The sequence below is a fragment of the Clostridium chromiireducens genome, assembly GCF_003575225.1.
Taxonomy (GTDB): Bacteria; Bacillota; Clostridia; order Clostridiales; family Clostridiaceae; genus Clostridium; species Clostridium chromiireducens.
Genome location: NZ_QXDJ01000004.1, coordinates 173,014 through 230,684 on the forward strand (window position 1 = coordinate 173,014; position 57,671 = coordinate 230,684).

Annotated in this window: 50 protein-coding genes, 2 pseudogenes and 1 other annotated feature (1 of these 53 running past the window's edge); of the genes and pseudogenes, 16 read left to right on the forward strand and 36 right to left on the reverse strand. The window is 29.9% G+C overall.

The genetic code is table 11. The features are described 5' to 3' along the window. The 14 genes from D2A34_RS16650 to D2A34_RS16715 form a co-directional block, all read right to left on the reverse strand. Nucleotides 1-261: the 5' portion of a TIGR04086 family membrane protein gene (locus tag D2A34_RS16650; protein WP_079441061.1), read on the reverse strand. The gene continues 108 nt to the left of window position 1, outside the view; the window shows 261 of its 369 coding nt (coding positions 1-261); its start codon is at nt 259-261; its stop codon lies beyond the left edge, outside the window. Between the two features lie 53 nt (nt 262-314). Then, complete coding sequence (gene yajC / locus D2A34_RS16655; protein ID WP_079441059.1) at nt 315-593, reverse strand: preprotein translocase subunit YajC; 279 nt, start codon at nt 591-593, stop codon at nt 315-317. A 189-nt stretch (nt 594-782) separates the two neighbouring features. Then, the gene (gene tgt / locus D2A34_RS16660) at nt 783-1,922 is read right to left on the reverse strand and encodes a tRNA guanosine(34) transglycosylase Tgt (RefSeq protein ID WP_079441057.1); all 1,140 of its coding nucleotides are present in this window, start codon (nt 1,920-1,922) and stop codon (nt 783-785) included. Between the two features lie 126 nt (nt 1,923-2,048). Then, on the reverse strand, nt 2,049-3,074 hold the full coding sequence (queA, locus tag D2A34_RS16665; protein ID WP_079441055.1) for a tRNA preQ1(34) S-adenosylmethionine ribosyltransferase-isomerase QueA: 1,026 nt from the start codon (nt 3,072-3,074) through the stop codon (nt 2,049-2,051). Nucleotides 3,075-3,187: 113 nt separating this feature from the next. Next, nucleotides 3,188-4,228: a Holliday junction branch migration DNA helicase RuvB gene (ruvB, locus tag D2A34_RS16670; protein ID WP_079441053.1), complete on the reverse strand. Its 1,041-nt coding sequence runs from the start codon at nt 4,226-4,228 to the stop codon at nt 3,188-3,190. Between the two features lie 65 nt (nt 4,229-4,293). Beyond that, nucleotides 4,294-4,890 (reverse strand): Holliday junction branch migration protein RuvA, encoded by a 597-nt coding sequence (gene ruvA, locus D2A34_RS16675; RefSeq protein ID WP_079441051.1) that lies wholly within the window; start codon nt 4,888-4,890, stop codon nt 4,294-4,296. Between the two features lie 264 nt (nt 4,891-5,154). After that, nucleotides 5,155-5,730 carry a hypothetical protein gene (locus D2A34_RS16680; RefSeq protein WP_079441049.1) on the reverse strand — a complete coding sequence of 192 codons (576 nt, stop codon included), beginning with the start codon at nt 5,728-5,730 and terminating at the stop codon, nt 5,155-5,157. A 138-nt stretch (nt 5,731-5,868) separates the two neighbouring features. Further along, entirely contained in the window at nt 5,869-6,042 is a 174-nt protein-coding gene (locus tag D2A34_RS27585) for a rubredoxin-like domain-containing protein (protein WP_341467264.1), read from the reverse strand. Between the two features lie 3 nt (nt 6,043-6,045). Continuing rightward, nucleotides 6,046-6,780 (reverse strand): hypothetical protein, encoded by a 735-nt coding sequence (locus D2A34_RS16690; RefSeq protein WP_079441047.1) that lies wholly within the window; start codon nt 6,778-6,780, stop codon nt 6,046-6,048. A 17-nt stretch (nt 6,781-6,797) separates the two neighbouring features. Then, nucleotides 6,798-7,667 (reverse strand): radical SAM/SPASM domain-containing protein, encoded by an 870-nt coding sequence (locus D2A34_RS16695; protein ID WP_079441045.1) that lies wholly within the window; start codon nt 7,665-7,667, stop codon nt 6,798-6,800. Nucleotides 7,668-7,958: 291 nt separating this feature from the next. Then, nucleotides 7,959-10,910, reverse strand: coding sequence for a hypothetical protein (locus D2A34_RS16700; protein ID WP_119367350.1), 2,952 nt, complete (start codon nt 10,908-10,910; stop codon nt 7,959-7,961). A gap of 556 nt (nt 10,911-11,466) precedes the next feature. Next, entirely contained in the window at nt 11,467-11,826 is a 360-nt protein-coding gene (locus D2A34_RS16705; RefSeq protein WP_079441095.1) for an MmcQ/YjbR family DNA-binding protein, read from the reverse strand. A gap of 205 nt (nt 11,827-12,031) precedes the next feature. Then, on the reverse strand, nt 12,032-12,523 hold the full coding sequence (locus D2A34_RS16710; protein WP_119367351.1) for a L,D-transpeptidase: 492 nt from the start codon (nt 12,521-12,523) through the stop codon (nt 12,032-12,034). 107 nt (nt 12,524-12,630) lie between these two features. Further along, nucleotides 12,631-13,245, reverse strand: coding sequence for a DUF488 domain-containing protein (locus tag D2A34_RS16715; protein WP_079441039.1), 615 nt, complete (start codon nt 13,243-13,245; stop codon nt 12,631-12,633). A gap of 349 nt (nt 13,246-13,594) precedes the next feature. On the opposite strand from D2A34_RS16715, the gene D2A34_RS16720 reads away from it, so the two are divergent. The 5 genes from D2A34_RS16720 (at nt 13,595) to D2A34_RS16740 (ending at nt 17,248) form a co-directional block, all read left to right on the forward strand. Beyond that, nucleotides 13,595-14,440 (forward strand): sensor histidine kinase, encoded by an 846-nt coding sequence (locus D2A34_RS16720; RefSeq protein ID WP_119367352.1) that lies wholly within the window; start codon nt 13,595-13,597, stop codon nt 14,438-14,440. A 98-nt stretch (nt 14,441-14,538) separates the two neighbouring features. Further along, nucleotides 14,539-15,036 carry an NfeD family protein gene (locus D2A34_RS16725; protein WP_079441197.1) on the forward strand — a complete coding sequence of 166 codons (498 nt, stop codon included), beginning with the start codon at nt 14,539-14,541 and terminating at the stop codon, nt 15,034-15,036. A 31-nt stretch (nt 15,037-15,067) separates the two neighbouring features. Beyond that, the gene (gene floA / locus D2A34_RS16730) at nt 15,068-16,054 is read left to right on the forward strand and encodes a flotillin-like protein FloA (protein ID WP_079441198.1); all 987 of its coding nucleotides are present in this window, start codon (nt 15,068-15,070) and stop codon (nt 16,052-16,054) included. 20 nt (nt 16,055-16,074) lie between these two features. Next, nucleotides 16,075-16,485 (forward strand): hypothetical protein, encoded by a 411-nt coding sequence (locus D2A34_RS16735; protein ID WP_079441199.1) that lies wholly within the window; start codon nt 16,075-16,077, stop codon nt 16,483-16,485. A 19-nt stretch (nt 16,486-16,504) separates the two neighbouring features. Further along, nucleotides 16,505-17,248: a LytR/AlgR family response regulator transcription factor gene (locus tag D2A34_RS16740; RefSeq protein ID WP_079441200.1), complete on the forward strand. Its 744-nt coding sequence runs from the start codon at nt 16,505-16,507 to the stop codon at nt 17,246-17,248. Nucleotides 17,249-17,415: 167 nt separating this feature from the next. Here the strand turns inward: D2A34_RS16740 and D2A34_RS16745 are convergent, their stop codons facing one another. Beyond that, entirely contained in the window at nt 17,416-18,192 is a 777-nt protein-coding gene (locus tag D2A34_RS16745) for an HD domain-containing protein (RefSeq protein WP_119367353.1), read from the reverse strand. 396 nt (nt 18,193-18,588) lie between these two features. Next, nucleotides 18,589-18,645, forward strand: a sequence feature (sodium ion sensor (DUF1646 type); this cis-regulatory element may regulate processes involved in with the transportation of sodium ions). Nucleotides 18,646-18,725: 80 nt separating this feature from the next. Here D2A34_RS16745 and nhaA point away from each other — a divergent pair. Continuing rightward, nucleotides 18,726-19,928, forward strand: coding sequence for a Na+/H+ antiporter NhaA (nhaA, locus tag D2A34_RS16750; protein WP_079441202.1), 1,203 nt, complete (start codon nt 18,726-18,728; stop codon nt 19,926-19,928). 130 nt (nt 19,929-20,058) lie between these two features. Then, on the forward strand, nt 20,059-21,114 hold the full coding sequence (locus D2A34_RS16755) for a galactose ABC transporter substrate-binding protein (protein ID WP_079441203.1): 1,056 nt from the start codon (nt 20,059-20,061) through the stop codon (nt 21,112-21,114). 118 nt (nt 21,115-21,232) lie between these two features. Here D2A34_RS16755 and D2A34_RS16760 read toward each other — a convergent pair whose 3' ends face one another. The 5 genes from D2A34_RS16760 to D2A34_RS16780 form a co-directional block, all read right to left on the reverse strand. After that, nucleotides 21,233-22,867, reverse strand: a complete 1,635-nt coding sequence (locus D2A34_RS16760; protein WP_119367354.1) for a putative ABC transporter permease subunit — start codon at nt 22,865-22,867, stop codon at nt 21,233-21,235. Continuing rightward, the gene (locus D2A34_RS16765; protein ID WP_079441205.1) at nt 22,854-23,585 is read right to left on the reverse strand and encodes an ABC transporter ATP-binding protein; all 732 of its coding nucleotides are present in this window, start codon (nt 23,583-23,585) and stop codon (nt 22,854-22,856) included. The genes D2A34_RS16760 and D2A34_RS16765 overlap by 14 nt, the downstream gene beginning before the upstream one ends. 159 nt (nt 23,586-23,744) lie before the next feature. Further along, nucleotides 23,745-24,767, reverse strand: a complete 1,023-nt coding sequence (locus D2A34_RS16770; RefSeq protein WP_079441206.1) for a radical SAM/SPASM domain-containing protein — start codon at nt 24,765-24,767, stop codon at nt 23,745-23,747. A gap of 2 nt (nt 24,768-24,769) precedes the next feature. Further along, nucleotides 24,770-25,660, reverse strand: a complete 891-nt coding sequence (locus D2A34_RS16775) for a hypothetical protein (protein ID WP_079441207.1) — start codon at nt 25,658-25,660, stop codon at nt 24,770-24,772. A gap of 294 nt (nt 25,661-25,954) precedes the next feature. Beyond that, nucleotides 25,955-27,997 (reverse strand): thioredoxin domain-containing protein, encoded by a 2,043-nt coding sequence (locus D2A34_RS16780; RefSeq protein ID WP_119367355.1) that lies wholly within the window; start codon nt 27,995-27,997, stop codon nt 25,955-25,957. 277 nt (nt 27,998-28,274) lie between these two features. Between D2A34_RS16780 and D2A34_RS16785 the strand changes: the two genes are divergently transcribed. The 6 genes from D2A34_RS16785 to D2A34_RS16810 all read left to right on the forward strand — a co-directional run bounded on the left by D2A34_RS16785 (nt 28,275) and on the right by D2A34_RS16810 (nt 34,469). Next, nucleotides 28,275-28,955 (forward strand): GntR family transcriptional regulator, encoded by a 681-nt coding sequence (locus tag D2A34_RS16785; RefSeq protein WP_079441209.1) that lies wholly within the window; start codon nt 28,275-28,277, stop codon nt 28,953-28,955. Between the two features lie 34 nt (nt 28,956-28,989). Next, nucleotides 28,990-29,928: an AEC family transporter gene (locus D2A34_RS16790; RefSeq protein WP_079441210.1), complete on the forward strand. Its 939-nt coding sequence runs from the start codon at nt 28,990-28,992 to the stop codon at nt 29,926-29,928. A gap of 110 nt (nt 29,929-30,038) precedes the next feature. Continuing rightward, nucleotides 30,039-30,221, forward strand: coding sequence for a DUF1540 domain-containing protein (locus D2A34_RS16795; protein WP_079441211.1), 183 nt, complete (start codon nt 30,039-30,041; stop codon nt 30,219-30,221). Between the two features lie 413 nt (nt 30,222-30,634). Next, nucleotides 30,635-32,305, forward strand: a complete 1,671-nt coding sequence (gene ilvD / locus D2A34_RS16800) for a dihydroxy-acid dehydratase (RefSeq protein WP_119367356.1) — start codon at nt 30,635-30,637, stop codon at nt 32,303-32,305. A gap of 238 nt (nt 32,306-32,543) precedes the next feature. Further along, a complete protein-coding gene (locus D2A34_RS16805) occupies nt 32,544-33,263 on the forward strand; it encodes a DUF434 domain-containing protein (RefSeq protein ID WP_079441213.1) in 720 nt (239 codons plus the stop codon). Between the two features lie 135 nt (nt 33,264-33,398). Beyond that, nucleotides 33,399-34,469: a hypothetical protein gene (locus tag D2A34_RS16810; protein ID WP_119367357.1), complete on the forward strand. Its 1,071-nt coding sequence runs from the start codon at nt 33,399-33,401 to the stop codon at nt 34,467-34,469. A 191-nt stretch (nt 34,470-34,660) separates the two neighbouring features. On the opposite strand, the pseudogene D2A34_RS16815 reads toward D2A34_RS16810, so the two are convergent. Next, nucleotides 34,661-35,127, reverse strand: a pseudogene (locus tag D2A34_RS16815) (superoxide dismutase); the annotation flags it as partial. A gap of 119 nt (nt 35,128-35,246) precedes the next feature. Here D2A34_RS16815 and D2A34_RS16820 point away from each other — a divergent pair. Next, complete coding sequence (locus tag D2A34_RS16820) at nt 35,247-35,894, forward strand: FMN-dependent NADH-azoreductase (protein ID WP_079441215.1); 648 nt, start codon at nt 35,247-35,249, stop codon at nt 35,892-35,894. Between the two features lie 135 nt (nt 35,895-36,029). On the opposite strand, the pseudogene D2A34_RS27260 reads toward D2A34_RS16820, so the two are convergent. The 6 genes and pseudogenes from D2A34_RS27260 to D2A34_RS16850 all read right to left on the reverse strand — a co-directional run. Beyond that, nucleotides 36,030-36,368: pseudogene (locus tag D2A34_RS27260) on the reverse strand (N-acetyltransferase family protein); the annotation flags it as partial. Nucleotides 36,369-36,382: 14 nt separating this feature from the next. Then, nucleotides 36,383-37,363, reverse strand: a complete 981-nt coding sequence (locus D2A34_RS16830) for a D-isomer specific 2-hydroxyacid dehydrogenase family protein (protein ID WP_079441226.1) — start codon at nt 37,361-37,363, stop codon at nt 36,383-36,385. A gap of 133 nt (nt 37,364-37,496) precedes the next feature. Next, nucleotides 37,497-38,741 carry an Nramp family divalent metal transporter gene (locus D2A34_RS16835; RefSeq protein ID WP_079441216.1) on the reverse strand — a complete coding sequence of 415 codons (1,245 nt, stop codon included), beginning with the start codon at nt 38,739-38,741 and terminating at the stop codon, nt 37,497-37,499. 366 nt (nt 38,742-39,107) lie between these two features. Beyond that, nucleotides 39,108-39,905 carry a TIGR00266 family protein gene (locus tag D2A34_RS16840; RefSeq protein WP_079441217.1) on the reverse strand — a complete coding sequence of 266 codons (798 nt, stop codon included), beginning with the start codon at nt 39,903-39,905 and terminating at the stop codon, nt 39,108-39,110. Between the two features lie 178 nt (nt 39,906-40,083). After that, nucleotides 40,084-40,473, reverse strand: a complete 390-nt coding sequence (locus tag D2A34_RS16845) for a ribosomal maturation YjgA family protein (protein ID WP_341456922.1) — start codon at nt 40,471-40,473, stop codon at nt 40,084-40,086. A 201-nt stretch (nt 40,474-40,674) separates the two neighbouring features. Next, the gene (locus D2A34_RS16850) at nt 40,675-41,961 is read right to left on the reverse strand and encodes a C40 family peptidase (RefSeq protein ID WP_119367359.1); all 1,287 of its coding nucleotides are present in this window, start codon (nt 41,959-41,961) and stop codon (nt 40,675-40,677) included. Between the two features lie 388 nt (nt 41,962-42,349). On the opposite strand from D2A34_RS16850, the gene D2A34_RS27590 reads away from it, so the two are divergent. After that, entirely contained in the window at nt 42,350-42,610 is a 261-nt protein-coding gene (locus D2A34_RS27590; RefSeq protein ID WP_341467256.1) for a class III extradiol ring-cleavage dioxygenase family protein, read from the forward strand. Then, on the forward strand, nt 42,559-43,116 hold the full coding sequence (locus D2A34_RS16855; protein WP_341467257.1) for a DODA-type extradiol aromatic ring-opening family dioxygenase: 558 nt from the start codon (nt 42,559-42,561) through the stop codon (nt 43,114-43,116). The genes D2A34_RS27590 and D2A34_RS16855 overlap by 52 nt, the downstream gene beginning before the upstream one ends. A gap of 160 nt (nt 43,117-43,276) precedes the next feature. On the opposite strand, the gene D2A34_RS16860 is transcribed toward D2A34_RS16855, so the two are convergent. The 9 genes from D2A34_RS16860 to D2A34_RS16900 all read right to left on the reverse strand — a co-directional run bounded on the left by D2A34_RS16860 (nt 43,277) and on the right by D2A34_RS16900 (nt 57,197). After that, on the reverse strand, nt 43,277-44,992 hold the full coding sequence (locus D2A34_RS16860) for a methyl-accepting chemotaxis protein (protein ID WP_119367360.1): 1,716 nt from the start codon (nt 44,990-44,992) through the stop codon (nt 43,277-43,279). A 306-nt stretch (nt 44,993-45,298) separates the two neighbouring features. After that, nucleotides 45,299-45,484 (reverse strand): hypothetical protein, encoded by a 186-nt coding sequence (locus D2A34_RS16865; RefSeq protein ID WP_243128355.1) that lies wholly within the window; start codon nt 45,482-45,484, stop codon nt 45,299-45,301. Nucleotides 45,485-45,607: 123 nt separating this feature from the next. Next, entirely contained in the window at nt 45,608-48,310 is a 2,703-nt protein-coding gene (locus D2A34_RS16870) for a GH36-type glycosyl hydrolase domain-containing protein (RefSeq protein ID WP_119367361.1), read from the reverse strand. 55 nt (nt 48,311-48,365) lie between these two features. Then, a complete protein-coding gene (locus tag D2A34_RS16875; RefSeq protein ID WP_119367362.1) occupies nt 48,366-49,382 on the reverse strand; it encodes a LacI family DNA-binding transcriptional regulator in 1,017 nt (338 codons plus the stop codon). Between the two features lie 45 nt (nt 49,383-49,427). Further along, on the reverse strand, nt 49,428-50,768 hold the full coding sequence (locus D2A34_RS16880) for a glycoside hydrolase family 30 protein (protein WP_119367363.1): 1,341 nt from the start codon (nt 50,766-50,768) through the stop codon (nt 49,428-49,430). Between the two features lie 15 nt (nt 50,769-50,783). Next, a complete protein-coding gene (locus D2A34_RS16885) occupies nt 50,784-53,942 on the reverse strand; it encodes a hypothetical protein (protein WP_119367364.1) in 3,159 nt (1,052 codons plus the stop codon). A 46-nt stretch (nt 53,943-53,988) separates the two neighbouring features. Beyond that, a complete protein-coding gene (locus tag D2A34_RS16890) occupies nt 53,989-54,816 on the reverse strand; it encodes a carbohydrate ABC transporter permease (RefSeq protein WP_119367365.1) in 828 nt (275 codons plus the stop codon). Continuing rightward, a complete protein-coding gene (locus D2A34_RS16895; protein WP_341467258.1) occupies nt 54,816-55,823 on the reverse strand; it encodes a carbohydrate ABC transporter permease in 1,008 nt (335 codons plus the stop codon). Before D2A34_RS16895 ends, D2A34_RS16890 begins: the two co-directional genes overlap by 1 nt. Before the next feature lie 33 nt (nt 55,824-55,856). Beyond that, nucleotides 55,857-57,197: an ABC transporter substrate-binding protein gene (locus D2A34_RS16900; RefSeq protein ID WP_119367366.1), complete on the reverse strand. Its 1,341-nt coding sequence runs from the start codon at nt 57,195-57,197 to the stop codon at nt 55,857-55,859. Nucleotides 57,198-57,671: the final 474 nt, after the last annotated feature.

The window sequence follows — 57,671 nt, forward strand, 5'->3', positions numbered from 1 at the left end:
TAGTATGAATAATACCAAATAGTATGCTAGTGCTACTCCAAACCCTACAAGCCATCCTTTAGATTCATTTTTTTTAGCTCCTATTATTGCACCTAAACTTAGACTACATAAAGATATTATTACATATATCATATTAAAAACACCTTTACTAAATACTAATTTAGTCATCAATAATGATAGAACAGTAATGCCTATAAAGCTAAAAATTAATGTTCCTAAAGTACCCTTTACGACAGATCTAAAATACTTACTATTTTCCATTAAAATAACACCCCCCAACACTTCATTTTATGAGGCATTAAAGGGTATTATGATTAATCTGCCTTTATTTTCTGAGATATTCCACTCTTATCTAGCTTAATTCTAGTTTTAGCTGCACTCGTCTCGATAGTAATACCTTTATCATCTATATGTGCAATCTTACCTACAATTCCACCCCTTGTCATAACTTGATCATTCACTTTTAACTCATCAAGCATACCTTGGTATTTCTTTTTTCTCTTTTTTTCAGGTAATATAACTAGAAAATAAAATATTACAAATACAAGAACAAAAGGTAATACATTGAAAAGCAATACTGATATATTATCCATATTTTTCATCCCTTCCCGTTAACTCTTTCATTTTAGATAATTTTTCTATTCCATGATAAGTAGTTTACATTCCTTTATGTTTAATGTCAATATAGACCTGTCTTCATAGTCTATTTTTACTAATTACTACCCACTAAAAAAATCAAATTTGTGAGATTATACAATTATTTATCAATATAGATTATTATATTACGCTCTTCCTTCCCATTGTGCTAGTTTCTTTTCTTTGAACTCTTTGAAATATCCTCCATCAATAGCATCCCTTATATCTGCCATTAACTTGTTATAAAAATATAAATTATGAAGTACACATAATCTCATAGCAAGCATTTCCTTAGCTTTAAATAGATGCCTTATATAAGCCCTTGTATAATTCCTGCACGTTGGACACTCACAACCTTCATCTATAGGTCTTGTATCGAGTTCAAATTTTGCATTCATCAGATTTAATTTTCCTTCACTGCAAAATACATTTCCGTGTCTACCATTCCTAGCAGGAAGTACGCAATCAAAAAAATCTACGCCTCTATCAACTGCTTCTAATATATTACTAGGTGTTCCAACTCCCATTAAATATATTGGCTTATCCTCTGGCAAATATGGCACGACTGCATCTATTACTCTATACATTTCTTCGTGGGTTTCACCCACTGCAAGACCACCTATAGCATATCCATCCAAGTCCATTTGGGTTATTTCCTTGGCATGCTTAATTCTTATATCTTCGTAAACTCCACCTTGGTTTATTCCAAAAAGCATCTGTTCTTTATTAATTGTTTCTGGCATGGAATTCAATCTATCCATTTCAATTTTACATCTTTCAAGCCATCTTGTAGTTCTTTCAACCGATCTTTCAACATATTCTCTTGTAGCAGGGTTCTCAATACATTCATCAAAAGCCATTGCTATGGTAGATGCTAAATTACTTTGAATTTGCATTGATTCTTCTGGCCCCATAAATATTTTTTTTCCATCTATATGAGAATTGAAGTACACACCTTCTTCTTTTATTTTTCTCATCTTAGCAAGTGAAAACACTTGAAATCCGCCTGAATCTGTAAGAATAGGTCTATCCCAATTCATAAATTCATGTAATCCACCAAGTTTATAAACTACTTTATCACCTGGTCTTAAGTGAAGATGGTATGTATTAGAAAGCTCAACTTGACATCCAATTTCCTTTAAATCCATGCTTGATACAGCACCCTTTATAGCTGCTAATGTTCCAACATTCATAAATACTGGAGTTTGTATTGTTCCATGAGGAGTTTCAAATTGTCCTCTTCTTGCTTTTCCATCTTTTTTTAATAATGTGTATCTTTTGCTCACAAGCGTCACCTCTTAATATTTTTTATTTTAAACGCTTGATTAATGTCACCTCATCAGCGTAATTAATTAACAGTATAAATTTGATATTCAACAACGAATGATGGAATTCTTTTAGAATTTCTAAAATTATTTGATAAACATCGCATCCCCAAATGAAAAAAATCTATAGCTTTCATTTACTGCTTCTTTGTATGCATTCATAACATTATCTCTTCCAGCCAATGTCGAAACAAGCATTATCAATGTTGACTCAGGTAAATGGAAGTTTGTAATTAATTTATCAACCACTTTGAACTTATATCCTGGGTATATAAAAATATTAGTCCACCCACTTTGCTCTTTTACAAAGCCGTTTTCATCACCAATTGTTTCTAAAGTTCTAGTAGAAGTAGTTCCAACAGAAATCACTGAATTTCCTCTCTTCTTTGTTTCATTTATTATGTCAGCACTCTCCTTTGAGAGCATATAAAATTCCGAATGCATTTCATGCTCTTCAAGAGATTCAACTTTTACAGGTCTAAATGTTCCAAGCCCAACATGTAAAGTTAAGTAAACTACATTTATTCCTCTTTCTTTTATCTCGTGTAATAATTCTTTGGTAAAATGTAGTCCTGCTGTCGGGGCTGCTGCTGAACCTGTTTCTTTAGAGTATACTGTTTGATATCTTTCCCTATCATCTAACCTCTCATGAATATATGGCGGCAGCGGCATCTCCCCAAGAGAATCTAATACTTCTTCAAAAATTCCTTCATAGAAAAATTCAACAATCCTATTTCCATCCTCTTTTACCTCGATTACTTCAGCTTTTAATTTTCCTTCTCCAAAAGTAAACTTTCTGCCTACTCTCGCTGACTTACCTGGCTTCGCCAAGCACTCCCACTTATCTTTTTCAATTCTTCTAAGTAAGAGGAATTCTATTTTCCCACCTGTACCTTCTTTTTCACCAATTAACCTTGCGGGCATTACCCTAGTGTTATTCAGTACTAAAGTATCTCCTTTATTTAGATATTCTAAAACATCATGAAATCTTTTATGCAGAATTTCACCTGTTTTTTTATCTAAGACCATAAGCCTAGACGCATCTCTTTGTTCTAAAGGATGTTGAGCTATTAACTCCTCTGGTAAATAAAAATCAAAATCTTTTACATCCATTTATTTATCTTCTCCTAACTACATGTTACCTTAAATTCTTAAATTCTTAAATTCTTAAATTCCGAGCATTATCTAATGTCATTTTCAACTAAGCAAATGCTCCTAATAATTTTTTATTTATTATCAAAGAAACTTCCTTGTATTTTATTATCTCTTTTTCTAGAAGTATTAACTCTTCCGAGATGTTTATACGCTTTTTCACTAGCAATTCTGCCTCTTGGTGTTCTTATTATAAAACCTTGCTGCAATAAGTATGGCTCATAAACATCTTCTATCGTTCCTAGCTCTTCCCCAATAAAATATGAGAGAGTTTCAATTCCAACAGGCCCCCCATTAAAGTTGTCAATAATCGCTTCTAGTATTTTATTATCGACTCTATCAAAGCCTTGATTGTCAACTTCTAATAATTCCAAAGCGGCCTTTGCTTCCTTTAATGATATTAGTTTGTTAGCTTTTACTTCTGAATAATCCCTAACCCTTTTTAATAATCTATTAGCTATTCTTGGAGTTCCTCTAGACCTCCTTGCAATCTCGAGAGCACCTTCATCTGTAATCGCACATCCAAAAACTGCTGCACTTCTTATTACTATTTCTTTAAGTTCATCATCGGTGTAGTATTCCATTGCACAAAGAACACCAAACCGGTCTCTTAATGGCGAAGTTAACATTCCAATTCTAGTTGTTGCACCTATTAGAGTAAATTTAGGTAAATCAATCCTGATAGACTTAGCTGCTGCACCTTTTCCTATAACAATATCTAATGCATAATCCTCCATTGCTGGATATAAAATTTCTTCAACCGTTCTATTTAATCTATGAATTTCATCAATAAATAAAACATCATAATCTTTTAAAGTAGTCAAGATGGCCGCTAAATCTCCTGCTCTCTCTATGGCAGGTCCTGAAGTTATTTTTAAATCTCCGCTCATTTCTTTCGCAATAATATTAGCCAATGTAGTTTTCCCCAGACCTGGCGGTCCATATAGCAGCGCATGATCTAAAGCTTCTTTTCGATTTTTTGCAGCTTTAATAAAAATATCCAATCTTTCTTTTACTTTGTCTTGTCCTATATACTCATTTATTTTTTGAGGTCTTAAACTAAGCTCCGAATTAGAGTCTTCCTGCGATTCAGATGGATTAACTATTCTTTCCATACAAACCTCCCCCTTTTCATAAAACATACATATTCAATCCTTAATTAATATATTAACTAATGATTTTATCCCATTAGCGCTTTTAATGCATTCTTTATTATATTTTCTACACTATCATTCTTATCTACCTTCTTAAGTGCTGCATCTGCCTCCTTTTCACTATAACCTAAAGCAAGTAATGCACTTAATGCTTCTGATACTGACATGATATTTCCGTTTTCTATTTTATCCACTTCCATGCTATCATCTAGTAATTCGTCTGGTTTTAGTTTATCTTTAAGTTCCAGAATAATTCTAGCTGCCGTTTTCTTACCGATTCCGATACCTCTGCATATATGTTTTTCATCACCTGTCATTATAGCATACTTCAAGTTATTTACTCTACTTATTGACAATAAAGATAAAGCTGCTTTTGGTCCAACTCCATTAACTGTTAGGAGTAATTTGAACATATCCAATTCTTCTTTCGAATCAAATCCATACAATCCAATGAAATCTTCTCTTACAATTTGCTCAAGATAAACCATGATTTCTTCGCCACATTTTGGCATACATGACATAGTAGCACCAGAGGTAAATATTTTATAACCAATACCACTATTTTCAACTATAATATAATCCTTGCTAATACCTATATACTTACCTTTTATATATTCGTACATTTATATTCCTCCGACTTTGTTATACAAATAAAACATATTGAATTCAAATTTTTACATAAAACCACCTAAAATTCAAGTCTCTACATTAAATAAGTCTAACTTATACTTTATCATTTTCGTCGAAATCTTTCAATAATGTATTTAAATTATGACCTCCATTAGTAATTGATAGATATTATTTCCAATAAAAAAGGCATGGAAAGATTAACTTCTTCCATACCTTCTTTCAAATTCATATCAAAATTTATTAATTTAATGAATAATTTATGATAAAAATTCTGACAAACTCTCTTCAGCGTCATCTTTTGTATCAAATTCAAGTTCAAAATTTTTAATTTTATCTTTATCAAGTTCTCTCAAATTATCTACCTTTTTGTTATCTGAATAAACATCCTCTTTCTTTTCAATTAATAATGTTCCATCATTATCAGTTTTATATATAGCAAGATATCCATCCTTTTCTCCTATATAATACTTATTAGGCTTTACAACCTTAGAAAGATCTTTTTTATATGTCATTTCGCCATTAGCTTGTATTTCTAAAACGTATCCTTTTTCTTTTAATGCTTTTGACAATTCTGCTGCTGATAAATTCTTATTAATATTCAACTCTTTCTTCAATTCAGCTAAAGTTAATTCCTTTTCTTTTGTCTCTCCAGAAAATAAGTAAATTTTGGTATTATCACTTAATTCGTTGTTTTTATTTATTTCACTAGCTGTTACTGCATTGTTTCTAGCATTTTTATTTGTTATATATTTATCTGACAAATAGTAAGTTATAAAAAATATAAGTGCTAATACCATTGTCATACCTATGAACAACTTTTTCTTATTTACCATAATCATCACTCCTTATTCAGGAGTATGGCCACTTTCGAATTTTTTATACATTAATTGTCATATTAAATAATAAATGTATTTAACCAAAAACTATTTCTCAAAATATTTAAAAATAAATTGGTTATACATTTTTTTATTCTATAATTCTGTAAAAACCGTGAAATAACCTTGGGGATGTTCACAAACCGGACAAATCTTAGTATCTTCTTTTCCTTCATAAATATACCCACAATTAGTACAAAACCATTGAACGCTTTCGCCTTTTCTAAATAGTGACCCATCTTCTAATTGTTGTTCATATTTATTAATTATTCACTAGTTCCTTTTAAAAGTATGTCTTAATGCATTTATTAAAATCATCCCTGTTATCCTAAAACAATTCCTAAAATTAATGATTGCATTAATTATTAATACTGTTAATATAATTTCAAAATAATATAAAACAATTGTTAAAATAGGATTTATATTTACCCATTTCATATCAGAAATCAGTGATGTTAAATATGTCATACCAAATATAACGAAACTTAAAATAATAAGACCCTTAACCATTCCTTTAAAATCCTCATGACTAGGTGCAATTCCACTTATTAGTATTAAAAATAATACTATTGTTATTAATCCTTCTTTAGAAAGCATTATTCTTGGATCTACTATTTTCGACATCTCCGACACTTTGCATTTTAATATAAATGTACTTTCAATAAATATAAATAAAGGGATGTTCACAAGTACAGGCGCTATTGCTATAAGAAATTCTTTAATACTTATCAGAAATGGAATACTACTCCCAATTCTTGACTTTACAAATCCAGGCCTGTTTCCTTTTGGAAAAAGCTGCACTTGTTCAATTCTAGCGCCACATAGTATAGCTACTAATAGATGTGCTAATTCATGAGCTGGTGTACCTAATGCATATATAAACTTAGCAAGATTAGAATTTATACTTCCTAATAATCCCTGAAAAACTGATTGAATAAATCTTAATATATAGTAATACGAAAAATATGCTAATAAAAAAATACCAACTGATTTGATTGCTGCTTCCATTTTAATCACTTCCGTTTCTATCTGACTCTATTTATAAACCCACATCTCTTACATAGATCTTCCACTGCTTTTCTTCCTGAAAAGCCTTCATATATACTTTTTGCTCTGTTTGAGTTCAAAATTTCTTCTAAACTATTCTCAAATACATTGCCAAGTGGAATACTTCCATCACTATCTAGACAGCATGGAACTACTGTCCCATCAACTAATATACCTATTTGATCCCTTAGCCCGTAACAAAAAGCTCTTTCTCCTAACTCTTCAACCTTTAGGGATGGCCATTTGAATTTTTCTCCCATGCTAAGATACACATTATTTTTTAATTTAAAACTATTCTTTTCTTTTAAACTTTCCTTTATATTTGCTTCTACATCAAATTCCTGCTCTAGCAACTTAAGTATATCAAAATTCATATTATTGCTTGCACTATATTTTGTATCTAAATTCCATAATCTTAATGAACATATTATATTAGTTTTTTCAGTTGCTTCCTTAACAAACTTTATTACACCGTCTATATATTCATTAAAATCTATATTCTCTTCGTTAGCTTCAAAACTATGAAGTGAAATATTCACTTGCCTTAATGCTGGCGCATTAAGTAGTATTTCTTTGACTTCATTTATTAAAGTTCCATTAGTAGTTATATTAACTTTTAATAAATATTCATTGCTTACATTTAAAAAATTCTGTAATTCCTTATTTAATAATGGTTCACCCATCAAATGTAAGTAAATATGATCAGTATAAGGTTTTATACTTTTAGCTATATGTTCAAAGCTTTTCTTGTCCATAAATTTTAACTTTCTCGAAGTTTTAGGACAAAAATTACAACTCAAATTGCAAACATTTGTTATTTCTATATAAACTTTCTTAAATCTTTTCATTAATAGTTATACTCCATTCATTTTATTAAATTCCAAAAAATAATAATGATAAAATAATTATTTGAATTTCTCAAATTAGTATATATTTTTATAATACTCAATGCAACCAAAATAAAATTAAATTTTCCTTCTTCATCTGAAGAAATCAGAATTTTATTAAAATATAGTTATTAATACTAGAAAAAATCATACATAAAACAGTTGTTATATCTCTGCTCATGCATGATTTTTATTATTCAAAGCTTTTATTTTTAATTGTAAAGCCTTTTGTTTTTATTTTTGATGTATAGTTTACTTCGAATCCCATTTCCTTATAGTCTCAAATATCTTATAAACTATACTTTTTTTATTATCTTTACTTTTTCCGAATTCATTTTTACTAGCAAAAAATATTAACACTGTTCCTCCAACTAGTAAGTAAATCCACCAAGGTATGCTTAACCAAAAGCTTAATGTATTTAAAAATACACCTATTATTAGAAAAGATACCCCTCCCAAAAAATACAATTTGTTTTGAGTTTTAAAACCTAAGATAATGCTTATAATGCACAAGGCGCAAAAAGTGATTGCATGAAATTCATTATTTTCACTGTTAAAGAATAGTAAAATAAGCCCTACAATACAATACCAAGTTGTTGATATAACTGAACAATAGGATGCCTTTTTCTCTAGGTAATGATCCATTACTAATTTTAATATGATAATTGATGGTACAAACAAAAACTCTAATCTGAATTTGTCTATGAAATTAAGTTCTAAAATAAACCTCCCGTATGCTGAATAATTAAATATCACACATGCTATGCTTAGCACTTTCTTCAAAAATAAATTCTCTAAGAATCTGCTGCTATATAATAGAAAGAAACCAAAAATCATAAGTGTAATAATGTTATAGACATACGGAGTAGAACTTTCAAATGAAATTAATACTGAATTTAATAGAGATAATCCTGCAAAGATATTAAAACTTAATAAATCTTGAACTAATATATTTTTATTTATTCTATAGACCGCATATCCAATTATGATAAGAATAAAAGCAACTATAATACTTGCTACTATTTGACTTATATCGTTGTAATAATATATGATTCTAAAACTCAAAATCCAAAAAGAAGCTATTGGAATGGGCATTAGAAAACTTTTCTTAATTTCATTAAGTAAATTCCACATAATTACAGTACTGCCAATAATAAAGCTTACTAGCATATAATCTATTCTATGGAAATTGTTTAGCCCCAAAGAACTCAAGAACCCAATTGAGTATATTCCATACAAATAAATATTTAAATATTCTCTCCAGAATTCACTTGATAACCACCAAACAATTGTAAGAAACAAACTCATAAGTAGAAGTAAATTTTGTGGTTCTAAAATAGCAACTCCCGTGTCAATTAGTTCTAAAAATATCTCTAAATCGAATAATAAAATTGTTATCATTGTTAGAATACAATATAGATACACCCTTATTTTTAACGAGCTTCCAGCTATCCACAAACATACAGCTGATACAATGATTATTGTTCCTTCAACTATCATTCTATCTACTTGAAAAATCATACTATATATATAGGTTAACCCCAAGAAAACATGTCCATTATATAAATACGTCTTATAGTCTCCATTATTTTTTATTCGAAGAATAAAACTAATTCCATATATGATTGCGATATCCACAATAATAAAGATTAAACCTTCATGAAATCTTTTTATTGAAAATAAATTATCCATTAATCCAAAGATTTTAAAGGTAAAGAAGTTTGCGATAAAAACAGTGCAGGGAACCCCATATTTTAATAAAGGTAAATAAAATGAATCTTTTTCTTTTCGGCTTGTAACTAATATAACAGTAGTCAAAACATACAATGATAATGCCGTATATACTGGTTTTAGCATTACTGTAGAAATAATATCTAATAATGCCATTGTAGCTATAACAATTAGGTCTGTTCCAAACTTTATATAATTCAAACCTCTAAAATTATTCCAATAATAAAAAATCCCATAAATAAGCAACAATCCGATATTCATAATAAGATAGTATAGAGGCTCATCAATCTCGACTTTAAATATAACACATATCATCTCTAATGCTATAATTAATGCTCCTATAGACAATATACTCCCTCGAAATTTAAATTCATAAGTCCAAAATGTAATTATCCCTGATAAAATAATGATTCCGCACACCATTATCATTCCCTGAAAAATTCCCAGAGGCTGGCTTGTGATTTTCATAAATATTGTATAAATAATATTACCTAACACCTGCAAAGAGTTTATTATTAAATTGATTAGTGCATACCATTTAATAGCATTCACAACAAAATTATATATAATTTTGTTGTGGACTAGTTTATAATAAACCCCAGTTAAAAGTACTGTATAAATGATTAACATTAATATCTGAGTATTATAACCAATCTCGAAATGTTGTAAAATACACCAATAAATTATTTGGATATCAAGAAGTGTAATCCATGTAAACTCACTTTTTTTATATTTTTTAATACTATAGCTAAAAAATACTGAGCATATTATAGCACTAATAATTCCATATATATATCTTCCCTCTCCATCAATACTTAAATAATTTCCTAATAAGCCAAAATAACCAATAGATAATAATATTACTGGTAAAAATAGAATTCCAAGAATCCAAAAAGCAAAGGATGTTTTAATTATCTTGAGTTTTTTCTCAGTAAAATTGCTCATAATAAAAAATATGATACTTATCATAGATAAGGCCGCTGTCTTAACTCCATTACTCATTAGATCCCAGGTGCTAGTAGCAAGAATTATACCTGCAAGAAAAATTAGTATGATTCCCAAACTTAAGATTATTGTGATATTATGCTCTTTTGATTTATTACCTTGCTCATTTCTATTGTTAATTTTATTATTATTGTTAGTACTTTTAGTACTTAAAGTATTGTGTACAAATGGGTTATTCCTTTTGTATATTTCACTCTGATTTGCATTTATGTTTTTCTTATTAGCGCCTTCTGTGACTAAATTATCAGATACGACCACATTTTTTAAAACGCGACTTTCATCAGAGTCTATAGGATTTTGTTTCTTCACTATAAACTCTTCACTTGAAATTTTTTCTAATTGTATATCACTATGTTCCTTGTAATATAAGTCTTTAATTTTTGTAAGTGCGTTTTCTGATATTTCACCTTCCTTGTACATTAGAATAACACTCTCTAAAAATTTATTTTTTTCTAATTTATTATCCACTTTATTCCCCCTTATAAAACTATCTGCAAGTAACTAAAATTTAGTTTATTTACACTTTAGTTACTCAAAAGATTAATCCATCTTATATTTCTTAGTTAAAGCATTTGATAAAAAAATTATAAGCTCTCAAATAGTACTTTACAACAATTTTGTTTTTATATTCCATATGCTTATATTAATTCTTATCAAATAATTAATCATAAAAAGTAAAAAGCAAGTGCATTCTATATAATACACTTGCTCTTACTTAGTAACTGATTTTAACGTTGTCCGCCAACTGGGTACGACCGTCTGTCGTACATTGCTTCCGGGATTTTTTCCGTTGCCCGTCACCAACCGTATATCACTTCTGATATACTCTTCTGCCGGATTGAAGTGTCAGTACACTAAGATAAATTTGAATCTTTATCTTGATTAAATTATATCTCATACTATAACCAATTACAATATATTTTTTGAATTTTCTGATTTATTTTATCATGTAAATAATGGTGTATTTTGAATTAAAACACATGTGCTATAAGAGAACCCTTTTTAATCCAAATACTATTTATTTTTATTCTTCAATAATCTCTTTTTGTGCTTTTTTACTGAAAGAGTTAAAAATCAAGTTATAGGACATATCTATCATTTGTTTTACTACTTCATCAGGCACTTTTCCTTCAATATAAACTGAATTCCAATGTTCCTTATTCATATAATACCCCGCAATAATGTCTTCATACTCGTCTCTTAAAAACCTACCAAAACTCGGATCACATTTAATTGTGATAATTGGTTTTCCTTCCTTATCCCCTCCCAGCATTACAAACATTTTTCCTCTTATAAGGTATCTAGTAGCATTCCATTCTTCCTTAAAATCTTTATCTGCGCCTTTTTTACTAAGACAATATTCATCAACCCATTCATATTTCATCATATAAATCCTCTTTTCTTCTTTATAGTCATTAAGTATATATCTTTATTATCGTTTCTAATTAATCTATCTTTATAAAAATTATGACCAATATACTCTATTTTTTATACATATTACCATTATAGTTTAGAAAATCAAAACACCTAGCATTCCTTTTAGTTATTGCTTGGTGTTTTTTAATATTTAAAATTTAATATTTATTTTTTTAATTAATCACAACTTTAGTGCCTCTAGGAATATTATCATAAATCCATTTAGCATTTTCTTTAGCTAATCTAATACAACCATCTGATAATTTCATACCTAATCTTCCATCCCTAACAGATCCATCTAAGTTATATATTATTGAATGAAATAAATAATTGCCTTTAAATTGTGTATAATACCAGCATTTATAGCCCTTATTTACACCAAAATATAATCCCTTTACTCCAACAGTATAATTTCCCTTCGGTGTTGGCGTTGCCGGCTTTCCAATTGTACATACATAGCTATGAACTAAATTCCAGTTGTTTTTACTTCCTTTGTAAATATTCACCTTGAAGCTATTAAGATTTACCCAAATTAGATAATTAGTTGCACTTATAATATTATTTGAATTTACGTAATCCGTATTGTTCTTCTGTCTCAAATCATCTGCTTCGTTTCTCTGTCTTTTGTCTTTTCCAAAACTAAAAAATCTAGATAAAATTCTCATGTTATCTTCCTAAATTTATTAATACACAATATTCTATGTATAATTCAATCAAATTGATTTTTTATACTATTTATTTTGGGGTAAATGTCTATATATTCATTTTCCATTTATTTCAAATTTTCTACTCTGCAACCTATCTCTTTATTAGCTAATCTATAACTTTCCCTAATCATTTCTTCTTCACTCATATCATTTCCTAGTAAGTCATCTATAGTCAATTGGTTTCTATTACTGAAATATTTGCCTAATAGATTCTTCTCTATATTCTCCTGAGTTGCTAATGAATAGTCATCCAAAATATGATTAACATTAAATCCGTGTTCCCTTAATGCTCGTCCGACTAATATACTTCTGTGGCATCTTATAGGATCCTGCATAGCTCCAAGCAGTGCTATATTATATCCTTTCTCACATCCAACTTTTAATCTCTCAATTCCCATTAAAAAATCTTTTTCAATAATCACCTTTTCAAAATCTGAATATCCTTCTTTATTATAAGATGCTTTACTTTCTCTTTGAGCTGCAAATTCTTTAGCCATATATATGTATAAAAACCCCTCTTCCTTTAAAGTATGAGCAATTGTCTCCTTATTATATTGAACATTATATTTTGAGTAAGGAGTTCCTCTTATATCTACAACAGTATTAATATTATGATGTTTTAACATTTCAATTAACTTCTCTACAGGGTAGTTAGAATGCCCTATTGTGTATATATCCATAAATCAAACTCCTCTTTCATTATTAAATAAATATTCAAAGTATTTCTAAGTGCCTGATTTTGTTCAATTATCAAAACTCAGATTTGTTTTCTATAAAGTTTTAATCTCGTTAATAAAAATACATCCGCTTAGGAGCATAAAAACCTTATAACAACTTTCAATAATCTCATAAATATATTATCTCATCCTTTAACCTGAGTATACTTATTATAACTATATTATATTTTTTACTTAATTTAAATAATTACTTGAGCTCTATAAAAAATGATAAAGAATAAATTAAGTAGATTTAAGGTTAATACAAGAAAAATATGGTAAAATATATTAGGTATTACATAAGGAGGCATTCATGATAGTTAAAAAACAATCATACAACATATCTAAAATAGTATTAATATCTATATTTCTAAATTTGATACAAGTAATATTTATAACACTATTTATCTATTATAAAATTAAAAATCCTCATATGATTGAAGGTAATTTTATTATATATGTTATAGCTCTAAGTATAGCTATTAACAATATTATTACAGGGATCACATTTTATAATCTCTTATTTAAAAAAAGTAGTAATAATTTAATAGATACTATAAAGTATCTTGAAGATTTCAACAAGACTCTAAGAACCCAAAGACATGACTATTTAAACCATATTCAGGTTATTTATTCGCTTATGGAACTTGAAGAGTTTGAGGAAGCAAGAAGATACATAGAACCTGTTTACAAGGATATAGTTAGAGTTAGTAAAGCCCTTAAAACATCAAAACCAGCTGTAAATGCCCTACTTCAGGCCAAACTGCAGATGGCAGAAAAAAATCATATAGATATGGAACTTGAAATAAAAAGTGATTTAAAATATCTTAAAATGGAACCATGGGAATTTTGTAGAGTGATAGGCAACATAATAGATAATGGTATATTTGCACTCAAAGTTAAATCAGATAACAGATATATGCTGGTTGAATTTTCAGAAGACTTAGAGAACATTAGGATTAATATATCAAATAATGGGGATAGTATACCTACAGAAATTATAAATAATATATTTAAAGAGGGATTTACCACGAAAAATGGTAAAGGCGATGGAATGGGACTTACTATAGTCAAAGAGATCGTCGAAAATTTTTCTGGCACAGTTACTGTAACATCAAATTATAAAATGACATCCTTTGAAATAGTTTTACCGAAATGACATTTGAGCTTTAAAAATGTATAATTTAAAAGTTTTATATTACTAATCTTTATTATTAATATTATTATATTTATATAGTAAGGAGGGAGGTACAAAATATGAATGCATTTTTACCAGATATAACCGCACTAACAGTTTTGCTTCTAATTATAGGTTTCGGGTTAGTACTTTTAGAAATGCATATTCCAGGTTTCGGTGTTCCTGGGATTTTAGGTGCTATATGTTTAATTCTTGCAGTAGCACTAACAGCTGAAAATTTCGCCCAGGCATTAGTTATGTCATTAAGTATTTTAGCTGTACTGGGAACGATGCTTGGAGTAGCTCTGACAATGTTTGCGAAAGGAAAACTATTTAAACCGTTTATACTGCCAGATGAGCAAAAGAAAGAACATGGATATATTAGTTCTTCAGATTTAGATTATTTACTGGGAAAAAGAGGCATTGCACTCACTGATTTAAGGCCAACAGGCTCAGTAGACATAGATGGAGTAAAATTCGATGTAATTTCTGAAGGAGAATATATTTCAAAAGGAACTAAAGTTGAAATATTCAAAGTTAGCGGAGTTAAACTATTGGTCAAAAAGGTTATAACCTAATATGAATTGATATTTAAAGGAGAGATTATTTATGATTATAAATTTACTTATTATAGCTATTGTAGTAGTACTGTTAATTGCTGTATTTCTTACATTCGTGCCACTAGGATTATGGGTATCCTCTTTAGCAGCTAATGTTAAAGTAAGTATATTCAATTTAATTGGTATGAGGCTTCGAAGAGTTGTACCTTCTAAAATAGTAATTCCACTTATAAAATCAACAAAAGCTGGTATGGGGCTTACTGTTAATCAATTAGAAGCACACTATTTAGCTGGTGGTAATGTAGATAATGTCGTAAACGCACTAATTGCTGCCCATAGAGCTGATATAGATTTACAATTTGAAAAAGCTGCCGCTATTGATTTAGCAGGTAGAGATGTTTTAGATGCAGTTAAAATGAGTGTTAACCCAAAGGTAATTGAAACACCAAATGTTTCAGCTGTTGCAAAAGATGGTATAGAGCTTCTAGTTAAAGCTAGAGTAACAGTTAGAGCAAACCTTGAAAGACTAGTTGGTGGTGCCGGAGAAGCAACTATTTTAGCCAGAGTTGGTGAAGGTATAGTAACTACAGTTGGTTCTTCTCATAGTCATAAAATAGTATTAGAGAATCCAGATGCTATTTCAAAAACTGTATTAGATAAAGGTTTAGATGCTGGTACAGCTTTCGAGATATTATCAATAGATATAGCAGATGTAGATGTAGGAAGAAATATAGGAGCTCAACTTCAAACATTGCAAGCAGAGGCTGATAAAAATATAGCACAAGCTAAGGCTGAAGAAAGAAGAGCTATGGCGGTAGCTAAGGAACAAGAAATGAGAGCTGCTGTTGTTGAATCAGAGGCTGAGGTACCAAGAGCTATGGCCTATGCACTTAGAGAAGGAAAACTCGGAATAATGGACTATTATGACATGCAAAATGTTATTGCCGATACTAATATGAGAAGTTCAATTTCTAGTACAGGAAATAAAAATCAAGCTTTGCCTGCTGACGATAAAGATAAGAGATCTAAAAAATAAGTTCCTAGGAGAGTGGGAAGATGAAATATAACAATAATATTGACATATTAAAAATTCTTGCAAATGCTCTATTGGATCCTATGTCTGCGACAAAAAACATCAGAGAAAGTGCGACTTTAAAATATCCAAGAAGTTTTCAATCAATAAATAGTAAAAATAGTAATCCTTATGAAGAAGATAAAACTCAATCTTCTGAAATCAGTAATACAGTATATAGTGAAAGTGTTCAAAAAGATGATAATAATAAGTCTTATGATGATAATAAAAGTAATAGTTTATATGATAATAAAAAAGATACTTCTGCAACTCCTCAGGGTGTTATAGATTCAATTGCTCAAGAGCTGACATCTGTTAGACTTCAACAGGCCATTATACTTTCAGAAATTGTTGGAAAGCCTAGAAGCAAAACCAGAAAAAAAAGAAGATATTAAAATTTAGGAGAATTTTTCTATGAATATTAAAGTGCTTATAGTCGATGATGAAAAAGGAATGAGAACCATAATAAAAAAGATATTGGACAAATCAGGTGGTTTTGAGGTTGTTGGTGATACTGATAACGGTGAAGAAGCTATAGGCATATTTAAAGAGCATCGCCCTGAGGTGGTGTTCTTTGATATTGAGATGCCAACATGTAGCGGTATAGACTGCGCTAAAATATTAACCGATATAGATCCAAAAACTATAATTATTTTTGCGACAGCCCATGCTGAATATATGTCTGATGCTTTTCAGTTATATGCTTTCGATTATTTGATAAAACCATTTAAAGTAGAAAGAGCCCTGCAAACTTTAGATAGAATAAAAAAGCTAAATAAGCCTAGCTATGGAGATGGTATTGATAAGATAATAAAGCACGAAAAAGGTTTAGATAAATTAATGATAAAAAATAAAGAAGGTATAAGTTTCGTGGATACTAAAGAAATAGTGCTTGTTCAAAGAGAAGAAAATTCTACTGTAATATATACAAAAACAGACAGCTTTACTACATCTATTTCTTTATCTGACATTGAGGAGAAACTAGATCATACTCAATTTTTTAGAAGTCATAAATCGTATATTATAAATTTATCATTAATCACAAAAATCTATCCTTATGGAAGATGGACCTACGTGGTTAAGCTAAAAAATACTGAGAAAGATGCTCTTCTTACTCATGAAAAATATGAGGAAATAAAGAAATTTTTTAGTTTATAAAAGTTTCTTTTCAAATACTCAGCTTAAATTAAACCTAAATGTAAACAGATAATAAGGGATACTTGTTTATCATACTAAAAACTTAAAGAATAACAAATATTACCCCGTACATTTTTCAAACGTTAAATGTACGGGGTAATTTCGATACTTTTAAATTGAAAGTTTTTTTAAGTAAAGCTTTCTATATATTTTTTTAAAGAAATCTGAAGTTCATTAATTTCTTCATTTTGTGGTAAACAATTAATTAGAGTAGTTAAAACTTCTTTCTCTTTTATATAATTAAAAGAAAATGGAAAATTCAAATCTGAGATCCAGCTTATCTCATACAATTTTCTATCATTATAATTTTTTAAAGAATTATTGTTAATTTTTCTACCACTTAAAACATCTTGAAGTAATTCTCTATTGTATCCTGGTGTAAAAGGTAAATTATCAAGCGCTGGATTAGGACTACTCTGTCGTTCCCTTTCATATTCAATAATTATTCTAAAAATATCGAGTTTATCAGCATCTCTTATCAACTTACAAAACACTGCTTCTTCTTCATTCAAATTGTTTGGAAGTTCCTTTGTATTATGAAGACTTATAGCTTTAATAATTATTTTTTGACTTTTGTCATCTAAATTTTCTAATATATTATTTTCTTTTAATATTCTTATACCTAGAGTTGCATGATTTTCTGATAAGTAATCCTTAAATGTCTTATATTTTTTAAATTGTTCAAACCTTCCTATATCATGAAATAATCCTATTATCTCAGCCATATCAATTTCATCTTCTTTTAACTTTAATGACTTAGCAATCTTTACAGCATGTTTTGCAACTTTTAAAGTATGTATTTCTTTTAATTCGATATTTTGATTAACAACACTATCTTCTCCGTAAAATTCTTTTACATAAGAATTAAACCAACTATAATACTCTTTAACTGTTATTTGTTCCATTTTAAATCTCCTTGTTTTAATCTCAAAATATATTTATTTTAGCAAATAATTCATTTTGTAACGCCTAAATTTGAAAGAACCTATTACAAATTAATTTTATGATTTTTATTCACTTCCTAGTCATATTAATGTATTTTTTATAATTTTAACACTTACTTCATATAATGGATACTAATAAATGAATCATTACAAATATTCATTTAAAAATTCTATCACTTTAATATTTTCATAATTTTCATACAAAATATATAAAAATCATAAAAATCCTAAATTGCTATTAACAAAAAGACAATAAACTAATTGACTTATGCTCATTGCCTTTAAAATATGAAAAGCTTGACTGTATACAAAACGTATACTATAATTTATTTAATAAAAATGTTAATATACTAGATCGGTTGGGCAAATATAATATTTGCTTTCAAGCAATTTTAGTTTCTGGGGTGGGAAACTCTTTTTGAGTATTCCCACCTTTTTTTGTTAGATAATTTTTTTAGTTCAGGGAAATAATTAATAAGAAAGGATGTTAAATTATGAAAAGTAAACTTAATTTTAAAATCTCCAATATGCTGCTATACTTTTTTAAAAATGAATCTTCTAGTGGAATATTACTTTTGATTTGTGCTATTACCTCAATAATAATTGCAAATTCTAGTTTTGCTGAAACCTATAATCACATACTCCATAAATATATTACAATTGGTTATGGAAAATTTTCTTTATCTCTGTCAGTTCTTCATTGGATAAATGATGGACTTATGACTATTTTTTTCCTTGTAGTTGGTACTGAAATAAAAAGGGAGCTAGTTATAGGCGAACTAAAATCAATAAAAAAAACTATACTTCCTATCTCTGCTGCAATAGGCGGTATGATTATACCTGCAATCATATATTCATTATTTAACTATAACCAAACTACTTTTTCTGGCTGGGGAATTCCTATGGCAACTGATATTGCCTTTGCTCTAGGGGTACTTTCTCTAGTAGGAAAAAATGCTCCTAAAGGTATAGTTGTATTTCTTACTGCTTTGGCCATCATTGATGATTTAGGTGCTATCATAGTTATCGCTGTATTTTATACTAATCAAATTTCTTGGATTGCACTTTTCTTAGGTTTACTTGTTTTTGTTGGACTTTTACTAGCTAATAAAGTTAATAATAAATTCACATCTATTTTTATTATTGGAGGAATATTATTATGGCTTTGTTTGTTAAAATCCGGAATACACGCAACAATAGCCGGTGTGCTCTTAGGAATGACACTGCCTCTTGGAAAAGGTGATAAAGAACCAGAAAACTCGATGTTATATAGGTTTGAGCATACTTTGGCTCCGTGGTCTTCTTTTGTAATCATGCCAATATTTGCGCTAGCAAACTCTGGTATAACAATTAATGTTAATAGCCTATCATCATATTTAGTCACACCAGTTAGTTTAGGCATAATATTTGGTCTCTTTTTTGGAAAACAATTAGGTGTATTTGGCGTTTCTTATATTTTAATAAAACTAAAAATCGCAAAACTTCCATCCCAAGTAACAAAAATGCATTTATATGGTGCGAGTGCTTTAGCTGGTATTGGATTCACAATGTCACTCTTTGTTTCATCTTTATCCTTTACTGATGAAACTGCCTTATCCTCTGCAAAGATAAGTATTATGATTGCTTCTGTCTTATCCGCAGTACTAGGCAGTGTAGTATTTAAACTTATTAATTTCCCAAGCAATAATTCCAAATAACTACTTTAATAGCTGAAAATTTAATTATTAATCCATTCCTCAAGTGAAATTGAAATCAGAATATTTTTTTTGTTAAAGCACATCCTAAGATTAATCGGTATGATTATTAGCTATTTGATGGAGGATTTCGATGAGCATTTTAAAGAAATTATTAATATTCATTATTATTCTAGTTATGATGATAGTTCTTCAATTAGGAGTGTCTAATACCACTTCTTACGTTCATTCCCATATTGATAAAGGTATTCCTGTTAAGATAGCAGTATTCCAGGATAATGCAAATGCTATGTATATTTCTCTTCTCAGACAAAATTTAGAGCTTATTCAAAAAGAAAATGAAGATAAAGTTAACTTTACTTTTTTTAACGCTAATGATAATCAAACTATACAAAACGAAAGCATTGATAAAGCTCTTAAAGAAAATTATGACCTTTTTATTGTTGGTATAGTTAGTACTAACTTAAAGGATGTCGAAAGTGCTTTACGTAAAATCATGGATAAAAATATGCCTTTAATAATAAATCCGGATACGTCACAAGAAATACTAAACTTTATGAAACCATATAAACAATTTGTAATTATTGGAGCAGATTTTGAACAATCAGGTACTATGGAAGGAAAAATTCTTGTTAACGAATGGAACTTTCATAAGGAATCTATAGATAAAAATCATGATGATGTTCTGCAATATGTCATGTTAAGAGGCAGAATCGGAAGTCCTTTAACATATTTAAGAACAAAATATTCAGTACTAGCACTTAATGATGCTGGAATAAAAACAGAGGAACTTTCCTCACCTCACTGCGAATGGATACAAGATTGTGCCGAAAATGCCATTGAATCCCTATTTCTAAGATACGGAAATAAAATTGAAGCTATTATTTCAAACAATGATGCTATGGCAATAGGTGCAGTTGAAGCATTACAAAAATATGGATATAATAAAGGCAGCCAGATTTCAACGATACCTGTTGTAGGAATCGATGGAATGCCAGCTGCAAAAGAACTAATTAATAAAGGTTTTATGACAGGTACTGTTATAGTTGAACCGCATGATCTTGCTGAAGCCCTTTATGCCGTTGGAATGAATTTAGCTAAAGGTAGAAGTCCGGTAGAAAATACCAATTACAAACTAGATGATACAGGCTTTATAATTCATCTAAACTACAGTGAATATGTAAAATAAAGTATGATAAAATTAATAACCGCATATGTTTATCTTATTCTATTACAAATACTTCAGCGTAAAAAATTATCCCCCTTATTCCTATGAAAATAATAAGAGGGATTCTTTAAACTCAGTATTAATCTTGAGTATATACCTTATATGCTAATTTAAATAATAGCCTAAATAAAATATAACATCCAATAGAAACTATACTAAGGCAAATTCCAAAAATCATAATAAAATTTTTAATAATCAAAGCTGCTACTACAAGAATGCCCCCTAATATAAAGATAATGAGCATTACAAATAGAGGCATATAATTTTTCTTAAACATCGCTTTTTCATTTTCCCATGCTAATTTGGGAGCTCTAAAATCAATATATATTCCAAATAATGTTATTAATAATATAGATCCAAAAGCCGAAACAATACCTAAAGCAAATAATATTGGACTTGCTTTAATTAATATTAGCCCTAGCGAAACCACTAACGTCCCAACTTCATTAATACATAATGATGATAGAATTTTTGAATATAGTTGAGTTTTATAATCAACAGGTATATACTTTGCTACAATAAAATCTTTGCCTTCCCGTGATAATGCTGTTGCACCTGCACCACCAGCCATTATGCATGATGCTCCCCCAATAAATGTTATAACAATTACAATCCCGTACCATTCAGTGTTTACTTTTAGTAGTTCTGTATATTTCTCCAAATTTCCATTTGATAGAAATCCCATCCCCATTACTATTGGCATATAAAATATCATTGCTACACAATTAATAAAAAATTGAGGTGTTCTAAATATTGTTTTTATATCTTTTTTAATTAAAGCCTTCAATGGTGAATTTATCTTTATTAATTTTTTGGCCTCTCCAGTCTCTAAAATATTTTCTCTTTTGCTAAACGATTCAGAGAGTCCAATGACACCCTTAAGATATAATTTTCCTCCTATATAATAATATGCGATAAAAAATATTATACTTATAATTAAAGCAATAACTATATTTATTAATCCACTTAAATTATTATTGTATAGTAAACCATACGCGGAAAATTTATTTGTTATAAAAACTCCTGTCAACATTTCCATTGTATTATTATTACCTTGTGAAAATTTTTCAAGAATCTGTTCTGAAGTCATACTACTGCCTGAATTTGAATTTAAATAATTAAAAGCTATAATTAATATTAATGAAGCGCAGCCAGTAAACATCTTAAATGCATCTTTATGTTTTGACAAAGAAGTAAATCTCATTAGCACCATACAGATAAGTGCGGCTAATATCATAGGTAAAATGGGGGTTATTACTAATACAATCATTCCATATAAGTAGTATAAAAAATATGCTTTTGATACTACGCCATATGCTGCTAAAGGTAAAATGAGCATTCCGGTATATATATACATATTAATTAATACTGCAATAAATTTCCCAAAAATTATTTCGCTACTTTTAAAAGGAAGTGGTAATATCACTTCTATATCATCAGCAAAATAAAATACATTCATTATTGTATAAACACCAAAGAAAAAAGATACAGCTGTTCCTAGTGATAAAATAATAGCTATAAGCATTCCTTCCTGACCCATTGAGTGAAATGTTTCGTAGCTTTCTGATATCATAAGGGTAAATGGAAGAGATAGCATACATACTATTATTATCATAAGTGCTATTATAAAACCCGGCTTCATTTTGCTGCCTACAAACATTTCATCGAGAGCGTTTCGTACGAAATATTTTGTTATTAACTTAAGCCTGCTCATTTTCGGTCATCTCCAAAAACATTTCTTCTAAGGATTCATTTTCCTTAAACTCATCTCTTAACTTCTCTAGTGTCCCATTAAATATCAGTTGTCCTTTATTAATTATTGCTACTTCATCACATACTTTTTCAGCCACCTCAAGGACATGTGTTGAAAAAATCACTGTATTCCTAGCGTCCGCATGTTCTCTCATCATTTCTTTTAATATAAACGCTGATTTTGGATCTAATCCTGTCATAGGTTCATCCAATATCCAAATCTTTGGCCTATGTATCATTACTCCCATTAGCACTATCTTCTGTCTCATGCCATGAGAATATGTTTGAATTTTATCTCCCAAAGCTAAACTCATTTCAAACCGCTTAGACATTTCATCTATTCTATATATTCTCTCATCTTTTGAAACTCTATAAACATCAGCCATAAAATTCAAATATTCTATTCCTTTTAATCTTAAAAACATATCTGGACTGTCAGGGACATAACCAAATTGTTCTTTTGCCTTGATTGGATCTTTGTTAATATCAATACCATTGATTTCTATTGTTCCCTTAGTTGGTGATATTATCCCTGTTATCATTTTTATAGTAGTTGTTTTTCCGGCTCCGTTAGGTCCAAGTAGTCCATAAATTTTTCCATCCTGAATCTCTAGATTCAAATTATTTACTGCATAATAACTTCCATTATAACTTTTTGTTATGTTATTTATATTTATCATCAATTCAAGCCTCCTTATAGTATTATTATACTGAAGTTCTAATTCAAAATGATTAAATCAAGCTTAATTAAAACTTAAATTTCCTTATTAACCTCTTAATCCGAAGTCATATTTTTTAAGCTCTATTCCATGATATTATTTATATCTAAAAATCCTATTTCATATTTCATCCCTAATCATACATCCATAATCTCCATATTTATAGCTTCCATATATTCCAAATGATATACATTTGGCGCCACCATTGCACAAATTTAAGAAGTCACATTTTGAACAGCCCTTCGGAATTTGTTTAAAATTTTGCAATTCTTTAAAGATCTTTGCCTCAAAGTATATATCTTTAAGGGACCTCTCTTTTATATTTCCCGCTACAATTGGAAGTCTCCTACAAGGCATAACATCTCCATTTTCAAGAAGTACTATAAGACCATCTCCTGCGCTACACTTATAGCAATCACTAATACCATTTAAAAACTGCAAACTTCTTTCCCCAGAAATTATAGTTTTTGAAAATTTATTTATTAGGCTACTTTGTTCACGGCTTATTAAATTTATATACTCAATAACTTGCTCTTTATTTAAAGTTTTCACTTCTGCATTATTGCCTAAGCCAATTGATACCATTCTATCTGTCCAAACTTTATATGCTTTACATCGTTTAGCTACTCTTACAACATCTCCAAATTCCTTATAATTTTTATTGTTTGCTGTAAATGAGACTAATGCTTTTATATGATATTTGTTAAGAAGTTTTAAGGATTTGATTACTTCATCATAAGAGTTTACTCCTCTTATTTTATCGTGGGTTTCTCTTCTTCCATCTAAACTCACCTGCACCATCTTAGGATTATATTTTTTTAATCTTTTAACATTCTCATCATCTAAAAAGGAGCCGTTAGTAAGAATTCCAAAATCAAAATACTCACTATTCTTTTTAAAATAATCAAGCAGTTCCCAAATATCTTCCCTAACAAACGGCTCCCCACCAGTTATATTTACTTGTCCTTTTAGGTTTTGATTGTTCATTTTATTATATTCAATTAGAAGCTTTAAATATTGTTCTCCATGATTTATTAGTTCTTCTATGGAGAATTCACTTCCTTCATAGCTATCTTGGTAGCAATGTTTACATCTTTTATTGCATCTCTTAGTAATATGCCATTGCATAATTAGTCTTTTCAAAATTAATTTCCTCCACATCCTCCACAAGATGAGCAAGAAGAACATGAGGAACCCGAGCATGATGAGCAGGAAGAACATGAGCTCCCAGAATTATTATTAAAAGAATTATTATTTTCTTTAGTATAAATACTACTCACTCCTAAGAAATACATCCAAGAACTGGTCATTAAAAAGTCCTGAGCTACATCTGGATTGTTTTCATTGATTTTATTAGTATTTCCTTTACTACTCTTATAGTACTTTTCAAAAGCCTCTTTTGATGCTTTTCCGCATCTCGTCAATTTATCATTCAAATGAATATGTAGAACAATCTTACTGATTATGAAAATTAAAATAATCTCAAATACAAGCGCTCCTACCGGCATTCCATACGCTATTCCACCAACAAGCCTCCAAATTCCTGGAACCAAAACAACAACCATTCCAAGATTTGAGACAGACTTACTTTCTCTTATTATCACATCATCCTTAATTAAACCATCTAATACCAATTTATTATAAATTCTATCGTAATGCGTCTTAAACTCTTTTTCATTAACCATATCAGGCTCAAAATCTTTAGGTGCAAACTTATCCAAGTATAAAATATACACATTTTCTTCAATAGGTGTTAAAAAAGAAGATAACTCTTTATTTATTTGAAATTTTTTATCTTCTTCATCCTTTACTAATAATCCCTTTGCATAAAGTTTATAAGTTATATAATAGAACATGCCATGCAAATTATATTTATTATTTAATACATAATATTTATCTTCATCCAATCCTGATATTATAAAGTCTTTTTTATCAGAATTATGTAATAGCCTTCGTATAACTATTAATACTACAACGGCAAATATCCCATAAATAATCAAAAAATCCTGACCCTTAATAAATGGCAAAAATCTCATTACTATTCCCCCAATATTTTGTAACTAAATCTTTAATAATTTTATAATATCATCACTTCATATAATTAGTATAGATATATTTTACTTTATAATCCAAATAATCATAAAGTTAGAAATAAATACTCTCAAGTCACTGCTTAAACATTTATCCTTGTTTGTGTTGGAAGTATTACTATTTCTTTTTCCTAGATAAAGATTTTAATAAAAAAGATGTTTTGCAAACAGTTGTATAACTATTTGCAAACACCCTTTTTTATTCCCTCTAATCCTACATAATATTTCATAAACCCATAACTAGTACTTTTCCAATAGTTTTCTTAACTCATCTATATCATTAACTGGTGCTAAGCAACTTTTTCCCTCACATAAATAATAAGTTGATTTATCGTTTATAAAATCATAGTCTTTAATAAAAGGTATTAACTTTTCAATCTCATCTTTATTATCACTACACTTAATTATGGTTGTTAAATTAAATGTAGGAATTTCGCTAATCAAATCTTTAAGTTTTTCCTCATCACTTTTATCTTTAATAAGACATACTAATTCTTTTCCATGATTTAATGCAAAAGATGCTGCCATAAGGAAAAATGAATGGTTTACTTCCTCTCCAAATACAGATCCTGAAATGAAATTTAACTGCTTTTCAGCCATTTCTTCCAATGTTGAATCTCCTGTTATTCTCGAAAGCTTAATTAAGTTATAAGCTGCAACTGAATTCCCTGATGGCATTGCTCCATCATATAATTCCTTAGGTCTTGCTATTAGTTTTTCGCCATCTTCTCCGTAAAGAAAAAATCCATGTTTTTCATTGTCCCAAAATAAGTTAATCATATCATTATTTAAATCAATTGCTTTCTTCAAAAAAGTAATATCATAACAACTTTCATAAAGTTCTATTAATCCATAACAAAGAAAGGCATAATCTCCCAAATACGCTTTATGACGAGATTCTTCATCTCTATATCTTGCTAATAATCTTTTATTCTCATCAATTAAATTATCAAATATGAAGTTAACTGCTTTCTTGGCATATTCAAAATATCGTATATCCTCTATAACTTTATATGCTTTTCCAAGTGCTGCTATCATAAGTCCGTTCCAAGATGTAAGAATTTTATCATCCTTATGCAATTCCATCCTATTGCTTCTATATAGTAGAATTTCTTCACTTAAATCTTTTATTCTATTATTAAGTATATAATACTCGCTATTTTCAAGTAAATTAGGAATATTTTTTCCTTCAAAATTACCTTTAGGAGTCATATTAAAATACCTATTGAAATACTTCCCATCTTCTTCGCCTAAAACTTTAATAATTTCAGAAGGTCTAAAAACATAATATTTACCTTCCTCACCTTCACTATCAGCATCCTCAGCGCAGTAAAATCCACCATCTTCGCTTCTTAGTTCTCTAAAGACATATTCTAATGCTTTTATAGCAACATCCTTATATAATTCATTTCTTGTAACCTCGTAACCTTCAAGATATGCAATAATCAGTAAAGCATTGTCATATAACATTTTTTCAAAATGAGGAACTAACCACTTATTGTCAGTAGAATATCTTGAGAAACCAAATCCAATATGATCAAATATTCCTCCTCTATACATGGAATCCAATGTTTTCTCAACCATTTCTAATGCTTTACTTTCTTTATGCTCTTGGTTATATCTAAGCAAAAACATTAACAGGTTCGGCGTAGGAAATTTAGGCGCAGATCCAAATCCACCATACTTTTCATCAAATATATGCAAAAGTTGATTATATCCATTCCTTAATATCTTTGGAGCTAATTCAACTTTGTTAAATTCACCTTCCAAATATTTATTTAAATCCGATATAATCCCTTCACTTGACAATATAATTTTGCTTCTATTTTCATTCCACTGCTTAATTATAGAATTTAATATATCCTTAAGGCCTGGAATATTATATTTTGGTTCTTTAGGAAAATATGTTCCAGCAAAAAACGGCTTTTGATCTGGAGTCATTATTATTGTAAGCGGCCAGCCACCATGTCCAGTTAAAGCTTGGCATACTGTCATATATACACTATCAACATCTGGTCTTTCTTCTCTATCTACTTTTATTGCTACAAAATTATCATTCATAATTTCAGCTACTTCTTCATCTTCAAAAGATTCGTGAGCCATTACATGACACCAATGACATGTTGAATATCCAATAGATAAAAATATAGGCTTATCCTCTTCTTTTGCTTTATTAAATGCCTCATCACTCCACGCATACCAATTTATAGGATTTTCAGCATGTTGTAATAAGTACGGCGATTTCTCATTAATTAAATTATTAGCTTCGATTGTTGAAATCATATAGACACCTCCTTTAATAATGTAATAATTTAATAAAATTAGCTTTGCCAAGCTGCAAAAATATATACACACCATAACACACTCAAACAAAAATTTAACAAGATATCTTTATCAATATAACGATGCTTACTATGTAGTAGCATATGATTTTTAAATTACAATATATATTGCAAAGTTAATTTTAATAATTTATACTGATATTGTCGACAGTAGACATTTTAGTATTGATTAATAAAACTATACGATAATTATGTTTTGATACAAGGAGGATGTAACAATGGAAAATTATAAAATTGAGAAAGGTCCATCCTATTTTGACCAAGCTTACACATCAATAAAAGATATGATTTTTAATGGTATTTTAAAACCTGGCGATAGAATCTATGAATCAAAAATAGCTAGCGAATTTCAAATAAGTAGAAGCCCTGTAAGAGAGGCTATACGTTCTTTAGAAAAAGATGGCCTGATTTTAATTAGCGATAAATCAAAGATTACGGTCTATCAGCCCACTAAAGAAGATATCGAAAATATTTATGAATGCAGGCAGGCTTTGGAATCTCAAGCTGTAAGACTAACTACACGTAAAGCTTCCGATTCAGAATTAGAACGGATTGAAGCCACTTTGTTTGAAACTCAAAAAAATATAGAGAACTTTGATGATAAGTTAGTTAAAACACTTATTTTATTGAACACTCAATTTCACGATTTAATTTTAAATTATAGTCAAAATAATCGTCTACGAAAACAGAGCAAAGATTTAAGCGCACTTACTTATTTCTATAGATCTATAGATATATATGAACATGATCGTATTATGGACATTTTTAATTACCATCTTAAAATATTTCATTATATTAAACAGAGGAATGAAGAAAAAGCTGGCGAAACTATGTATAACCATATAGGTAATGACTTAAAACACTTAGAAGCTATTCTATCGATTGAATCAATAATCTAAACAAACCTAAATCTATACAAAGGGAGATTTTATAATGATTATTTTTAACGCATTAGGAAGTGTATTCAGTATAGTATTAATGATTTCTACAGGATTTTTTCTATCTCACAAGGGATGGTTTGATGAAAAAACATCACAGCTTTTCTCAAAACTTGTATGTAATCTAGCAATTCCCTGTCTTATGATTTCTCAATTTACTGAAAGCTTTGATAAAGATAAATTGCTTAATCTGGGTGGTGGGCTATTCGCACCCTTTACATCAATGGCCTTAGGCTATTTAATTGCAGTACTGGTATCTAAACTTGTTAAAGTTAATAAAGGACGCATTGGTACTTTCAGATCAATGTTTTTTGTATCGAATTCTATATTTATTGGGCTTCCAGTAAATATGGCCCTATTCGGAGAAAAAAGTATACCTAATGTTTTACTGTACTACATAGCTAATACTACCTTTTTTTGGACAATAGGTGTTTATGAAATCAGTAGAGATGGACAATCTGGAAAAGCTAATATTTTATCACTTGATACAGTAAAGAGAATTATGTCTCCTCCCCTACTAAGCTTTGTATTTGCAATTATACTTGTATTGTCTAATGTTCATTTACCGAAGTTTATTCTAGACACATGCAAGTACTTTGGAAATTTGACTACACCTTTAGCCATGTTATTTATTGGAATAACAATTTATTCTGTTAACTTAAAGGAATTCAAATTAAGCCTAGATATGGCAGCAATAATTTTAGGTAGATTTCTCATTTCACCACTGCTAATTCTTGTGTTATGCAACATTATAAATATACCTTTACTTATGAAAGAAGTATTTGTAATTCAAGCTGCCATGCCAGTAATGACCAATACAGCTATAGTCTCTAAACGCTATGGAGCTGATTATGAATATGCAACCATAAGTACAATAATTACAACTATTTTAAGTTTGTTGGCTATTCCTATTTATATGATATTGTTAAGTTAAAGCGATTTATTATGCAAAAAAATTTTATTATTACCGTGATATTATAGCACTTATAATTTTTTTCGAATAAGAAAAATGTATAACTAATAATATTATTAGATGTAACAACTATGAAACCAGAAAAAATGGGTTCACCAAATCAAGGAATTAAATGTGTTGTTAATACATGTCACTATTATATGTCAGGCGACCACTGTTGCGCTCAACAAATTGAAGTTCAACTAAAAAATGCACATGACACTCAAAAAACAGACTGCGCTACATTTATTCCGGAGGGTCAAAGTAAATATTAATTAGTTATTGTGAGTCATGCAGATTACTTATTAATCTGCCCGACTCTTTCTGTTATGTATAATATAATAATTATCATAAAACACTTTAGATGCTTTTCTGTTTCTTTATATCTTCCTTTGTAAATTATAATGTATTCTTCAAAATATCTATCTTTTCACAATCTCAAGCATACGTTAGACATATTCAAAGAGATATGACATCTTCCATTCTATAATTTTATAAAAAAATAATTTTCCTTATATATTTTTAACACAGTATCATACACATGACACTATTTTTTAATAAGTTCTTATTTGCAAATCATAAGTTCAAATAATCTAAATCAAAATCTAACCACTCCATTGACAATAGACATCATACAACGTATAATATTTATATACAAATACGGTAATAGTATTAAGGAGGTTACACAATGAAAAGTCATGTAATAACAAAAGGAGCAAAAAGTGCTCCACAACGTTCACTACTTAGTGCATTAGGTTTAACAAAAGAAGAAATGGAAAGACCTTTAATTGGTATAGTTAGTTCACAAAACGATATCGTTCCAGGTCATATGAATTTAGATAAAATAGTTAATGCTGTAAAAATGGGTGTTTCTATGGCCGGAGGTACTCCAATAGTTTTCCCTGCAATCGCTGTATGTGATGGAATTGCAATGGGACATGAAGGAATGAAGTATTCATTAGTTACAAGAGATCTAATTGCAGATTCTACAGAAGCAATGGCAATGGCTCATGCTTTTGATGCTTTAGTAATGGTTCCAAACTGCGATAAAAATGTTCCAGGACTATTAATGGCTGCTGCAAGAGTTAATATTCCAACTATATTTGTAAGTGGTGGTCCAATGCTTGCCGGAAAAGTTGACGGATGTAAGACAAGCCTTTCCAGCATGTTTGAAGCTGTTGGTGCTTATAATGCTGGGAAAATTACTGCTGAAAAATTAGATGAATATGAAAACAATGTATGCCCTACTTGCGGTTCTTGTTCAGGAATGTATACAGCAAATAGCATGAACTGTTTAACAGAAGTTCTTGGAATGGGCCTTAAAGGAAATGGTACAATCCCTGCAGTTTATTCTGATAGAATTAAACTTGCTAAACATGCTGGAATGAAAATCATGGAATTACTTGATAAGAATATAAGACCAAGAGATATTATGACGGAAGCTGCATTTATGAATGCATTAACAATGGATATGGCCCTTGGATGTAGTACAAACAGTATGCTGCATTTACCTGCAATTGCACATGAAGTTGGATTTGATTTAAATGTTGACATAGCAAATGAAATCAGTGCTAAAACACCAAACCTTTGTCATCTTGCTCCTGCAGGACATACTTATATTGAAGACTTAAATGACGCTGGTGGAATCTACGCAGTTATGAATGAAATAAATAAGCTTAGTTTATTAAATACTGATTTAGTAACATGTACTGGAAAAACTGTTGGTGAAAACATTGAAGGCTGCATAAATAAGAATCCTGAAGTTATAAGACCTGCTGAAAATCCATATAGCCAAACTGGTGGAATAGCAGTTCTTAAAGGAAATCTTGCACCTGATTCTTGTGTTGTTAAGCGTTCAGCAGTTGTCCCTGAAATGTTAAAGCATGAAGGTCCAGCCAAAGTATTCGACTGTGAAGAAGATGCTCTTGAAGCTATAAATACAGGAAAAATTGTTGCTGGAGATGTTGTAGTTATAAGATATGAAGGTCCAAAAGGCGGTCCTGGTATGAGAGAAATGCTTAATCCAACTTCTGCAATTGCAGGAAGAGGACTTGGAAGCTCTGTTGCTCTTATAACAGATGGACGTTTCAGTGGTGCAAGTAGAGGTGCTTCAATTGGTCACGTTTCTCCTGAAGCTGCTGTTGGTGGTAATATTGCTTTAGTTGAAGACGGGGATATCATCCAAATTGATATCAATGCTAATACTATTAACTTCGTAGTTAGTGACGAAGAATTAGAAATAAGAAGAGCAAACTGGAAACCAAGACAACCTAAGATTACAACAGGTTACCTTGCTAGATATGCTGCACTTGTAACATCTGGTAACAGAGGAGCTATTTTAGACATACCTAGAATGTAATCTATTCATTTAGATATCATTAAATTAATCGAATAACATACTTTAGTAGCCAAGTATAATAGAATTTATTCAATTATACTTGGTTTTTATAATTAACCTAAATGTTTAATCACACTACTACTCCCTTATCAAATTTTCTCACATCTTAAAATTGATTGTTATTTTCTCTTCAAACTATGGCTATAATTCACAATATATTTATGAGTTCTTAAAAACAACTCTTTAGGAGGAATTGTACATGCCAGAAATAATTCAAAGGGGTTTTGTTTCATCTGATAGACTGGAATTTAATGAACATAATGTGGCTTTATTAAAGAAAGCCCAAAAGCATATTTGCTATCTTTTAGATAATGGATATGGAATTGATAAAACAATTGAGTTTGTAGGTAATCATTTTTTGTTTTCAGCTAGGCAGAGGATGGCATTAAAAAGAAGCTTATCCTCTTTTCAAGATATTCAGAGGCGGAAAAATCACAAATTAGCAGCTGGGTATGAAAAAAGTACTATACATATTGATGGATTAAATACAATCATTACTCTTGAGGTTGCATTATCAAATTCAACTTTGCTTAGGTGTATGGATGGAACTTTGCGAGACTTAGCCGGATTGCGCGGAACATATAAACTAATTGATAAAACAGATTTTGCCATTGAATTAATTGGAGAAAAGCTAAACAATATGAAAATAACAAAGACAGTTATATATTTGGATTCTCCTGTTTCAAATACTGGAAGATTAAAATCAAAAATACTAGATATTTTGAATAAATATGATTTTGAAACCAAGGTACTTTTGGTTCCAAATGCAGATGTTGTATTAAACAAGTTAGATCATGTAGTTACTAGTGACGGAATAATTTTAAATACTTGTGGCAGCTGGATTAATTTAGTTTATGAGATCGTGGATGAAAAACTACCGAATACAGCTTTTATTGATTTCACGTTTGATCATATATAAAAATAATCTTTTATAATATCATTCTAGATTTGGTTACTTAACTCATTAAAATATTCCAACACTTTTTTTAGTTATAGCATTAATCGTTTTTTTGAATATAATATTTATGACTAATTTATAAGGAGTTATAAATAAATGTTAGACGACAAAGATCTTACCTATGAAGATAATATGAATTTTGAAAAATTTGAATTTACAGCTGATATCCCTGATATAAAAATAGGGGATCGATCACCTTTCCCTCCATTCCTTGGTGGTGGTGGCAATTTCCCTCCGCAAGGGAATTATCCACCTAATTTTGATATTTCTGATTCTGATTCTCACTCTTCTCCTAACTTTAACTACCCAGGCGGAGGAAAATTCAATCCACCAGGAATGCCTAAATCACCTCCTCCAAATTATACACCTCGTAAAAATGATACTGGTGTTCAGAAGCTTGGATATTCTGATGGTGTAGGTGTTAAAGCTGTCAGTCAAAATTCAATAAGATTTTGTCTTTTTAAATACACATATATCTGGCAGACAAATGGTAGAAGTTATTGGGCTTTTCTTTTAAATGTTGACAGACAATCAGTCTCTGGTTTCAGATGGTTTGGCAGGAATTGGGTATACTTTGGGTTAGATTTAAGAAGAATTGATTCTTTTGTATGTTATAGATCTTCTAACGAAAAATGTGAAGAATGCACAACACTAAGAAGGGGCAATATGCTTTTGGATAACACAAAAGCATATTTCATAAATGGTACAAGAGACGTCTACACTCAAACTTTAGCTTCACTTGATATACCTGAATTTAAAGAGGATTTTATAACCGAAACTGTAGCCTATTTAGACGATAATAAAGTTGATAGCGAAATGCCTTGTGTAAAAGCAAGAAATATTAATTATAGACTTACTTTAGAAGTAAGCTATCCAAGCACTTATGATGATGACTTAAAAAATATAATTAATAAATTTGCTAATGAGTCTTATGAGGATTCATTTAACTTAAGATGTGATTTAACTGATGCTAATCCTCTTGAAACTTTTAACTCAACATTAACGCTAGCACCTAATATTCTTAAATCTTTTTCTGATTCATTTAACTTAAAACTTAGGTCATTAGACTCAACAATCGATGATTGGAACAACATTGCTTACTCTATTAGAACCGAAAAGATATACAACAATTGGAAACCTTATTTTTATAATGATTCATTATATTAAAACAAATATTTTGTCTATGTAATATATCTGAAAGAAGGAAATTTTTATTAATATTTTATACCAACGTAATTTTCTTTCGGAGATAATTTGCTGCTTTGTTTTTAAAAATAAATAATTTATTACAGTATTAAAATTAATAAAGCTAGATAGCATTATACTGCAATCTAGCTTTATTAATAATTTTAAAATAATTATATCCAATAATTCTTATATAAATCTTCAACTTTTTCCCAATCCACTACATTCCATATATTTTGAACATAGTCGGCTCTTAAGTTATTATATTTTAAATAGTACGCATGTTCCCATACATTTATAGTTAAAATCGGAATCAATCCATTCATAGCAGGAGAATTTTGATTTAATGTATTTTTAACCGATAATTTACCATCCTTATCCTTATCCTTAACTAAAAATCCATAACCAGATCCAAATTGACCTATAGCCACATTACTCACTTCAGTTTTCAATGTATCTAAATCACCAAAGGTATTATTAATTTTTACTAATAATTCTCCCTCTAGTGCCTTCTTTGGAGTTGGAGAAAGAAGAGCGAAGTATAAATTATGATTAGAAACTCCTCCTCCTTGATCAATTACCCCTTGCCTAATTTCTTCAGGCAATTCATCTACACTGCTATTAATTGATCTAGAGATTTGATTTAAAAGTTAATTCTTAATTTATAAGAGTATTTATTATTGAGGAACATTATATAAATATTATCCTAAAATAAGATAATACTAAATATAAAGATTAACCAAAAGAAGGTGAATTACATTGAAAAAATTACTTTATATAACAGTAAATTCAAAGCCTGAGAAGTTATCAGCAAGCAAAACAGTCGGAAGAGAGCTCGTAAATAGATTTATTACTAAACATTCTGATTTTGAATTGGAAGAACTAGATTTGTATAGCTGCCATATACCAAGATTAGAATATGAGTACTTTGAGAAAAGAAACTGCATGCTAAAAGAGAAAGAATTCAACAAATTAAATGAACATCAAAAAGATGAAGTTCATCAAATTGTTAAGCTAGCAGATCAATTTAAAGCAGCTGATTTATATGTTATTGCTGCTCCAATGTGGAGCCTCTCCTTTCCTTCCACTCTAAAAGAATATATAGATTGTGTCGTAATGGAAGGAAAAAGTATACATATTGAAGATGACCACGTTGAAGGTTTATTGAATGATAAGCAAAGAGGAATGATCTACATCCAATCTTCAGGCGGATCTATTCCTTGGTATTTAAGAATTGTAATGAATAAAGGATTGAATTACGTCCATGATATTATGAAATTTATAGGTATAAAAAGATTTGAGGAATTATTAGTTGATGGTACCGGAACCACTGAGAAAGAAAAAAAACAAGCAATACAAAATGCTATTGGAAAAATTGACGATATAATTGAAGAAGTATGGAGATAATTGCAGTGTTAATCTTAAATTCAATATAACACTATAGCAAAATGTTAAGAAGATGTGATATGTTAAAAATCAAAATTCATTTTACATCTTCATACATTTAACAATTAAGTATAACTCTATTCCAACTATATTACTTCAACCTTCCATAAGCACTACGTCATGCCATATACAATTGCTCATTCTGCTTATTTTTTCTCTCATTCCAATCTGTCTAAATCCACATTTTTTTATGTAATTCTATGCTTTCTATATTTTCTTTTATAATTCCGGACTGCAAAGTCTAGAAACCATTTTCTTCAGATAGCTTAATTACGTTTCTTAAAAGTACACTTCCTATTCCTTGTTCCCTAAATTATTGTCCAATATATATACTGACTTCAGCAACTCCTGAAAAACACATCTGCATGAAGTTGGAATTAAAGCAATCCAGCCTAATACATCTTTTCTTGAACGAGCTATTAATCTACAAGTTTTAGATTAATATATTGTTATACTATTTGCCATGGATTTTCTTTGTTTTCCATAAATAAAATACAACTTTTTATTGAATTTTCTACCATATCACTAACAGCTTGGTTCGTATAGAAAGCGGTATGTGGTGTTATAATCACGTTTGGGAATGACTTCAGAATAGCTAAATCTTTATTTCTTAGTATCTCGCCTTTTAAATCCTTGTAATATATATCAGCCTCATTTTCTAGTACATCTAAAGCAGCACCACCTATTTTATTTTCTTCAATTGCTGTAATTAAATCACTTGTATTAATTAAAGAGCCACGAGCGGTATTTATAATAAAAACTCCATTTTTCATTAAACTAATAGAATTTTTATTAATCATATGAAAATTATTATTCGTAGCTGGCATATGCAATGTTATTACATCACTATCTTTAATTATGGTATCGAAATCCACATACGTTGCATAGTTCTTTACACTTTCAGTCTCATATACATCATGTGCTAAGATTTTACATCCAAATCCGTTTAAATACCTGATTACCGTTTGTCCAATCTTCCCTGTACCTATTACCCCAACCGTCAAATTTGGCAACTCTTTTCCTTGAACTCCGCTTAAAGAATAATCTTGAATGTTACTTTTCTCCATTATTAACTTAACTTTTCTTATAGCCATAAGTATTAACATTATTGTATAATCAGCCACACTATTTGACGAGTATGTAGCATTTCCAATGTGGATACTAAGTTCTTTAGCCCTTTTTAAATCTATATGATCATATCCAACTGTTCTTGTAGAAACAAACTTAACACCTAACTCATGAAACTTTTCAATTAGTTCTGAATTTATCGCTGTTGTGATAATGCTAACACACTCAAATCCTTTTGCTAATTCAGCATTTTCCATTGTTGGTCCTTCATCACATAATGTCACTTCAATATTATATTTCTTACTAAATTTTTTAAAATATTCCGTTTCATCGCTTCTATGACTGTATGCTAAAATCTTCATTTCTCCAATCCTTTCCATAATATATTAGTCTACTATACTATTTTACCATACTTTTTAATATTAATTTACAATATTTGCATAAAAAAATAGGAGTATATTTTCTCTCCTATTTTGAAAATAATATTTACTTTGTTTAAAAGGAATTTACTAATAACATTATATTTAAAATTGTAACTATTCCAGCAATTATCCATAATGTTATTTTTTCTACCGGTGTATTTTTATATACACCCATTACTTTCTTTGAGGATGTCAAGTATATTTGAGTGAAAATGGTTATAGGTAACTGTATACTTAATAACATTTGAGAATATAATAGTCCTTGAAATGGATTGTTAATAAAAAATATTACAACTAATGAAAATAATATTGTTATTAATACACCTGTTTTACTATGCTTATTATTTATATCATATTCTTCTCCAAATAATCCTGCAAATATAGAACCTCCAGCCATTCCTGCAGTAACTGATGAGGCTAAGCCTGCAAAAAGCAATGCTATTGCAAATACTATCGAAGCCGAATTTCCAAGTAACGGTTTTAACATTGATTGAGCTTGTTCAAGTTCGGTAACCTGAATATTATTTTTGAAAAATGTTATTGCAACTAAAATCATAGCACTATTTATTATAAATCCAATTATCATAGATAACAATGTATCCATAAATTCATATTTTAATTGTTTCTCTAAGATTGACTTGTCCTTCAAGTTCCATTTCCTGCTTTGAATTACTTCTGAATGTAAAAATAAATTATGTGGCATTACGACTGCACCTAAAACACTCATTATTATCGGCAAAGAATTTAATGGTATACTGGGTATAACTGCACTTTGCAGAGCTTCTCCCCAATCTATATCAACCAAAAAAGTTTCAAATATAAATGATATTCCAATTATCGATACAAATCCAATAATTACTTTCTCAATTTTTCTATAGGAGTTGGAAAATAACATAACAACTATTACTGATGCAGAAATTAAAGCTCCTATTTTCAAAGGCATATTAAATAACATTTTCAAAGCTATCGCAGCTCCCAAAATTTCTGCCATTGCTGTACTTACAGCTGCTAACATTGCTGTAAGTGTAATTACTCTTCCAATACTTTTATTAACATGTTTATTGATTGCTTCAGAAATACATAATCCTGTTACTATTCCTAAATGAGCAGCGTTATGTTGCAATATAATAAGCATTATTGTAGATAATGTAACGATCCAAAGTAATTTATAACCATAACTTGATCCTGCTGCTATGTTTGACACCCAATTTCCTGGATCTATAAATCCAACTGTAACTAAAATTCCAGGTCCAATATACTTTAACAGGTCCGCCCCCAAAAGCTTATTTCTAACTGTTTTTTTGGATTTTTCCGCCATAATTAATCACCTCTCTTCTTTATTATATGATAATCATTATCGTTAGTAAAGACTTAAAATCTTACTGTTTAATGTATAAACACTTACCCTAGCAATTATAATATATATCCTTATTAATATTTAATAATTAATTTCTAATATACTATGCCATAAAATACTAAAATGCCACTCCTCAACATTCTCTTCTTAATGGGATTTTAAGTTACATTACCGAAAGATATATGTACCTAAATAACCAATTATAAATTTATTTATATATAAATTAACTCCAGAATATCAGTGTACAAGAAAACGACTTAAATTATTGTACCATAACAATTTAAGTCATTTCTATAAAATACCCACTCTATTTAGATTAATTCTAAATTAATTGTCCCCATCTAAGAAATTACCTAACATACCAAGTACACTGCCTTCTTCTTTGCCTCTTCCGCCTGCAGTTGGCGCTGCTGCAAATACACGTTCAGCCAGTCTGCTAAATGGTAAACTTTGTATCCACACTGTTCCCGGACCTGAAACTGTAGCAAAGAACACACCCTCTCCTCCAAACAGAGTATTTTTAATTCCACCTACAAATTGTATATCATATTGTACATCCCTAGTCATAGCAACAATACATCCAGTATCTATTTTTAATATTTCCCCTGGCATAAGATTTCTCTTAACAATTGCACCACAAGCATGTATAAAAGCCATTCCATCTCCCTCTAATTTTTCAAGAATGAATCCTTCTCCGCCAAAGAAACCTACGCTTAATTTTTTTCTAAAATCTATCCCTACAGAAACACCTTTTGCTGCACATAAAAAGGCATCTTTTTGACATATTAGCCTTCCACCAAGTGTGCTTAAATCCATAGGAAGTATTTTTCCGGGATAAGGTGCCGCAAAATATACCTTTTCTTTTAAAGTACCTGAATTTGTAAATGCCGTCATAAATAAACTTTCTCCTGTAAGTACCCTTTTACCCGCCGAAAAAAGCTTATCCATAAAGCCATTAGAATTCTGCTTTGATCCATCTCCAAAGATGGTTTCCATTTGTATGTTTGAGTCCATCATCATCATTGACCCTGCTTCTGCAATTACAGTTTCTGTTGGGTCTAATTCAATTTCCACATACTGCATATCATCGCCATAAATAGTATAGTCTATTTCGTGTGCATACATATTTCATTCCCCTTTACTAATTTAAATAAATTTTACTTACTTATTAAATCATTATGGATATTTTACTTTATAATATATTATTTTCTATAAATAAACAATTGTATTTAATTAAAATTTAATTTAGCACTTTTACTGTTTTTTATTCACATACCTCTAATTTTAGTCTAACCTTAATAATCTATTTAAATGTATAATTGAAAATTAATTTTTCATAAGCATATATCAGTACAGTTCCTATGAAATAGCAAAAAATATCACCCACATCAAAAGTTGATCCTAATACTATTTGGACTATTTTAACATTTTCTAAATGCAAAAAAGAAATTATATTCAAATATTGAGTAAATTCAATAAAGCAGGCAAATAAAAAAACATATAATATTAAGAATTTTCCTTTATTAATAAAACTCTTAAGAAAGAAATAGATCAAACATACAACTAAGACGTCCCCTATGAAAGGCCTAATTATTTTATCATGTATAAATAGCGCAATTGCTATTTCGACCATTAATAAAATTACAAATATGCTCAAATTTTTACAATTAATTTTCATCAATATTACTCCCATCCTTAACACAAATTCAACCGAGTTAAAAATAATATAATTTTATTAATAGATTCACATATATATTCCTTTAGTTTTATTCTGAAGTTCATAAATAAAATATTTAAAAAATTATTTAATTATTATCGGATGTAAATAATAAGGTTAGAAAGAATTACTCTTTCTAACCTTTCATAAGTTATGCTGAATAGAATTTTATTCTAACTACAATATCCTTCTTGCTGCATAAAAATTATATACAGGACCTACTTTTACAACATCCCCTGTTTGAGGAGCATGTATCATTTGTCCATTACCTACATATATTCCCACGTGCCCAGGATTAGGAAATACCAAATCTCCTGGTTTAAGTTCATCTCGGCTAATAGATTGTCCAACATCTATTTGAGTATAGGTTGTTCTTGAAATGTCTATTCCCGTGGCATTTCTATAAACATAAGAAGTAAATCCTGAACAATCAAAAGTATCCGGACCTGTTGCTCCCCAGACATAAGGAGTTCCTAAATGTTTATATGCTTCATTTAAAACAGCCTGAGCATTTCCTGCTGAAGGAGCAGATACTTTAGTATTTGCTTTTTTAGTATCTACTTTTGTATTTGAAGCTTTGGCTTGTGCTTGAGCTTGTCTTTCACGTTCAGCTGCTTGTTTTTCCTCAGCTGCTTTCTTTTGACTTGCTATTACCTTTGCATTATCAAGTTTGCTATTAATCTCTTTAATAATAATTGGACTTTTTATCTGATTATCTCTAATACTAATTAATTGACTAATTGCACCTTGAACATCTGCATATGTACTACTTGAACTATCTATCGTATCAAACTGAGATTTTACAGCTTCCCTTTCTAATTGTGATAAATATTCAGCATCAAATTTGCTTCTTTCTACCTTTGCCTGTTCTGCTAAAGCCTGTTGGTCTCTCTTCTTTTTATCTAATTCACTTAAATCATCTTGAATTTCTTTAGTAAGCTTATTTATTTCATTCTTTTTATCATCTAAAGACTTCACTTTACTATTTAACTCATTTTTCTTATCTTCAATATTTTCTATTGCTGATTTATCTTTTCCTACAATTTCAGTTACAGCTTGTATCCTTGAGAAGAATTCGCTGCTAGAATCTGCTTTAAGTACAAAATTAACATAGTTAAATTCCAGATCTCCTGAGTTATACATTGCCTTTACTCTTTGACCTAACGCTAGGTCTAAATCATTTATCTCTTTTTTACATTGATTTATATCTTTCTTAGTATTTTCGATTATATTATTAATATTTTCAATTTCCCTTTTATTTTTATCAACTGCAACTTGCAGTGGCTCAATTTGAGCACTCAATTCGTCAACTTTACTTTCAATGTCTTTTATTCTATTTTCAATTTCAGTATATTTTTGCCTTGATTCATTTAACTGTGCATTATCGGGTGCTGCAAATGCTGATATTGAACTTCCTAAAGTCATTATGATTACTAAAACTAATGATACAATTCTTTTCTTCATATTTCGTCGGTTTAATAAACCTTTCCCCCTTACCGTCCCCTAATATAAACATTATAGCACCTTTAGTAATCGTCAACAATCTGTGCATATGCTGAGAATCCACATTTTTATATTCATACCTATGTTTGTACCCTTTTTTCTTGCTTATTCTTAGTTATTCCATTAATTACTAATAATTTGGATCAATTCCAACACTTTTCCATAAATAGAAATAAGGCTGAAAATCATTTTACTTTCACTCTATTAAATTCCATTTCCTTCGCTAAGATTTTCCACTACCACTCTTTTCTTGCACCACATCTGAAAAGATAAGTGAAGAATAATTCTTTAAAAAATGATCAAAACTATCAGAAAAGATTTTATTAAGTTTTCACTAGGAGGATTTTAAATGGTTCCATCATTGTTTTTAAGTCATGGTTCTCCCAATTTAGCAATTGAAGTAAACAAATATACTACATTTCTTAATTATTTAGGTAAGCTTATTACACCAAAAGCAATAGTCATTTTTAGCGCTCATTGGGAAAACGAGGTTTTGTCATTAACATATACTAATAATATTCTTGATACCATTCATGACTATTACGGATTTCAAAAGAAATGTATGAAATCAAGTACCCCGCCAAGGGATCTACTGAAATTGCACTATTAGTAGAAGAAGAACTTATAAATAATAATATAAAAACAAAAATAGAACTCATGAGGGGATTGGATCATGGTTCATGGATTCCATTAAAACACATGTATCCAAATGCTGATATCCCAGTAATTCAGCTCTCTGTTAATCCCTCTTTATCAATCAAAGAACAATATAATATCGGTAAGGCTTTACGTAATCTTGGACAAGAAGACATCCTAGTGATAGGCAGTGGAACCACGGTACACAATCTGAATTGGATTTTTCCTGGTGAGGTATCAGTTAGACCTGAGGCTGTAGCCTTTGATGATTGGCTAATTAAACATGTTGAAAAAAAAGATTTGGATTCATTAGCTTCGTATTTAAAGCTTGCTCCTCATGCAAAACTTGCAGTTCCAAGAGCCGATCACTTTATTCCTCTCTTCATTGCCATGGGAAGCGGAAATGAAAATAATACGGCAAGAGTGATTAATAGAAATTATGACATGGGTACGTTCAGTAATTTATGTTTTGAATTTTAAAGTTTACGGGAGAATAAGATTTCTCCCCGGAATATATTATTGTTTTTAGATTATGAGTTTATCAAAAAATTATATAAACAAATGTCTCTTAATAATTTATTAGTTTTATCTTCTCTTTCTTTATTACCTCGATCCTTAATAATTATTTCTCTTAACAAAGTTAAGCGTGAACTTTGTTATATTTTTCAATCATATTATCAAGAGTATTTGCTTGATTTGTTAATTCATTACTAGCAGTAGCACTTTGCTCTGCTATTAATGATGTTGATTGAACAACATTTGTTATCTGTAATATCCCGTCATTTACTTGTTTTATAGATTGAGCTTGTTCCTCAGATGCTGACGCGATAATATGAACTAATTCTGTAGCTTTATTTACCTCCTCAACAACATTTTTTAGCGCCTGAGCAGTGTTTTGTGCTAATGTTTTACCAAAGCTAACTACCTTTATAGAATCTTCAATAAGCTGCGTTGTTTGTTTGGCAGCATTTGTACTTTGATTTGCTAGGTTCCTTACTTCATCAGCAACAACAGAAAAACCTTTTCCCGCCTCACCTGCTCTTGCTGCTTCTATAGCTGCATTTAATGCTAATAAATTTGTTTGTTCTGAAATGTAATCAATAACCTTTATAATATTATTAATATCCTTGGATGATTTTTCAATCTCATTCATGGCATTTAGCATTTCATTCATTTGATAGTTACTTTCTTCTATATTTTTAACCAAACTAGTTGCAATGGAATTTGTATTAATAGCATTTTTAGCAGTGCTTTGAACTTTTTCATTAATTTCTGTCATTGAGGCAGAGAGCTGCTGTATAGAACAAGCTTGTTCAACTGTTCCCTGTGATAATACCTTAGCTATGCTGGCAACTTTATCAGCACTGCCTGTTACTAGATAAGTTGCTTCATTTATTTCAGTGAAAACTCCATTAAAAGATATCAGAATATTATGTAATGATTTTTTTATTTCAACAAAATCCCCTTTATATTCTTCCCTAGTAGAAACATTTAAGTTTCCTTTTGATATGTAACCTAATACATGAGATATATCATTAATATATGCTTTAAGAGTCTTTATCATCTCCGAAAAAGATTCTGCTAATCCGCCAATTTCATCCTTGGACTCCACTTCTATAGCTACCTCCAAATTTCCCTCTGCCATTTGGTTTGCAATTTTATTCATGTTTTCTATAGGTTCACTAATAAAGTTGGTTATATATCTAGATAAAAACGCGGTTAATCCAAAAGTTATTCCGATAGATATTAAGATAATTAAAATTGAGATTATTTTTAATACTTTCAATTTATCAACTAAATCATTACAAATATTAATTTTAGTTTGTAATAATTCTGATACATCAACTGTAAGTACTTCTACTACAGGACTTACTTGAGATTTCATTATTTGAGAGGCTTGTTTGTTTTTCTTTTCTAATCCCAGCTCTAAAACTCTATCTCTAATAGGTTCATACTCACTTATATCATTTCTAATTTTCTCGAATTCTTCTTTCTCTATAGCTGTTGTATTAGTTTTTTCTATTGATATTAATAATTGTTTAATTTCCTCTGAATAATTATTAATTGAGTCTCTAACATTTGCTTTTCGTGTTTCATCAAAACTTTCATCCTCTAACATTACCATATCTCTTACGATAGAATATGAATTTTCAACTTTTATTCCAAGCTTCCCAACTTCACCCTGGGAAAACCCATAATTATTTATAGCTTTATTATATTGAACAGTTATTAACTGTAAAAAAACTAAACTAATAATTGAAGACAAACTTCCTAGAATAGTTATTATCATAAATGATCTAAAGAGCTTTTTTCGCAAAGGTAAGTCTTTTACGTTAACTTTTATGTATTTTATCATATTAATTCGCTCCTTAAGCTTTTGTATTTTGTATTCATTTTGATTTTTTAACTTAGATATAATAGATTAAATTCTCAACCAATAATATATGATTTGAGTATATTGTGCTTTTTATAATCTTTAACCAATTACTCAAATCATATAATAAATTTATCCGATAGCTAGCATCCTTAACACTCCTACTTCTTTAAGTAGTAGATAACTGCTGACGCTCCTTGACGAGATGCCTCTTTAGGGTATAAGTTCAACTAAATTCAGCTGGAGCTAAAACTCCACCTGAAAAGTTTCACTTTATATTTTATCTTACTATTTCCACAAATCTTTAACTAATTGCATTATCATTATTTTCTGCCCATCACTAAATAGGTGTATTGGAGAATTATCATCTCCAGTATCTGAATTCTCAACAATTAGAACAGATGCGCCTTCACTTAATGTATGAGTATGCCATACAGAATGGTTTACATATAATTTAGTACAGCAACACGCCAAGATTTATAATCAACTAAAGGTTTGTATACTTCCTCAGTATATTCAGAAACCTCGATAAACTATTTATTCATGATTTTCCTCCTCTTATGATATCAGTAATATAGTCTTTATAACTTAACTCTGTTAATTAAGAATAATTTTTATTATGTGTTTGCTGACCTTTTCTAATTCTTTTATTGTCGCTCTACTTATAGTCGTTTTTCCATTAAATTTATACTTTTTCCCATTAATATAAATTTCGTTTATGCTATAGTTTCCATATTCTTTCCTATTATCATTTACATATTCAATCCTAAGTTTTCTTTCAGCAAAAATCATATCTATTGCTGCTTTATTTTCTTCATTAAATTGCTTTTCTAATAACTTCGGTTCAAAGGTCAGATCACCCATTTCACCTTTCACTCCAAACATTTCAGATAATACTGTAAGTATCAACCAGCTAGCTGACCCTGTTAAATAATGATACATCCCTCTACCTTTTTGGTTTATATATTCAGGCACTCCTGGGTAAATTCTACTTACATCAAAGTTATTGCAGTGATTATAAAGAGTATCAATAACTTTAAATCCTTCTTCTACAAAGCCTCTTTGATAAAGTGCATTAGCATACATAATTGCCATATGGCTAAATACTGCCCCATTTTCTTTATGTCCATAAGCAAAACCAAACATTCTTCCTAGATCTGTTTTTACTTCATTAAAGTTAGTATTTAATCTATAACCACCTATAGATTTATCGTAAAGATATTTATCTGCTGCTTTGACTATACTCTTTACCTGTTCTTCTGTAGCAGTGCTGCTCATTATTGTAAATACTTGTCCTGTAAGCATCATGCGTGTTCCATGCTCACCATCACCTTCAACTCTTCTGGCATTGTTATCATAATAGCCGTTATACCAGCTATAACCTTCCTTGTTGCAAATCCACTCATTTTTTTGTATATGATTCTTAAGCCATTTTGCCTTTCCCTCAATATTAGAAATCAATTCATTACAATCCATACCAATAACATTACCTCTAATATTATGTCTGCACTTCGAACAATACTCTTTTAACACTCTTCTCTTTACTTCTACTTTATCATAAAGTTCATCGTTTCCACTTAATAACACAAGTAGCTCTTCAGCTAGTTCCACATTCTTAATATTCTTTTTATCTCTTAAGTATTTTAATAGTTCTGCAATGTTTGAAATGTTTCCACTATATAGAGCACTAAATGCAACACTTTCTCCTTTCTCATCAGCCATATCTAAGCCATCATTCCAATCTGCTCCATGAAGTTTTAAGTTATTATGCTCTCCGACATCATAAAAAGCAGTTAAATGTTGTATTAAAATGTGTTCTAATATAGTTCCTTTATACTCTTCCTCTTCATCTGTAAGCATTTGATTTCCTTGCTTTTCGTTCCATAAAAGATCTTTTTCTGTCCCTCTTCCCTCTTGAATATCTTTAAAGTAACTTTTCTTTTCTAAAAGAAATTCTATATCTCCAGTTTGCTCTATATAAAGTTTAGTTGTTAAGAATGGCCATGCTCCATGATCCATCCAAACACGAGTTATATTGTTTCTATCTGCAATAAACTCTCCTTGCTTTGTTCCGATTATTGTTGCATTAGTACCATCAAAACGAACTCCACCAAAATTGTCTAAAAGCATTCCTCTAACATTACTTGGATCCATAGCTAACAAAGCTAAACAATCTTGCCACAAATCTCTCCAACCTCGTCCACCTTTTCCGTAATCGTGGTGAGGTAAAAATGAACAGCCATAAATTCTTCTAAGCATTGGTTGGAAATTCACCCAATACATCCAATTATCAAATTGCTTATCCTTAGTTTCATAAGATATATTTATTTTTGTATCCCAATACTTTTCAGTTTCTTTCATAAGATTATCGAAAGCGGTTTCCTTTAAGTCATTATTAACAATACTATCGAAATCAGACTTACAATCTCCAAATCCTATAGCTACTATATAAGTTTTAGATTCTGCCGCTTCAATTACTTCATCTTCAAAGCGTATAGCTCCAATTGCTTCATAACCTTCTAACTTATCATTAGATTTAATCTTGAACTCCTCATTAAGTACTATAGTTTTAGGATTTTCAAATGACCCTCCTTCTCCAATGAAATCCTCCACTAGTGGACAAAAGCTAACTGGTTTTTCTCCATTTCCTTTTGCAGCCAAAACACCATAAAATACTGTATTTTTTTTATGCCCTCTTTCATCAAAAGTTAATGTAGGATTAACTATTATTCCATATTCAGTAGTTTTAATTCTATGCAAAAGAGACGTTACATGTCTGTGATCCCTAATATTATCTGCTGAACGACAATATAGAGGTATTGCTGCTGTTGGAGTTATTTTCTTAGGTTCATTGCCTATATTGGTTATTGTTATCTTCATTAGCTCTACTTTATCATCTGTTGCTGGAATAAATGATATTATTTCACTTTTTAGACCATATTTCCTTGATGTTCTAGTTGCTTTATGCCACATTATTCCCGCTTCTAATTGTGTTTCTTCTTTATCTTGGCTGAATATTTCAGCTTGTTGTGCTGCTGAAATTCCAGTAGCTGACCAAGCTCCTACTCCATCAATATATACCCAAAAATTTCTTGAAGACTTATTATTATGAAGTTCCTCACTACTCACTGGAGCAAGTAAAAATGTATTTTGCCCCATCTTACAATCTCCATTTAAGGTCGGAGTTATACTAGACATAACCCCAGCCTCATTTGCAAGTGGGAAATACATATAACTATTATTCTCTGGACTTTTAAGTCTAAATGTCCCTTTACTATTTAAAAATTCACAACTCGCCATACTGGATAACCACCTTTATAATAATATAAATAATATAAATTCTATTTTTGTTTTATTACTTTATTCTCTTACATGAATCTCTCTCAACTAATTCAACTGGCACTATTTTATTTATTTTTAGTTTCTCTTTTCCATTAATCTGCTCTACTAATAAATCCACAGCAGTCCTTCCAATTTCATTACAGCTTTGTCTTATAGTTGTAAGTCTAGGTGTTAAATATTCTGAAATCTCTATATCATCAAAACCGATTATCGAAATATCTTCAGGGATTTTAATCCCTGCATCCTTTGCTGCATTTATAGCACCAATAGCAATCTTATCACAGGCTGCAAATACAGCTGTCGGTCTATCTTTTAGATTTAGTAAATCTTTCATAGCATTATAGCCTCCAGAAACATCAAAATTCACTCCATCTGCAATGTATCCCTCTTTTATTTCTAATTTCAATTTTTTCATAATTTTTATATAGCCTTCTTTTCTAATATGACTTGGCCAGTTATCTGATTTACTTGCTCCTGTAATATGAGCAATTTCTCTATGCCCTAAGTCATATAAATACTTTATAGCTAGGTTACAGCCTTCTAAATTGTCTGAAGTTACTGTTGATGTATTCTTGCTGAACATATCTATTACAACAATTGGGAAGTCACTTTCTATTAACTCTAATGTTTCTTTATCATTTGGATCTGTACAGATTATAGCAATTCCATCTACGCATCTATACTTAAAATACTCTAAGAAAGTATCATTCTTTAGCCTATCATTTTTAGAACCAAATAATAATGAATATCCATGTTTATCTGCTTGTTTTTTAAAAGCCTCAATTACGCCTGAAAAAAAAGGATGATTAAGTCCAACTCCAAGATTTTCAAAATATACTATTCCTAATGTCCAGGTTCTCTTAGTAGATAAAAATTGAGCTTGAGAATTTGGTAAAAAGTTTTCTTCTTCTAGTATCTTTTTTATCTTTGCCCTAGTCTTATCACTTACATCTGGATAGTTATTTATTACTTTTGATACTGTAGTCGGCGAAACTCCTGCAATTTTTGCTATTTCATATATTGTACTCATCTTTTTATATCTCTCCTTCTCTTTTTCAGAAACCTCTATATACTACTATTCTTCAACAATAGTGTAGATAGAGTGTGCTTTTAATTTTACTGTTACACTTTCATCATCAATTTGTAAGTTAATATATTTATCTTCATTCTCTTCATTCATTATTACTGCACATAAAGTATTATCTTTTTTTATAGAACCAACTGCATATATTTTATCACCTATAACGCTGCTATATATTCTTTCTGAATTCTTCTTAATGAATTTGCTAAAGTGCGCAATATAGAAAAATGAACTATTATAATGTACTTCCTTTGTTTTACTATCTACTATTATTGGAGCATCACATAAATTGTTTACATGGTTTGGTCCTCCAGCTTCATTAAGAACAATATTCCAATCCATCCATGCTTCAATATAATTATTTAAATCTCCAATTATATTTCTACCATATCTTTCTCCAGTATCCCACGATTCTAATTTTACTCCGCCTTCCTGACATCCTTCAGTAAAGATTATATGCTTATCTGGAAACTCATCATGAACCTTTGTTGTATTAGAAAACTCTTCAGATACATACCAGTGAATTCCAGTACCCCATACATATTTAGCTGCTTCTTTATCTTCAAGAACAGCTTTTGCTCTTTCGTATACTATATCTCTATTATGGTCCCAAATTATTATTTTCTTATCATCTAACCCGTTTTTATGCATTGTAGGTCCTAAGTAGTCTTTAACAAAATCCCTTTCTTCTTCAGCAGTGTAAAGGCAAGAATCCCATACTTGATGTGCCGCAGGTTCATTTTGAACTGTAACTGCCCAAATATCTATATTTTTATCTTTCATTTTATTTATATATTTCACAAAATAATCTGCCCATAATTGTTTGCAGTCTTCTCTAAGTTTTCCACCATTATTCATTTCACCATTTGTCTTCATATAACTTGGCGGACTCCATGGACTTGCTAATATGCTCAAGTCATTATTAGTCATTTCTTTAACAGTTCTAACTAAAGGTAATACATATTTTTCATCTCGATCTAAGGTGAATGTATCCAATGTCATATCTCCATCTTCTACGTAGCTATAATTTTCTAGAGAAAAATCACAGCTATTAATATGAACCCTGGCAAAGTTATATCCTATTCCATTCTCTTTATGGTAATAAGATTCTAGCACTTTCTTCTGTTGATTTTCATCAATCTTTGAAAGAGCATAAGCACTAGCTTCTGTTAATGCTCCTCCGAACCCAAGGATTTTTTGATATTTTTTTCTTGTATCCATTTTAACGCTATTTACACTATTTTTCTTTTGATCTGTGATAAAATTTTGCAATTTATAGCACTTTAGTCTTTCATCAGTATCCTTCGCTGTTACATATACATTAAATTGTTTCATTTCTCTCCTCCTGTACTACAAAATAGTAGCTTGTATCTCTACTATTTCTCTATTTCTAATTTTTTCTGCAAATTCTCCAGAAATTTCATTTCCTTTTAACTTAATTACATTATTATTTATATCAGATAAAGTAATTTCTTCTATTACTCCTTTGTCAGTTCCAAAGGTATTTTTCTTGTTTTTATTTATATATACAAGTCTTATATCCCCTAATATAGTAGTTATTAATGTTCCATCATTAAAGAAATCTTTAGTTAAAATAGGATTTAACCTTAACTTAAGAATTCCATCCTCATATGCAAAAAGCTTTTCTCCAACCATCATTAATTTCCATATATTAAGCATTTCTACTGTTGTCCCACTTAACCTTGCCACAAAACCTCTTCCATGATTCCTTTCATCTGGATTGCTACTGCTTGCAATAAACGATGAGTTCTCAAGTATGCTTCTCCCATATACTTTTGGATCCATAAACGGAGGCATTGCCGTTTTTATAGCTTCGAAGAATTCTTCATACAAGCCATTTTTTATTAATTCTAAAATATATTTAAATTCCATATGCATAAATATTGATTCTCTTTCAAGCCATCCTGCTGTAAAGCTTCTTGCTCTTCCAATTTCAAAAGATACGTCTTCAAGTGACTCTGAAGTCTTATACATTTTCAATTTTTTATCATAAACATTACTTTCTTTAATTAACTTATAAAGTTCTTTCTTCTCTTCATCTATTAATTCCGTTTTTAAATATCTAGCAGGTCCTTCCAAGAATAATGGCAAAAAGTTAACTTTAAATTTTAATGGTTTGATTTTATTCCCATCATCAATCTCATATTCTGTCACATCATAATGCATAAATGTTGGAATTTTACCTTCATTCATACTCTTAGCTTTCTTAATCCCCGAGTCAATTTTCGAGATCATTTTGTCAACAATATTTTTAATGAACTCAACGTCTAATTTTCTATTATCCCCACTTACTGAATATTTGATTTTTTCTCTGTATTCTTCTCGTATACTAGAAACATTGTCCCAATATTCGATCTCACTAAAATCACCGTTTAATTCTAAAGCAAGTGATTTTTCTACTCTACATACAGCCTCATAAAATTCTTCTGGAAGCTTTATAGACTCTTCAATTAAATGTAAGTTATCTTTTATAAATAACAAAATTCTTTTTAACTCAGCAGTTTCTGCAAAGCTTGAACCTAATAAGCCTGGAAGTCCATTCATAGCATCATTCCAACCTGGTTTACCCGCCTCCATTTCAATTCCAATCCCCATTGGATCTAAAGTCATAAATTTAACTCCAGCAAGAATTAATAACTTCGCCATTAAATTCGTTTTATACAAATTCCCGTTTTCATCGTAAACCCAATTACTTTGTAGCTTTTCTTTTTTCTCCAAAGCTACATATTGTCTAACTTTTCCGTCATCTAAGACGTACTTCTCACTTCTTGGTAAAACATATTCAGGAGAGTTATAAAACTTATAGTCTTCATTTTCAATTAATAGCTCTTTAATTTTATCAGGATAAATATTTAAGTACTCTTCAATTAAATCGAGATTGTATGTCCAATGGTCTGTCCAAAAACCTTCTCCAAAATCAGCTTCTATGTCTTCACATGACATTTCAATAATATTATTTACTACTTCCATTGTTTTCTGATTTGGAATTTCTTCTGTATTTTTTATTACAGAATACAATTCACCTATAGTAAATTTATCATCTAGTATTTCTATTAATTTTTCACTTTTATATTCACCTATTAAATTCAGTACATTTTCTTTATTATTTTCATATAAGTAAAATCTTTTTCCTTTAATAACTAAAGGATTATAACCATCAAGCTGTATCAAGTCACTGAATAATTTTATATTCTCGATTTTAGTGAATGGGTGAATGAATACATCCATTCGCCTATTTTGATTAACATCTCTAAAGTTTCCATTTCCTTGAGAATAATAGTTTGGTTCTATACTAAAGAAATTGTAATCCCTTTCTAAATCTCCATGCTTTCTAGAATATACATAATAGACCTTCTTTTGTGTATTTCCAACTTCTAATGGATATCCTCCTCTTAAAACATTGTCAATATAGCATTGTTTAATATAATGATCAAATAAAGGATATGCAGTTTTAGTCTCAACCTTTTTGCTAATTTCATTAATTACTTGATTGCCTTCGTTTATCTTGCTTTCAAAATATTCTACATTACATATTTTCTCTAGAGCTTTATTTACATCTTCACTACTATTCATGTAGCCCATATAGCTATAAATATAAGTCGCGGTATTTCCTTCTAATGAAATTATTTTTCCTGAGAAGGCACAAGGTACTTTATTATAGCAGATTTTATTTTTGTCTACTATTTCCTCAATATTATTATTTTGAAACTCTACAGGTTTCTTTAATGAGGTATCATATCCAAATATATTTTCTGGATCAACTACTGGAATTAATATGTTTGCATTTTCATCGAATGCCACATAAAAATAGCTATTTTCAACTTTATCAACCTTTGCTGTATCTCCTGTAGATGCTCTTACCTTATATATAGCTGTTTTATCTTCTTTAACTTCTCCTTGCATCCAGCTTCTTAATGTATTTCCAAATACCTTATAAGATTCATTAGTAGATCCATATGGCAATATTGCTGCCAATCCATCTAATATTTCTACATCAATTTTTTTATTAGATTTATTTTTTATTTCAAGTTTTCTTCCTAATGCTGCAAAGTCCTCATTAGGAAGTGTGAAATAAGTAATCTCAATTTCAATCTCTAACTCTTTATTCACTTCAATTAGTTTTATTTCATTATTTTTAATTTTAATTGTTCGTTTTATATTATCGCTTGCAGTTATAGAAAAAGGTTCAAAAACAACTTCCTCTTTGCCTCTTAAAAACTTAATAAATGTTCTATATCCATTGCTATATACCATTTTATAAGCTTCATTGGCTGGGAAAAATTCCATTATGCAATTGTCCTTGTCTCTTACTCCAATACTGCTTATTGCTTGCCCTCTATTAACGTAAAAGGACCACATCGGGATACCTTCTACTCCTGCTATTCCTGATAAGAAACTTGCAAAAGGAGCTTTTTTATCATAATTTTCTATAGCATAAAATCCTAGTTCATCTATATAGTCATTTTTTATTGCATTTTCTACTTTCATAAAACACCTCTTACTTAATCAATAAACATATATGTTACAATTTAATTTATTCTTTAACTCCACCGGCAGATATACTGTTAATTATATATTTTGAGAAGAACGCAAAAGCTATCATTACTGGTAATACTGATATTGCAACTGTCAAATAAGTAGCACCTAAATTATTTGCTATATCTTTCGATCCGCTTAATGATCCAACCATAACTGGCAAAGTAAATTTATCCGGAGTAATTAGTAATACTAATGGTATTAAATAGTTATTCCAAGATCCTATAAATACTCCAATTGACATTGTTGCTATACCTGGCATCATAATTGGAAGACCAATTTTGTGAAATGTATTTATTTCATTGGCACCATCCATTCTTGCTGCTTCAACTATAGACATTGGTAATACTGAAACCAAGTATTGTCTTAAGAAAAATACTATAAATGGACTTGCTATTGATGGTATTATGAGTGGTAGGTAACTATCCATTAAATCCAGATTATTTACTAAGTCATAAAATCCAAGAAGCCCTAATTGTGTAGGTACCATCATTAATATTAGTATTATAGTAAAAATAAAATTTTTCCCTTTAAAATCGTATATTGCAAAACCATATGCTGTTAATGCTGAAAAATATCCTGTTAAAAATGTACAGCATACTGCAACAAACAAGCTATTTCCAAGACCTCTAAATATGTTAAAAAAGCCAGACATGAGTACCCAGTTTTCACTTAAGGAGTTTCCAGGGATAAATGTAAATCCAGACATTATCTCTTTACTTTCTCTGGTTGCATTAACCATCATTACTAGAAATGGCCCTAAGCACAAAAGACTTATAAGAATCAATACCCCATAGATAAGCATCTTTTTAAATTTTGTACTCATTATCTTGCCTCCTTCTTTTTAGCTGTGTGATACATTGATTTAAACGTAAATGCTGAACATATTGCAATTATAATAAACATTACATATGCAATTGCAGCTGCATAACCAACATTATTATATTTAAATGCCGTATTGTATAAATACATAACCATAGTATTTAATGAACCAAAAGGTTTTCCAAGTCCATCGGTAATCAAAAATGGGATTTCAAATATTTGAAGTCCTCCTATAAGGGACGTAATTGCAACATATAATAAAATCGGCTTTAGAAGTGGTAGAGTTATTTTGCCAAACGTTGTCCATCTTCCTGCACCATCTATAGTTGCTGCTTCAAAATAGTCTTTTGATATACCTTGAACTCCTGCCATAAGAACTATAAATGAATTTCCAAACCACATCCATGCTCCAATAACTGAAACTACAAGAGGAGCTGTTCCTGCTTGCCCCAGCCAATCTATTTTTGTACTTATTATTCCAAAATCAACCAAAATCTGATTAAATGAGCCAAATTGCCAATCCATTAAATTTTTAAATAAAAATGCTACTGACGCTGCAGATATTAAATTGGGCAGGTAAAATAAAGCTCTGAAAACACTTAACCCTTTCATCTTATATTTTATATCGCTAAAAATTATGGTTAGTAAAAATGCCAATCCAAGTTGAAGAATAATATTAACACCCCAAATTTTTACTGTACTTAAAAAAGCGGCCCAAAATAACTTATCATCCATTACACGAACATAATTATCAATTCCAATAAATGTTGGATCACCAAAACCATTAAAACTTGTAAAACTTAAATATAAAGTTCTAATAATAGGATATATACTGAATATTATAAACACGATTAAAAACGGTAGTATGAATAAATAACCAAATTTATTTACATCCTTTATGCTCTTTTTCCTTTGATATCTAGATTTTGTCATGCTAATTCCTCTGCCTGCTGTATCTATACCTAAATTCAAATTCCTCACCTCTACTAAATTTATATAATGAATTTTCATTTAAAGGTGAGGAAAATCCCCACCTTTAACTTATTAATTAGGTACTTCAATTTCTGGATATACCGTCTTCACATTTTTATAAAAGTCTTTTAAAGCATCTTCCTTTGAAACTCCACCTTTTTGAACTGATTCAATAGCTTGTCCAAAGAATTTTCCAACTTGGTCATCATATTTTGTAACCAATGAGAAATCGACTTTCTTAGCTTGCTCTAACCAGAAAGCATATGTCTTTTGACCACCAAACGCTTGATTTTCCATATCCTTATTAGCTTCTAATGCTGGAATATATGAAACAACATCACCCTTAGATTTTTCAATCCACCACTTAGCAGTATCCTCATTAAGGGTGCAGTACTTGATAAAATCCCAAGCGGCTTGCTTATTCTTACTAAAGCTACTGATAGCCATAAATGTTCCACCTGCAAAATATGAATTAGGTCCAGTAGTAACACCAAATTTACCGATATTGTCCTTAGCATTGTCTCTTACTATTAAACTTCCCCATGTTGGCAACGCATATGAAAATACTTCAGTTTTAGCTGCATTTGCATCTATATCTTTTAAGTCTTGACCACCTGCATCTATTGGAATTGGGCCAGCCATTGATGCATACCATGCTGGTGACCATTCTGGAGCGAAGGCAACCAATTTCTCTTGATACAATTTTACAGCTGCATCAACATAAGCTAATCTATCTTCAGTCATCATAAGCTTATTGTCTTTTACCCATGGTTGAGGATCTTTACCGTAAACAAACCATCTTAAATTTCCTGTATCAGCAAATATTTTATATCCCTTGTCTGATAATTCTTTAGCTGTTTGTGTTATAGTATTTACATCTTTAAATTTTTGACCAATAAACGCTGGATCATCATTTCCCCAAACTGCTTTAGCTATATCTCTACGATAAGTAATTCCACCTGGAGTAACTTGATAACTTACTGCTCTAACTGTTCCTTTAGAATCTTTACCCGCTTCATAGGCATAGTTAATAATTTTATCTTTATATTGCTCAATTTTGTATGGTTCCTTAGTTAGATCTTCACAAAAACCAGCTTCGAAATAATTTGGAAGCATTTGAGGCTCTCCAACTATAATGTCTGGAACGTCTGCCTTCCCTCTTAATGCCGTCGTAACTTTCGTTACATAATCTGCTGGAGCTATTACTGTGACTTCAACTTCTTTTCCTGGGTTTTGCTCTTTGTAGTGCTCCGCAAAACTCTTTAAGTCATCTGACAAAGTCCATAATACTATTTTTCCATTTCCTTCATCTTTCTTAGCTGCATCTGTTGCTTTACTGCCTGATCCACAGGCAACTAATGTTGTTGCTACTAAACCAGACAAAACAAGTGACATTACTTTTTTAAGTCTCATAAGATATTCCCCCTGTGATTTAATAATTTTTACTAAAGAACAACATTAACAAAATTAGTTTTGTTTTCAAAAGAATATGCTACCCACGTTTTCGAAACCAGTTTCGAAATATACCAAAAAAATTATTCTAATTATCTTTTAAGTTTATTACTCCAAAATTTCAAAACACATTTCGGAATATATTAAAAAAATCATAGTTTTTGTTTAAGTAGACTATCGAAACCCATTTCGAAAACTTTCAAAAGAAAAAGTTTAATATTTCATTTGAAATACGAAACCGGTTTTGGTTTTATGTTTAAAACTTAGTAATTGTTTACAAATTTATTCTATACCCTTTTTTTTATTTTGTAAAGGTTTTTGTAAAAATTTTCTTTATAAAATTTCTAAATAATTTTCTAATTATATAAAATAATAAAGGATGACTATTCGTTTACTAAAATAGTACATCCTAAATAATACTACAAAATTTCATTA

Coding starts and splice junctions, on each gene's coding strand:
- D2A34_RS16885 (WP_119367364.1), bottom strand. CDS start 53,942: ATGAAAGTAGAAAATGCAATAAAAAATGACTATATAGATGAACTAGGA.
- D2A34_RS16705 (WP_079441095.1), bottom strand. CDS start 11,826: ATGAAATATGAATGGGTTGATGAATATTGTCTTAGTAAAAAAGGCGCA.
- D2A34_RS16890 (WP_119367365.1), bottom strand. CDS start 54,816: ATGAGTACAAAATTTAAAAAGATGCTTATCTATGGGGTATTGATTCTT.
- D2A34_RS16840 (WP_079441217.1), bottom strand. CDS start 39,905: ATGTATGCACACGAAATAGACTATACTATTTATGGCGATGATATGCAG.
- D2A34_RS16695 (WP_079441045.1), bottom strand. CDS start 7,667: ATGAAAAGATTTAAGAAAGTTTATATAGAAATAACAAATGTTTGCAAT.
- yajC (WP_079441059.1), bottom strand. CDS start 593: ATGGATAATATATCAGTATTGCTTTTCAATGTATTACCTTTTGTTCTT.
- D2A34_RS16875 (WP_119367362.1), bottom strand. CDS start 49,382: ATGAGTACAATATATGAAATAGCAAAAATTGCAGGAGTTTCGCCGACT.
- ruvA (WP_079441051.1), bottom strand. CDS start 4,890: ATGTACGAATATATAAAAGGTAAGTATATAGGTATTAGCAAGGATTAT.
- D2A34_RS16775 (WP_079441207.1), bottom strand. CDS start 25,660: ATGAGATTTTTGCCATTTATTAAGGGTCAGGATTTTTTGATTATTTAT.
- D2A34_RS16855 (WP_341467257.1), top strand. CDS start 42,559: ATGTATGAAATCAAGTACCCCGCCAAGGGATCTACTGAAATTGCACTA.
- D2A34_RS16870 (WP_119367361.1), bottom strand. CDS start 48,310: ATGGCGAGTTGTGAATTTTTAAATAGTAAAGGGACATTTAGACTTAAA.
- D2A34_RS16895 (WP_341467258.1), bottom strand. CDS start 55,823: ATGAAAATTCATTATATAAATTTAGTAGAGGTGAGGAATTTGAATTTA.
- floA (WP_079441198.1), top strand. CDS start 15,068: ATGATTATAAATTTACTTATTATAGCTATTGTAGTAGTACTGTTAATT.
- D2A34_RS16740 (WP_079441200.1), top strand. CDS start 16,505: ATGAATATTAAAGTGCTTATAGTCGATGATGAAAAAGGAATGAGAACC.
- D2A34_RS16860 (WP_119367360.1), bottom strand. CDS start 44,992: ATGATAAAATACATAAAAGTTAACGTAAAAGACTTACCTTTGCGAAAA.
- D2A34_RS16745 (WP_119367353.1), bottom strand. CDS start 18,192: ATGGAACAAATAACAGTTAAAGAGTATTATAGTTGGTTTAATTCTTAT.
- D2A34_RS16710 (WP_119367351.1), bottom strand. CDS start 12,523: ATGAGAATTTTATCTAGATTTTTTAGTTTTGGAAAAGACAAAAGACAG.
- D2A34_RS16830 (WP_079441226.1), bottom strand. CDS start 37,363: ATGAAGATTTTAGCATACAGTCATAGAAGCGATGAAACGGAATATTTT.
- queA (WP_079441055.1), bottom strand. CDS start 3,074: ATGGATGTAAAAGATTTTGATTTTTATTTACCAGAGGAGTTAATAGCT.
- D2A34_RS16720 (WP_119367352.1), top strand. CDS start 13,595: ATGATAGTTAAAAAACAATCATACAACATATCTAAAATAGTATTAATA.
- D2A34_RS16845 (WP_341456922.1), bottom strand. CDS start 40,473: ATGGGAGTAATATTGATGAAAATTAATTGTAAAAATTTGAGCATATTT.
- D2A34_RS16850 (WP_119367359.1), bottom strand. CDS start 41,961: ATGAAGAAAAGAATTGTATCATTAGTTTTAGTAATCATAATGACTTTA.
- D2A34_RS16880 (WP_119367363.1), bottom strand. CDS start 50,768: ATGAAACAATTTAATGTATATGTAACAGCGAAGGATACTGATGAAAGA.
- D2A34_RS16805 (WP_079441213.1), top strand. CDS start 32,544: ATGCCAGAAATAATTCAAAGGGGTTTTGTTTCATCTGATAGACTGGAA.
- D2A34_RS16735 (WP_079441199.1), top strand. CDS start 16,075: ATGAAATATAACAATAATATTGACATATTAAAAATTCTTGCAAATGCT.
- ruvB (WP_079441053.1), bottom strand. CDS start 4,228: ATGGAAAGAATAGTTAATCCATCTGAATCGCAGGAAGACTCTAATTCG.
- D2A34_RS16715 (WP_079441039.1), bottom strand. CDS start 13,245: ATGGATATATACACAATAGGGCATTCTAACTACCCTGTAGAGAAGTTA.
- D2A34_RS16785 (WP_079441209.1), top strand. CDS start 28,275: ATGGAAAATTATAAAATTGAGAAAGGTCCATCCTATTTTGACCAAGCT.
- D2A34_RS16690 (WP_079441047.1), bottom strand. CDS start 6,780: ATGGAAGCAGCAATCAAATCAGTTGGTATTTTTTTATTAGCATATTTT.
- D2A34_RS16790 (WP_079441210.1), top strand. CDS start 28,990: ATGATTATTTTTAACGCATTAGGAAGTGTATTCAGTATAGTATTAATG.
- D2A34_RS16900 (WP_119367366.1), bottom strand. CDS start 57,197: ATGAGACTTAAAAAAGTAATGTCACTTGTTTTGTCTGGTTTAGTAGCA.
- D2A34_RS16760 (WP_119367354.1), bottom strand. CDS start 22,867: ATGAGCAGGCTTAAGTTAATAACAAAATATTTCGTACGAAACGCTCTC.
- D2A34_RS16765 (WP_079441205.1), bottom strand. CDS start 23,585: ATGATAAATATAAATAACATAACAAAAAGTTATAATGGAAGTTATTAT.
- D2A34_RS16810 (WP_119367357.1), top strand. CDS start 33,399: ATGTTAGACGACAAAGATCTTACCTATGAAGATAATATGAATTTTGAA.
- nhaA (WP_079441202.1), top strand. CDS start 18,726: ATGAAAAGTAAACTTAATTTTAAAATCTCCAATATGCTGCTATACTTT.
- D2A34_RS16725 (WP_079441197.1), top strand. CDS start 14,539: ATGAATGCATTTTTACCAGATATAACCGCACTAACAGTTTTGCTTCTA.
- D2A34_RS27590 (WP_341467256.1), top strand. CDS start 42,350: ATGGTTCCATCATTGTTTTTAAGTCATGGTTCTCCCAATTTAGCAATT.
- D2A34_RS16780 (WP_119367355.1), bottom strand. CDS start 27,997: ATGATTTCAACAATCGAAGCTAATAATTTAATTAATGAGAAATCGCCG.
- D2A34_RS16680 (WP_079441049.1), bottom strand. CDS start 5,730: ATGGTAAATAAGAAAAAGTTGTTCATAGGTATGACAATGGTATTAGCA.
- D2A34_RS16835 (WP_079441216.1), bottom strand. CDS start 38,741: ATGGCGGAAAAATCCAAAAAAACAGTTAGAAATAAGCTTTTGGGGGCG.
- ilvD (WP_119367356.1), top strand. CDS start 30,635: ATGAAAAGTCATGTAATAACAAAAGGAGCAAAAAGTGCTCCACAACGT.
- D2A34_RS16755 (WP_079441203.1), top strand. CDS start 20,059: ATGAGCATTTTAAAGAAATTATTAATATTCATTATTATTCTAGTTATG.
- D2A34_RS16795 (WP_079441211.1), top strand. CDS start 30,039: ATGAAACCAGAAAAAATGGGTTCACCAAATCAAGGAATTAAATGTGTT.